The sequence below is a fragment of the Bacteroides sp. genome, from assembly GCF_030151085.1.
Taxonomy (GTDB): domain Bacteria; phylum Bacteroidota; class Bacteroidia; order Bacteroidales; family Bacteroidaceae; genus Bacteroides.
The window spans coordinates 1-57,671 of sequence record NZ_JASLER010000091.1 but is presented as its reverse complement, the minus strand read 5'-3'; the positions used below and the strand labels follow the sequence as shown (position 1 = coordinate 57,671).

Annotated in this window: 54 protein-coding genes and 1 tRNA gene (1 of these 55 running past the window's edge); 19 read left to right on the top strand and 36 right to left on the bottom strand. The window is 42.2% G+C overall.

Translation table 11 applies throughout. The features are described from left to right. Both Q1W14_RS19200 and Q1W14_RS19195 read right to left on the bottom strand, forming a co-directional pair. Nucleotides 1–219, bottom strand: partial view of an MmcQ/YjbR family DNA-binding protein gene (locus Q1W14_RS19200; protein ID WP_300704291.1) — the 5' portion only. Its footprint begins 138 nt before the window's first position; only the first 219 of its 357 coding nucleotides appear in the window; the start codon lies at nt 217–219; its stop codon lies off the left edge, out of view. 35 nt (nt 220–254) lie between these two features. Continuing rightward, complete coding sequence (locus Q1W14_RS19195; protein WP_300704290.1) at nt 255–620, bottom strand: YraN family protein; 366 nt, start codon at nt 618–620, stop codon at nt 255–257. A gap of 93 nt (nt 621–713) precedes the next feature. On the opposite strand from Q1W14_RS19195, the gene Q1W14_RS19190 reads away from it, so the two are divergent. Next, nucleotides 714–947, top strand: coding sequence for a hypothetical protein (locus Q1W14_RS19190; RefSeq protein WP_004293731.1), 234 nt, complete (start codon nt 714–716; stop codon nt 945–947). Nucleotides 948–995: 48 nt separating this feature from the next. Beyond that, the gene (locus tag Q1W14_RS19185) at nt 996–1,427 is read left to right on the top strand and encodes a nucleoside deaminase (RefSeq protein WP_300704289.1); all 432 of its coding nucleotides are present in this window, start codon (nt 996–998) and stop codon (nt 1,425–1,427) included. Nucleotides 1,428–1,444: 17 nt separating this feature from the next. On the opposite strand, the gene Q1W14_RS19180 is transcribed toward Q1W14_RS19185, so the two are convergent. The 3 genes from Q1W14_RS19180 to Q1W14_RS19170 form a co-directional block, all read right to left on the bottom strand. After that, a complete protein-coding gene (locus tag Q1W14_RS19180; protein WP_300704288.1) occupies nt 1,445–1,729 on the bottom strand; it encodes a DUF4834 family protein in 285 nt (94 codons plus the stop codon). Between the two features lie 66 nt (nt 1,730–1,795). Beyond that, on the bottom strand, nt 1,796–2,503 hold the full coding sequence (gene pssA, locus Q1W14_RS19175; RefSeq protein WP_300704287.1) for a CDP-diacylglycerol--serine O-phosphatidyltransferase: 708 nt from the start codon (nt 2,501–2,503) through the stop codon (nt 1,796–1,798). Nucleotides 2,504–2,507: 4 nt separating this feature from the next. After that, nucleotides 2,508–3,191, bottom strand: a complete 684-nt coding sequence (locus tag Q1W14_RS19170) for a phosphatidylserine decarboxylase family protein (RefSeq protein ID WP_300704286.1) — start codon at nt 3,189–3,191, stop codon at nt 2,508–2,510. 171 nt (nt 3,192–3,362) lie between these two features. On the opposite strand from Q1W14_RS19170, the gene dnaE reads away from it, so the two are divergent. The 3 genes from dnaE to Q1W14_RS19155 all read left to right on the top strand — a co-directional run bounded on the left by dnaE (nt 3,363) and on the right by Q1W14_RS19155 (nt 7,966). Beyond that, nucleotides 3,363–7,157: a DNA polymerase III subunit alpha gene (gene dnaE, locus Q1W14_RS19165; RefSeq protein ID WP_300704285.1), complete on the top strand. Its 3,795-nt coding sequence runs from the start codon at nt 3,363–3,365 to the stop codon at nt 7,155–7,157. A gap of 52 nt (nt 7,158–7,209) precedes the next feature. Then, nucleotides 7,210–7,524 (top strand): thioredoxin, encoded by a 315-nt coding sequence (gene trxA, locus Q1W14_RS19160; protein WP_300704284.1) that lies wholly within the window; start codon nt 7,210–7,212, stop codon nt 7,522–7,524. 109 nt (nt 7,525–7,633) lie between these two features. After that, nucleotides 7,634–7,966: a hypothetical protein gene (locus Q1W14_RS19155; protein ID WP_300704283.1), complete on the top strand. Its 333-nt coding sequence runs from the start codon at nt 7,634–7,636 to the stop codon at nt 7,964–7,966. Nucleotides 7,967–8,035: 69 nt separating this feature from the next. Here Q1W14_RS19155 and Q1W14_RS19150 read toward each other — a convergent pair whose 3' ends face one another. The 5 genes from Q1W14_RS19150 to Q1W14_RS19130 form a co-directional block, all read right to left on the bottom strand. Next, a complete protein-coding gene (locus tag Q1W14_RS19150) occupies nt 8,036–8,257 on the bottom strand; it encodes an immunity 17 family protein (RefSeq protein ID WP_300704282.1) in 222 nt (73 codons plus the stop codon). Further along, nucleotides 8,258–8,683, bottom strand: coding sequence for a tRNA (adenosine(37)-N6)-threonylcarbamoyltransferase complex ATPase subunit type 1 TsaE (tsaE, locus tag Q1W14_RS19145; RefSeq protein WP_300704322.1), 426 nt, complete (start codon nt 8,681–8,683; stop codon nt 8,258–8,260). Between the two features lie 26 nt (nt 8,684–8,709). Further along, complete coding sequence (locus Q1W14_RS19140) at nt 8,710–9,549, bottom strand: metal ABC transporter permease (RefSeq protein WP_300704281.1); 840 nt, start codon at nt 9,547–9,549, stop codon at nt 8,710–8,712. A 35-nt stretch (nt 9,550–9,584) separates the two neighbouring features. Next, complete coding sequence (locus Q1W14_RS19135; protein WP_300704280.1) at nt 9,585–10,013, bottom strand: phospholipase; 429 nt, start codon at nt 10,011–10,013, stop codon at nt 9,585–9,587. Nucleotides 10,014–10,361: 348 nt separating this feature from the next. Continuing rightward, nucleotides 10,362–11,654 carry a 3-phosphoshikimate 1-carboxyvinyltransferase gene (locus tag Q1W14_RS19130; RefSeq protein ID WP_300704279.1) on the bottom strand — a complete coding sequence of 431 codons (1,293 nt, stop codon included), beginning with the start codon at nt 11,652–11,654 and terminating at the stop codon, nt 10,362–10,364. A gap of 175 nt (nt 11,655–11,829) precedes the next feature. Between Q1W14_RS19130 and Q1W14_RS19125 the strand changes: the two genes are divergently transcribed. Together Q1W14_RS19125 and Q1W14_RS19120 are read left to right on the top strand one after the other, a co-directional pair. Beyond that, nucleotides 11,830–13,032 (top strand): multidrug effflux MFS transporter, encoded by a 1,203-nt coding sequence (locus Q1W14_RS19125; RefSeq protein ID WP_300704278.1) that lies wholly within the window; start codon nt 11,830–11,832, stop codon nt 13,030–13,032. An 81-nt stretch (nt 13,033–13,113) separates the two neighbouring features. After that, complete coding sequence (locus Q1W14_RS19120; RefSeq protein ID WP_300704277.1) at nt 13,114–13,503, top strand: DUF2721 domain-containing protein; 390 nt, start codon at nt 13,114–13,116, stop codon at nt 13,501–13,503. Nucleotides 13,504–13,510: 7 nt separating this feature from the next. Here the strand turns inward: Q1W14_RS19120 and Q1W14_RS19115 are convergent, their stop codons facing one another. The 6 genes from Q1W14_RS19115 to Q1W14_RS19090 form a co-directional block, all read right to left on the bottom strand. After that, nucleotides 13,511–14,110, bottom strand: coding sequence for an aminotransferase class IV family protein (locus Q1W14_RS19115; protein WP_300704276.1), 600 nt, complete (start codon nt 14,108–14,110; stop codon nt 13,511–13,513). Then, the gene (locus tag Q1W14_RS19110) at nt 14,094–15,101 is read right to left on the bottom strand and encodes an aminodeoxychorismate synthase component I (RefSeq protein ID WP_300704275.1); all 1,008 of its coding nucleotides are present in this window, start codon (nt 15,099–15,101) and stop codon (nt 14,094–14,096) included. Before Q1W14_RS19110 ends, Q1W14_RS19115 begins: the two co-directional genes overlap by 17 nt. Nucleotides 15,102–15,105: 4 nt before the next feature. Then, the gene (locus tag Q1W14_RS19105; RefSeq protein ID WP_300704274.1) at nt 15,106–16,704 is read right to left on the bottom strand and encodes a TrkA C-terminal domain-containing protein; all 1,599 of its coding nucleotides are present in this window, start codon (nt 16,702–16,704) and stop codon (nt 15,106–15,108) included. A gap of 166 nt (nt 16,705–16,870) precedes the next feature. Further along, the gene (locus Q1W14_RS19100) at nt 16,871–20,125 is read right to left on the bottom strand and encodes a S41 family peptidase (protein WP_300704273.1); all 3,255 of its coding nucleotides are present in this window, start codon (nt 20,123–20,125) and stop codon (nt 16,871–16,873) included. 41 nt (nt 20,126–20,166) lie between these two features. Further along, entirely contained in the window at nt 20,167–20,946 is a 780-nt protein-coding gene (locus tag Q1W14_RS19095) for a DnaJ domain-containing protein (protein WP_300704272.1), read from the bottom strand. Between the two features lie 104 nt (nt 20,947–21,050). Continuing rightward, nucleotides 21,051–21,848, bottom strand: coding sequence for an ion transporter (locus tag Q1W14_RS19090; RefSeq protein ID WP_300704271.1), 798 nt, complete (start codon nt 21,846–21,848; stop codon nt 21,051–21,053). Between the two features lie 145 nt (nt 21,849–21,993). Here Q1W14_RS19090 and Q1W14_RS19085 point away from each other — a divergent pair, with 145 nt between their 5' ends. Beyond that, nucleotides 21,994–22,440 carry an N-acetyltransferase gene (locus tag Q1W14_RS19085; protein WP_300704270.1) on the top strand — a complete coding sequence of 149 codons (447 nt, stop codon included), beginning with the start codon at nt 21,994–21,996 and terminating at the stop codon, nt 22,438–22,440. On the opposite strand, the gene Q1W14_RS19080 is transcribed toward Q1W14_RS19085, so the two are convergent. Together Q1W14_RS19080 and Q1W14_RS19075 are read right to left on the bottom strand one after the other, a co-directional pair. Then, a complete protein-coding gene (locus tag Q1W14_RS19080; protein WP_300704269.1) occupies nt 22,437–23,585 on the bottom strand; it encodes a BPL-N domain-containing protein in 1,149 nt (382 codons plus the stop codon). The genes Q1W14_RS19085 and Q1W14_RS19080 overlap by 4 nt on opposite strands. Nucleotides 23,586–23,646: 61 nt before the next feature. After that, entirely contained in the window at nt 23,647–24,219 is a 573-nt protein-coding gene (locus Q1W14_RS19075) for a DNA-3-methyladenine glycosylase I (protein ID WP_300704268.1), read from the bottom strand. 192 nt (nt 24,220–24,411) lie between these two features. On the opposite strand from Q1W14_RS19075, the gene Q1W14_RS19070 reads away from it, so the two are divergent. Next, complete coding sequence (locus Q1W14_RS19070) at nt 24,412–24,879, top strand: GNAT family N-acetyltransferase (RefSeq protein ID WP_300704267.1); 468 nt, start codon at nt 24,412–24,414, stop codon at nt 24,877–24,879. Nucleotides 24,880–24,964: 85 nt separating this feature from the next. On the opposite strand, the gene Q1W14_RS19065 is transcribed toward Q1W14_RS19070, so the two are convergent. Continuing rightward, nucleotides 24,965–25,038: transfer RNA gene (locus tag Q1W14_RS19065), tRNA-Pro, on the bottom strand. Nucleotides 25,039–25,225: 187 nt separating this feature from the next. Beyond that, a complete protein-coding gene (locus Q1W14_RS19060; RefSeq protein ID WP_300704266.1) occupies nt 25,226–25,702 on the bottom strand; it encodes a hypothetical protein in 477 nt (158 codons plus the stop codon). A 457-nt stretch (nt 25,703–26,159) separates the two neighbouring features. Here Q1W14_RS19060 and Q1W14_RS19055 point away from each other — a divergent pair, with 457 nt between their 5' ends. Both Q1W14_RS19055 and Q1W14_RS19050 read left to right on the top strand, forming a co-directional pair. Then, a complete protein-coding gene (locus Q1W14_RS19055; protein ID WP_300704265.1) occupies nt 26,160–26,480 on the top strand; it encodes a type II toxin-antitoxin system RelE/ParE family toxin in 321 nt (106 codons plus the stop codon). 5 nt (nt 26,481–26,485) lie between these two features. After that, nucleotides 26,486–26,806, top strand: coding sequence for a HigA family addiction module antitoxin (locus tag Q1W14_RS19050; RefSeq protein ID WP_300704264.1), 321 nt, complete (start codon nt 26,486–26,488; stop codon nt 26,804–26,806). A gap of 4 nt (nt 26,807–26,810) precedes the next feature. On the opposite strand, the gene aroB is transcribed toward Q1W14_RS19050, so the two are convergent. Beyond that, on the bottom strand, nt 26,811–27,872 hold the full coding sequence (aroB, locus tag Q1W14_RS19045; protein ID WP_300704263.1) for a 3-dehydroquinate synthase: 1,062 nt from the start codon (nt 27,870–27,872) through the stop codon (nt 26,811–26,813). A 136-nt stretch (nt 27,873–28,008) separates the two neighbouring features. Here aroB and Q1W14_RS19040 point away from each other — a divergent pair, with 136 nt between their 5' ends. The 3 genes from Q1W14_RS19040 to cls all read left to right on the top strand — a co-directional run bounded on the left by Q1W14_RS19040 (nt 28,009) and on the right by cls (nt 32,977). Beyond that, nucleotides 28,009–28,422, top strand: coding sequence for a hypothetical protein (locus Q1W14_RS19040; protein WP_300704262.1), 414 nt, complete (start codon nt 28,009–28,011; stop codon nt 28,420–28,422). A gap of 96 nt (nt 28,423–28,518) precedes the next feature. After that, nucleotides 28,519–31,446, top strand: a complete 2,928-nt coding sequence (locus Q1W14_RS19035) for an outer membrane beta-barrel protein (protein WP_300704261.1) — start codon at nt 28,519–28,521, stop codon at nt 31,444–31,446. Between the two features lie 91 nt (nt 31,447–31,537). Further along, nucleotides 31,538–32,977 (top strand): cardiolipin synthase, encoded by a 1,440-nt coding sequence (cls, locus tag Q1W14_RS19030; RefSeq protein WP_300704260.1) that lies wholly within the window; start codon nt 31,538–31,540, stop codon nt 32,975–32,977. On the opposite strand, the gene rsmD is transcribed toward cls, so the two are convergent. From rsmD to Q1W14_RS19015, 3 genes are read right to left on the bottom strand one after another with little or no spacing between them, the layout of a single operon-like run. Beyond that, nucleotides 32,969–33,508 (bottom strand): 16S rRNA (guanine(966)-N(2))-methyltransferase RsmD, encoded by a 540-nt coding sequence (gene rsmD, locus Q1W14_RS19025; protein WP_300704259.1) that lies wholly within the window; start codon nt 33,506–33,508, stop codon nt 32,969–32,971. The genes cls and rsmD overlap by 9 nt on opposite strands. Further along, entirely contained in the window at nt 33,499–34,278 is a 780-nt protein-coding gene (locus tag Q1W14_RS19020) for a DUF3822 family protein (RefSeq protein ID WP_300704258.1), read from the bottom strand. Before Q1W14_RS19020 ends, rsmD begins: the two co-directional genes overlap by 10 nt. A 16-nt stretch (nt 34,279–34,294) precedes the next feature. Next, nucleotides 34,295–34,981, bottom strand: a complete 687-nt coding sequence (locus Q1W14_RS19015) for a hypothetical protein (RefSeq protein ID WP_300704257.1) — start codon at nt 34,979–34,981, stop codon at nt 34,295–34,297. 95 nt (nt 34,982–35,076) lie between these two features. Here Q1W14_RS19015 and Q1W14_RS19010 point away from each other — a divergent pair, with 95 nt between their 5' ends. From Q1W14_RS19010 to Q1W14_RS19000, 3 genes are all read left to right on the top strand, one after another. After that, nucleotides 35,077–36,495 carry an AAA family ATPase gene (locus tag Q1W14_RS19010; protein ID WP_300704256.1) on the top strand — a complete coding sequence of 473 codons (1,419 nt, stop codon included), beginning with the start codon at nt 35,077–35,079 and terminating at the stop codon, nt 36,493–36,495. Nucleotides 36,496–36,560: 65 nt separating this feature from the next. Beyond that, nucleotides 36,561–37,394: a hypothetical protein gene (locus Q1W14_RS19005; RefSeq protein ID WP_300704255.1), complete on the top strand. Its 834-nt coding sequence runs from the start codon at nt 36,561–36,563 to the stop codon at nt 37,392–37,394. 91 nt (nt 37,395–37,485) lie between these two features. Beyond that, on the top strand, nt 37,486–38,307 hold the full coding sequence (locus tag Q1W14_RS19000) for a hypothetical protein (protein ID WP_300704254.1): 822 nt from the start codon (nt 37,486–37,488) through the stop codon (nt 38,305–38,307). Between the two features lie 517 nt (nt 38,308–38,824). Here the strand turns inward: Q1W14_RS19000 and Q1W14_RS18995 are convergent. Both Q1W14_RS18995 and alaS read right to left on the bottom strand, forming a co-directional pair. Then, on the bottom strand, nt 38,825–40,273 hold the full coding sequence (locus Q1W14_RS18995) for an MAC/perforin domain-containing protein (RefSeq protein WP_300704253.1): 1,449 nt from the start codon (nt 40,271–40,273) through the stop codon (nt 38,825–38,827). A 102-nt stretch (nt 40,274–40,375) separates the two neighbouring features. Next, nucleotides 40,376–42,994, bottom strand: a complete 2,619-nt coding sequence (gene alaS, locus Q1W14_RS18990; protein WP_300704252.1) for an alanine--tRNA ligase — start codon at nt 42,992–42,994, stop codon at nt 40,376–40,378. 103 nt (nt 42,995–43,097) lie between these two features. Here alaS and Q1W14_RS18985 point away from each other — a divergent pair, with 103 nt between their 5' ends. Beyond that, a complete protein-coding gene (locus tag Q1W14_RS18985; protein WP_300704251.1) occupies nt 43,098–44,066 on the top strand; it encodes a peptidoglycan DD-metalloendopeptidase family protein in 969 nt (322 codons plus the stop codon). Nucleotides 44,067–44,079: 13 nt separating this feature from the next. Next, nucleotides 44,080–44,463 carry a MerR family transcriptional regulator gene (locus tag Q1W14_RS18980; RefSeq protein ID WP_300704250.1) on the top strand — a complete coding sequence of 128 codons (384 nt, stop codon included), beginning with the start codon at nt 44,080–44,082 and terminating at the stop codon, nt 44,461–44,463. A gap of 16 nt (nt 44,464–44,479) precedes the next feature. Here the strand turns inward: Q1W14_RS18980 and Q1W14_RS18975 are convergent, their stop codons facing one another. Genes Q1W14_RS18975 through Q1W14_RS18930 form a run of 10 tightly spaced genes read right to left on the bottom strand, consistent with a single transcriptional unit; the run spans nt 44,480 to nt 56,953 of the window. Further along, nucleotides 44,480–45,271, bottom strand: coding sequence for a hypothetical protein (locus Q1W14_RS18975; RefSeq protein WP_300704249.1), 792 nt, complete (start codon nt 45,269–45,271; stop codon nt 44,480–44,482). 27 nt (nt 45,272–45,298) lie between these two features. After that, nucleotides 45,299–45,868, bottom strand: coding sequence for a hypothetical protein (locus tag Q1W14_RS18970; RefSeq protein WP_300704248.1), 570 nt, complete (start codon nt 45,866–45,868; stop codon nt 45,299–45,301). A 58-nt stretch (nt 45,869–45,926) separates the two neighbouring features. Beyond that, a complete protein-coding gene (locus Q1W14_RS18965) occupies nt 45,927–47,222 on the bottom strand; it encodes an AMP-binding protein (protein ID WP_300704247.1) in 1,296 nt (431 codons plus the stop codon). A 1-nt stretch (nt 47,223) separates the two neighbouring features. Then, a complete protein-coding gene (locus tag Q1W14_RS18960; RefSeq protein WP_300704246.1) occupies nt 47,224–48,891 on the bottom strand; it encodes a C45 family peptidase in 1,668 nt (555 codons plus the stop codon). After that, nucleotides 48,884–50,374 carry an NAD(P)/FAD-dependent oxidoreductase gene (locus Q1W14_RS18955; RefSeq protein WP_300704245.1) on the bottom strand — a complete coding sequence of 497 codons (1,491 nt, stop codon included), beginning with the start codon at nt 50,372–50,374 and terminating at the stop codon, nt 48,884–48,886. Before Q1W14_RS18955 ends, Q1W14_RS18960 begins: the two co-directional genes overlap by 8 nt. After that, nucleotides 50,367–54,227 carry a 1-acyl-sn-glycerol-3-phosphate acyltransferase gene (locus Q1W14_RS18950; RefSeq protein WP_300704244.1) on the bottom strand — a complete coding sequence of 1,287 codons (3,861 nt, stop codon included), beginning with the start codon at nt 54,225–54,227 and terminating at the stop codon, nt 50,367–50,369. Before Q1W14_RS18950 ends, Q1W14_RS18955 begins: the two co-directional genes overlap by 8 nt. After that, nucleotides 54,224–55,414, bottom strand: coding sequence for a DUF2062 domain-containing protein (locus Q1W14_RS18945; protein ID WP_300704243.1), 1,191 nt, complete (start codon nt 55,412–55,414; stop codon nt 54,224–54,226). The genes Q1W14_RS18950 and Q1W14_RS18945 overlap by 4 nt, the downstream gene beginning before the upstream one ends. A 3-nt stretch (nt 55,415–55,417) precedes the next feature. Continuing rightward, nucleotides 55,418–55,795: a hydroxymyristoyl-ACP dehydratase gene (locus Q1W14_RS18940; RefSeq protein WP_300704242.1), complete on the bottom strand. Its 378-nt coding sequence runs from the start codon at nt 55,793–55,795 to the stop codon at nt 55,418–55,420. A 2-nt stretch (nt 55,796–55,797) separates the two neighbouring features. Next, nucleotides 55,798–56,343 carry a hypothetical protein gene (locus Q1W14_RS18935; protein WP_300704241.1) on the bottom strand — a complete coding sequence of 182 codons (546 nt, stop codon included), beginning with the start codon at nt 56,341–56,343 and terminating at the stop codon, nt 55,798–55,800. Beyond that, nucleotides 56,318–56,953 carry an outer membrane lipoprotein carrier protein LolA gene (locus Q1W14_RS18930; RefSeq protein WP_300704240.1) on the bottom strand — a complete coding sequence of 212 codons (636 nt, stop codon included), beginning with the start codon at nt 56,951–56,953 and terminating at the stop codon, nt 56,318–56,320. Before Q1W14_RS18930 ends, Q1W14_RS18935 begins: the two co-directional genes overlap by 26 nt. Nucleotides 56,954–57,671: the final 718 nt, after the last annotated feature.

Below are 57,671 nucleotides of genomic sequence, written 5' to 3'. Positions count from 1 at the left end.
GTTGAAATGATAAGCACCTTCAATAGCCGTATATCGCTCACGGAGTTCGAGCGCATATTCCGGGTCACACTTTACACAGATTTTATTAGCACCTTCCAAGTCGATGAGTGCAAACATCTTATCCATGATTTTCATTACAAGTGAATACTCATCGAATGGAAGGCATTCTGTAACACCTTTCTTGTTGAGGCAGTATTCGCGGGCAGTTTCTATATCCATGGTAGTTAATGTTTAATGATTCTAACTCTCTATTTTTAAAACATTGGAGGATAGAAAGCATCTATTATATGCTCAATCCTGAAAGAACCCGGTTCGCCAATGGCAGTGATAATATCGAAACGAACAGGAGCATCTATGCAGAAATGTTTGATATAAGCATCCGCCGCTACGACAATATGGCGTATTTTCTGCCAATTTACTGCATCTTGGGGTTCTATATAATCCGTATTACTACGGGTTTTTACTTCTACAATGATTAATTTTTCTTCTTTGGTAGCAACAATGTCCAGTTCAAGATGATTCTTCCGCCAGTTCCGGTCGCGAATGGTATAGCCGTTTTGCTCCAGATACATTGTTGCAGCGTCTTCTCCGGCTTTTCCCAAAGCATTGTGTGCTGCCATTACTTCTTTTATTCTTGATTTTAATCGTTTCGATACAAAATTAAGCTTTTTCTGCTTTGTTTTTACAGAAGTAAAAGTAATTTTGCAAGAAATATGAGAAAGAGAGATAAAACGTGTGCGAAAGCAACACCTGAAGAACCGAAACGCGAACAACGCATGGTATGCTTGATGAGCGAAGAAGAACTGCGGATTGTAGATCGTTACCTTGAGAAATACAAGATAACGAATAAGTCACGCTGGTTGCGGGAAACGATTCTCATGTTTATCCATAAAAATATGGAAGAAGATTATCCTACATTGTTCGGTGAACATGATATGAGAAGATAAGTCTTCTCAAATTATAAATTAAGAATTAAAAATTAAAGCAGAGCTGGATTGGACGATAGTTATTACATGAAGCAGGCGCTTTTGGAAGCACAAAAGGCTGGAGAAAGGGGAGAAGTTCCTGTAGGGGCGGTGGTTGTTTGCAAAGACCGCATTATTGCTCGTGCTCATAATCTCACGGAAACATTGACCGATGTTACTGCTCATGCCGAAATGCAGGCAATTACTGCCGCAGCTTCTACTCTTGGCGGAAAATACCTCAATGAATGTACACTTTATGTGACTGTGGAACCTTGTGTGATGTGTGCCGGCGCTATAGCCTGGTCACAAATGGGACGTTTGGTGTTTGGTGCTGAAGATGAAAAGCGAGGCTATCAATGTTATGCTCCGCAAGCATTGCATCCTAAAACGGTGGTAGTTAAAGGTGTTCTTGCTGATGAATGTGCCGTTTTGATGAAAGATTTCTTTACGAAACGCCGTTAACAACTAATCACTAATCACTACTCTTTCACTTCTTCAAAGTCTACGTATTCTCCTTCGTCTTCCGAGAATAATTTCTTCCGTTTATTAGAGTGAGCCTTTTCTTCTGCTGTTTCCTCTGTTTCTTGTTGGCGGGGTGAACCGGACTGCTTAGTGCTATTATAGGATGAATATCCACCTGAAGAAAAAGATGAATGGCGTTTTTTCAATCCGAATATACTTCGTAAGACTGTACCAATGATACTAAGACCAATGATTAGTATGGCAATTATTATAATGAATAAGAATCCTAAAATATGGAACATAGGCTAATGTTTTTTATGTGTTCGTTCTAAACGAACAACGATACAACAACCGTGCCAAAGATTTGTTTATTTACTTTTTCTTGTAATAAGTGAAAGTAATATATACCAAACAATGATTGCTGCGAAGCTGCATATTCCTAAAAAAACAAGAAATGGAATGCAAACTATCAAAAAAATGAAACTAATCTTATTGTTCTTCCATGATAAGTTCTTGAATTTCAAAGAGAACATTGGGATTTCAGATACTAGTAACCAAGAGAAGATACAAACTAAAATCAGTAGATAGAGTGGATTAAAACTGTCTGTTATCAAAAAGTCATGAGCACCGGCTACCAAAGAAGCCCAAAACAGAGCATTTGCCGGAACCGGAAGTCCTACGAATGAGCTTGTCTGACGGGTATCATTATTAAATTTAGCCAGTCGCAATGCAGAGAATACGGATATAAGGAAGGCTAGATACGGAAAGAAGGGAGCCAAACTTTCCATTCCTGCCGGGTAATGCATTTCTTTGAATAAAGAGAATACTATTAAAGAAGGTGCCAGACCAAAACTAACATCATCTGCCAAAGAATCCAGGTCTTTGCCGATAACAGAATGTGCATTGAGCAAGCGTGCCATCATACCGTCGAAAAAATCGAAGACTGCACTAAGGATAATAAAGGTAAGCGCCAAGTCATATTTGGCTTCGAACGCCATGACACAAGCAATACCCCCGGAGAATAAATTCAAACAGGTTATTGCATTGGGAATATGACGGGTTATACAATTTGCCATATTACTAAAGTTTTGCTATTACGGTTTGATTACCGGTAGTTAATTGTCCTAATTTGACAAGCACTTCTGTACCCAACGGTAAGAAAACATCTACACGTGAACCGAATTTGATAAATCCCATGTGTTCGTCAATATAGCATTCTTCGCCCGCTTCGGCGTATGTAACGATGCGGCGTGCCATAGCACCTGCAATCTGGCGAGCCATGATTTCTACTCCTTCCGGGGTTTCTATTACTACGGTAGATTGTTCATTGTCGGTACTCGCTTTGGGTAACCATGCTTTCATGAACTTGCCGTTCTTGTGCCACACTTTTTTCACTGTTCCGTCTACCGGATACCAGTTGGCATGTACATTGACCAGGCTCATGAAGATAGAAATCATGATACGACGGTCATGGAAGTAATCATTTTCTTCTACCTCTTCTATAACGACAATCTTGCCGTCTGCCGGAGCTACAACCACTTTTTCTGTATCTTGTCCGAACAAACGGATAGGGCAACGGAAGAAGTTTACCAATATTCCATATACAACAAGGCTGATGGCAGCTACTACATAAAAGGGAATCTTGCATTCCAACCCGAAGTAAAAAGCTGCATTAACAATCAGCAGAAGTAGTAGACTGCCAGCCAATGTATGTGTTCCTTCACGGTGTATGCGTATCTTTTTTAATCTTTTCAATCGACCCATGTATGTCTTTTTTGCTATTATTAGATAGAAATTATCCGCAAAAATAGGTTTATTTTGAAAATCTAACAAGGATTTAGGTAGAGAAATACAAATGTTGATAACTTTTAGGGAAATATCTTTGTTAGATGTTACTTAGGTTGTAATTTTATGCTCTCAATAGAAAGGATTTATATGCAGGATTTTGTTCATTTACACGTTCATACTCAATACTCTCTTTTGGATGGTCAAGCTAGCGTCAGCAGATTGGTCGATAAAGCGATGAAAGATGGTATGAAGGGAATTGCTGTGACCGACCATGGTAATATGTTCGGTATCAAAGAATTCATTAATTATGTTAGTAAGAAAAATGGTGGCCCGAAAGGAGAGATAAAAGATCTCAAGAAACGGATTGCCGGCATTGAAAGTGGTGAGATAGCATGTGAGGACAAGGAAGCGGAGCTAGCTGATTGTCGCGCGAAGATAGTGGAAGCCGAGAATAAGTTGTTCAAGCCTATTGTAGGTTGTGAAATGTATGTTGCTCGCCGTACGATGGACAAAAAAGAAGGTAAGCCCGATCAAAGCGGTTACCACTTGATTGTATTGGCGAAGAATGAGAAAGGTTATCATAACCTGATAAAACTAGTGTCGCATGCATGGACTTCAGGATACTATATGCGTCCGCGTACCGACCGTAATGAATTGGAGAAATATCACGAAGGGCTGATGGTTTGCTCAGCTTGTATTGGTGGGGAAGTTCCTAAGAAGGTACTTAATGGACAACTGGAAGAGGCGGAAGAAGCTGTACGTTGGTATAAGAACCTCTTTGGTGATGACTATTACCTGGAGCTTCAACGTCATAAAGCTACTGTGCCCCGTGCCAATCATGAAGCATATCCATTGCAGCAAAAGGCAAATGCTCAATTGCTGGAATTTGCCAAGAAATATAATATAAAGGTAATCTGCTCCAATGATGTCCATTTTGTGGACGAAGAGAATGCGGAGGCACACGACCGTTTGATCTGTTTGAGTACAGGTAAGGACTTGGACGATCCAAGCCGCATGCTGTATACGAAGCAAGAATGGATGAAGACCAAAGCAGAAATGAATGCTTTGTTTGAAGATGTTCCGGAGGCACTATCCAATACATTGGAAGTGCTCGATAAAGTAGAGTATTACTCTATCGATCATGCTCCTATCATGCCTACTTTTGCCATTCCCGAAGATTTTGGAACGGAAGAGGAATACCGTAAAAAGTTCACGGAGAAAGATTTGTTTGATGAGTTCACCCAAGATGAAAACGGCAACGTTGTTTTGGATGAAGAAGCGGCTAAAGCGAAAATTAAGCGCTTGGGTGGGTATGATAAATTATATCGTATCAAACTGGAAGCCGATTATCTGGCAAAACTTGCATTTGATGGAGCTAAGAAACTATATGGTGATCCTTTGTCGGATGAAGTGAAAGAACGAATGATCTTCGAACTGTATATTATGAAGACCATGGGTTTCCCGGGGTACTTCTTGATTGTGCAGGACTTTATTGCTGCCGGGCGTAATATGGGGGTTTCCATTGGTCCGGGGCGTGGTTCGGCCGCTGGTTCGGCAGTGGCTTACTGTTTGCAGATTACGAAGATTGACCCTATCAAATATGACTTACTGTTCGAGCGTTTCCTGAATCCCGACCGTATTTCTTTGCCTGATATTGATATTGACTTCGATGATGACGGACGAGGAGATGTGTTGCGTTGGGTAACTAATAAATATGGACAAGAAAAAGTGGCTCATATTATTACATATGGTACTATGGCAACTAAGCTTGCTATTAAGGACGTTGCGCGCGTACAGAAACTTCCTTTATCTGAATCCGACCGTCTGGCAAAACTTGTACCGGATAAGATTCCAGATAAAAAGCTGAATTTAAAGAATGCTATTGAATATGTGCCCGAATTGCAGGCTGCGGAAGCTTCGCCCGACCCATTGATACGCGATACTTTGAAGTATGCCAAAATGTTGGAGGGTAATGTTCGTGGTACGGGTGTACATGCTTGCGGTACTATTATCTGTCGTGATGACATTACGGATTGGGTGCCTGTAAGTACCGCTGATGACAAGGAAACGGGTGAGAAGATGCTCGTTACCCAGTACGAAGGTTCTGTGATTGAAGATACGGGATTGATTAAGATGGACTTCCTTGGACTGAAAACTCTGTCCATCATCAAAGAAGCCGTGGCGAATATACGTCTGCACCGTGGTTTGGAGCTCGACATCGACAAGATCTCGATTGAAGATCCTGCTACTTATAAACTCTATTGCGACGGTCGCACCATCGGTACGTTCCAGTTTGAATCGGCAGGTATGCAGAAATACTTGCGTGAGCTGCAACCCAGTACTTTCGAGGACTTGATTGCCATGAATGCCCTTTATCGTCCGGGTCCTATGGATTATATTCCGGATTTTATTGACCGTAAGCATGGGCGTAAACCGATTGAGTATGATATTCCCGTTATGGAGAAATATCTGAAAGATACGTATGGCATTACCGTATACCAGGAACAGGTGATGCTTTTGTCCCGTTTGTTGGCTGACTTTACCCGTGGTGAGTCGGATGCTTTGCGTAAAGCGATGGGTAAGAAGCTTCGTGACAAGCTGGATCACATGAAACCGAAATTCATTGCGGGTGGTCAGAAGAATGGTCATGATCCGAAAGTGCTCGAAAAGATTTGGACGGACTGGGAAAAATTTGCATCCTACGCGTTCAACAAATCTCATGCAACTTGTTATTCCTGGGTTGCCTATCAGACAGCATTCCTGAAGGCCAATTATCCGGCAGAATATATGGCGGCAGTAATGAGCCGAAGTTTGTCGAACATTACGGATATCACCAAGTTGATGGATGAATGTAAGGCGATGGGTATAAATACCTTGGGACCGGATGTCAATGAATCGAACTTGAAGTTTACCGTTAATAATGAAGGTAACATCCGTTTTGGTCTTGGTGCTGTGAAAGGTGTGGGCGAAGGTGCCGTACAAAGCATTATGGAAGAGCGTGAAAAGAACGGGCCTTATACGGGTATCTTCGATTTCGTTCAACGTGTCAACTTGAATGCTTGTAATAAGAAGAACCTCGAATGCTTGGCTTTGGCAGGTGGTTTCGATAGTTTCCCCGAACTGAAGCGTGAGCAATATTTTGCCGTAAATTCCAAGAATGAAGTCTTTATTGAAACGCTGGTACGTTATGGCAACCGCTATCAGGCTGATAAGGCGGCGGCAGTCAACTCTTTGTTCGGAGGAGAGAATGTGATTGATATTGCAACTCCCGAAATACTTCCGGCAGAACGTTGGAGTGACCTTGACCGCTTGAATAGAGAGCGTGATCTGGTAGGAATCTATCTTTCTGCGCATCCACTGGATGAATATGCTGTTGTATTGGAACATGTTTGTAATACACACATGATAGAAGTAGAAGATAAGAATGCTTTGGTAGGGCGTGAAATAACGATGGGAGGTATAGTAACTTCTGTCCGTCGTGGCATTAGCAAGAATGGCAACCCATACGGTATTGCCAAGATTGAAGACTATTCCGGTTCTGCCGAATTCCCGTTCTTTGGAAATGATTGGGTGACTTATCAGGGGTATTTGGGCGAGCGTACCTTCCTATTTATTAAGGCTCGGTGTCAACCTAAGCAATGGAGGCAGGATGAATTGGAGGTAAAGATAACCTCCATGGAACTGTTGCCCGATATGAAAGAAAAATTAATTGAGAAAATAACGATTCTCATTCCCCTCAGTGTACTGAACAAGGCCTTGATTACTGAGTTGGCTGAATTGACCAAAGAGCGTCCGGGCACTACCGAACTCTATTTTAAGGTGACTGATCCGGATAGTAAAATGACTGTCGATTTGGTTTCACGTCCCATAAAACTTTCTGTAGGACGTGAACTTATTACCTATTTAAAAGAACGTCCGGACCTTGAATTTCGGATAAATTAGTTATCTTTGCTTCATTAATAATTAAACAAACTATAATTAATCATTTAAAGAAATGGCTTTAGAAATTACAGACAACAATTATCAGGAACTTTTGGCAGAAGGTAAACCTGTTGTTATGGACTTTTGGGCACCTTGGTGCGGACCTTGTAAAATGGTAGGTCCTATTATTGATGAACTGGCAACTGAATTTGAAGGTCAAGTTATCATCGGTAAGTGTGATGTAGACGAGAATAGCGATGTCGCTGCAGAATATGGTATTCGTAATATTCCTACCGTATTGTTCTTTAAAGATGGAAAGTTAGTGGATAAGCAGGTAGGTTCTGCTCCGAAGTCTACATTTGCTGACAAGATCAAAGCGCTATTATAATGTACTATTTGACGATTTACGATTTAGCCTTTCGGAATCACTGCGCAGCCAAATCGTAAATTGTAAATCGTCCAATCGTAAATAGATTAACCCCTTAAAATATAAAGATATGGGACTAGAAGACGATTTTTTGCAGGATGACTTCGATGATGAGAAGACCATCGAATACATCAAGAATTATTTGCCGCAAGAGCTGAAAGAGAAGTTCTCTGACGACGAGTTCTATTATTTTCTCGATTTGATTGATGAGTATTATTCTCAGAGTGGCATTCTTGATAATAAGCCCGATGAGGATGGAATGATTGAAATTGATCTCGGAGAAATCGTTGATTATATCGTCAAGGAAGCCCATAAAGACGAAATGGGCGAGTATGACCCTGAAGAAATTCTTTTCATCGTACAAGGTGAAATGGAATATACGGAGTCGCTGGACGAAGAATAGTCTATTCTGAAACAATGCAAAAAGGGCGGATGAACTCATATTCATCCGCCCTTTTTTGTATTTATAGTATTACGCTATCGGAGGTGGCGTATTCAGGAAGAAGAAAACGGCTGTACCGATCAGAATAATTCCTAGTACACCATAGAACCAACGAGCTTGTTTTCTACCCACATTACGAACTATAAATTGCGTATTATGTGCGGTAAAGAACCAGTTCCAGTCAAGCAGTGCTGCCAATAAAGAGATAACACCTGCAAAGACAAATATACCTTGGATGACGTATTGGCTCATTTATTCAAAGTCTTCCATGGTGAGCTTGCGTTCACCATTTTCTACTTCTTCAATCGTAACCTTGATGGTATTACCGGGCAGAAGTTCTTCAATCAATTCGGGCCATTCGATGAAACAGAGAGCACCGCTATAGAAATAATCTTCATATCCCATATCATAGACTTCGTCCAGTTTCTTGATGCGGTAAAAGTCGAAATGATAAATCAACTCGCCGGCATCGTCGGAACGGTATTCATTGACAATGGCAAAGGTAGGGGAGGTGATGATATCAGAAACACCCAGTTCTTCACAAACAGCTTTGATAAAAGTCGTTTTACCGGCTCCCATTTTACCGTAGAGGGCAAACACGGTATTGTCACCCATAGCACCGACAAACTGACGGGCGGCCTCATGAATTTGGTCTAATGACTGAATTTTGATTTCCAGCATACTATTATTTACGATTTAACGATTTATGATTGAAGTAACTTCACTTCTTTTTTCTGCCGCAAAGTTAGCCAAAAACTCTTTCCTATTTTACAAATAGCATAAATAATAATGGAAAAGAAGATGATGGATGCACCTGAAGGAACATTGAGATAAAATGAAATCATTAATCCTCCCAAACAACTAAGATATCCTATTCCAATGGAAAGCCAGATGATACGTTGGAACCGGTGGGAGAAGAGATTTGCAGTCATCTGTGGTATAGTGAGCAGGGAGATGACTAGCACAATGCCGACCATACGCAGGCATGCCACTATGGTAAGTGCAATGAACATCATCAATATATATTCGAACAATTGCACCGGAATGCCTTGCGAACGAGCAAACTCACGGTCAAAAGCTATATATATAATAGGATGGATGTATAGTACGAAAAAAAGAATCAATAATGCGGCAAGTCCTCCCAATAGGGCTATATCTCCCATGGTAATCGTCAATATATTGCCGAATAAATAGGCTGAAAGATCGGGTGCAAATCCGGGAGAGAGGAAGGTGAACATGATGCCTAAAGCCATTCCTAATGTCCAGAATACAGCGATGGCAGAGTCTTCCCGCATGTCCTTCCGTTTGCTGAGCCATTCTACTCCGAATGCCGAAAGTACTGAGAATATGGCTGCTGCCAAGATAGGAGATATTCCGGCATAGAGTCCCATTCCGATTCCACCAAAAGAAGAGTGTGTCAATCCGCCGCTGATGAATACGAGCCGGCGAGTGACGATGTATGTTCCCACTAATCCACAAGCAATACTTGCCAGTAGACTGCCTATGAGGGCATGTTGGAAGAAGGTATATTGCAGTAGATCCACTTTTTAAATTAGAAATTAAGAATTAGAAATTAAAATCAGGAATGGGGGGAGATACGGCGTTCACCGATAATGAGGAACACTTCATCTTTTATATTGTCGGGTAAAGCAATGCCACGCAATTGCAGGCTACGTACCCAACCGGCAACATCTGTATCTTGCATTGTATAGAATACGTCGCGGAATTCATCTTCTTGTTCTGAGGTATATACCTCAGGACTGATACCGATGTATTTGTCTAACTCTTCGTCATCGTAGTATTCAATCTTTTTGCTGACAGCCGCCAGTAAACTATCTTTTTCACAGACTTCATGCTGTCCGCAACACTCCATATCCACTACTTGTACTTCGGGCATGGCATTCAATTCGCCGCGGTCAATCTTTTTTTGTAATTTCCGGTTGCGTATCGTTCCGGCGATGGCAGCTACAAGGGCAAGAACGAGCAAGCTAATAATAAGTATCCACATGGGTTTCCTTTCTCTGAAATACGTGTTCCTTTAATAGAACGGACAAATATACATATTGTTTTTCGTACGGCAAAAAAGAAAACAACGTATCAGAGAAGCTGTACCCCAATGAGTCCTTAATGGTTACTTTGGAATAAGTGGAAATCAACTTTCGGCTGTAGTAAAAGTAACTTCCTCCGTATCAACAAATAAGTCGGTCGTCTGCAAGCAACCCATTGGTCGTTTGCAGACGACTAATGGGCTGCTTATAGACAACTCATTGGTTGCTTATAAACAGCCGACTTGTTTGTTAGTACGGAGGAAGTTGTTTTTGCGTGTTTAATAAGTTAAAATTAACAGGGAAAGAATTTATTTAGTTTGTATTTTAAAACCAGCTTCCTTTAAATTCTCCCAATAGGTGGGATACGACTTTGAAACAACCTGTGGCTCGTCAATTTTAATCTGTGGTAGCACGAGGCAGGCGGGTGCAAATGCCATTGCCATACGGTGGTCTTCGTAAGTAGCGATAACAGGAACTTCTTCAGCCGGACAGCGTTCACCGTCCCACGTCAAGATACGATCTTGCTCGGATCGCACCACATAACCTAATTTATGCAATTCGGTGATAAGTGCAGTTATGCGGTCTGTCTCCTTGATTTTGAGGCTTTGCAGTCCGGTGAAACGGAAAGGGATGTTCATCAGGCAACAGGTCACTACGAAGGTTTGAGCTAAGTCGGGGATATCCACCATATCTTCTTCGAGGTATTCTACAGGAATGCCGGATTTAGTTAGTTTTACTCCACGTTCAGTGTATTCAGTCTTTATGCCTAAGCGAGAGAAGACTTCTGCGCCACGGCTGTCACCTTGGTAACTGCGGGAAAAAAGACCGAGAAGCTCTATTTCCGTATCCGGGATGTATTTTTCTGCTGTCTTTGCACCGTCTTCATACTTCATTCTTCGTTCTTCATTCTTCATGGAATAAAGTGTCATTATCTGATACCAATAAGAAGCGGCGCTCCAGTCACTTTCAACTGTAAAAGGTACATCACGATAGCCACTGGGGCTGACTGTTATGCTGTTGTCCGTACTCCATTCTGCCTGAGCGCCGAAGTCACGCATCAGTTGCAGGGTAAGGTTGATATAAGGGCGGGAGATGATATCGCCTGTAAGATGCAGGCGTAAACCTTTAGGCAGGACAGCACCTATCATCAATAATGCGGAAATATACTGTGAACTGACGTTTCCGGCAAGGGAAATCTCTTCTTTTTCCAATTCTCTTCCAGTTATACGTAGGGGAGGGAATCCCTCATTATCGACGTATTCTATCTGTGCGCCAAGCTCGCGCAAGGCATCTACAAGAATGCGGATGGGACGTTGCTGCATGCGTTGCGTACCGGTGATGATGCGGGTTCCCGGTGTCACACTGAGGTAAGCCGTCAAGAAACGCATGGCGGTTCCGGCAGCAAGAATATCGATATGTTCGGGATTACGGTCCAGCGCACGGATCATGACACGGGTATCATCGCAATCACTCAGATTACACGGGAGAATGTTGCCGTGGGCAAGAGAGTGCAGGATGAGTGCCCGGTTACTGATGCTTTTGGAGGCCGGCAACTGTATGCTGGCATGTATGGCGGCAGGAGCTGAAACGGTATATTGCATGGTCGTATTTGTTTAATTTAAAAGATAGAGAGTTGTATATGTAGCTGCAAAAGTAGAATAAATCTTTGGGAAATGGAAGCATGTTCTCAAAATGAACAGTCTTGCTTAAGAATTTAAAGCGAGTGTGCAGATAATTCAGGGTACTTTTGCAGTCAGTATAAATAGGTATAATAGAATGAAAGAAAATTCAAGAATGTTTTTGCTGGTACTGCTGGGCATGCTTACGGCGTTTGGTCCTTTTGTTACGGATATGTATTTGCCCAGTTTACCAGCTATGGGAGATTATTTTGATACAACTTCCTCAATAGTACAGTTGGGGCTTACTACCAGTATGATAGGTTTGGCGGGTGGGCAAATTCTTTTTGGGCCGTTGAGCGATCGTTACGGTAGGCGCTTGCCTTTGTTGGTGGCTATGTGGTTGTTTCTCTTTTCAACGCTTCTCTGCTTGTTTGCACAGAATATAGAACAGTTCGTAGCTTACCGTTTAGTGCAAGGCGTGGCAGGTGCGGGTGGCATTGTTATCTCACGTTCGGTGGCTACGGATAAGTATTCAGGCAAAGAGTTGGCAAAGATGCTGGCGGTTATTGGAGCTATCAATGGAGTGGCGCCTGTTGTGGCGCCTGTTATCGGAGGGGTCTTTACGGAGATTATCGGTTGGCAAGGCATTTTTTGCATACTGCTGGGGCTTGGGTTGATATTACTTGTAGGGAGTTATTTCTTTCGGGAATCTTTGCCGAAGAAGGATCGCCGGGTAACCCGGTGGAGCGACACGTTCCGTAGTTTCAAAGTGGTGCTTCAAGACCGTCAATACGTACTTTATACGTTACAGATGGCTTTTGCCCAGGGAGTACTTTTTGCTTATATTGCCTCTTCACCATTTATTGTGCAGCAACATTATGGCTTTTCAGCATTGGGGTTCAGTTTTTGCTTTGCTGTGAATGCTGTGGCGATTGGGGTTGCGGCGGCACTGTCCGTTAAGTTTCACCGCACGGTTAGTTGTACCCTTACCGGATGTCTGGGGATGATGATAGCTGCTGTTGGAGAATGTGTAGCTTTGATGTCAGGGTGCAGCTTTTGGATGTACGAATTATTGTTATTAGTGCTTTTGTTTATGATGGGGATGACTTTTACTTCTACTACCACCTTGGCAATGGAATGCCAGCGGGACAATGCAGGTACTGCATCCGCTTTGTTAGGAGCCGTTTGTTTTGCTTCCGGTGGAATTGTGTCCCCGTTGGTGGGCATTGGGAATATTCTTACGTCAACGGGAATAATCTTTGTAGTCAGCGCTCTCTGTTCGTTGAGTTGTATTTTGTTGGCGTTAGGCAGGAGGCGTACGCGACTTTATTTTGCGTTCAGCACATCCCAGAAACGTTGAGGCAGATAGATATTGGAAATATCTGTGCCATTTCCAATCTTTCGTTTATCTTTGTAGATATAAATTAATGACGAGATAAAAATGGAAATCGATTTAACTACTCCTGCTCTGCTGTTTTCGGCTATATCATTGATAATGTTGGCATATACTAACCGTTTTTTGTCGTATGCACAACTGGTTCGTACCCTGAAAGAACAATATCGGGAGAACCCTTCTTCGGTGAAGGCGGCACAGATTGCCAACCTCAGGAAGCGACTCTATCTGACCCGTGCCATGCAAGTTACGGGTATAGGAAGCCTGCTGTTGTGTGTAGTCAGTATGTTCTTTATTTATATTCAACTCTATACCGTGTCGGTTTACATATTCGGGTTGGCGTTGGTATTGCTGATTATTTCATTGACCATATCGGTTTATGAGATTTATATATCTGTCAAGGCATTGGAACTCCATCTGAATGATATGAATGAGTGATAGAAGCTCAGAATGAGTAGTGCAAGGCACTCATAGGTAGTTCCAATTCTCCCCAACCTATCATGGCATTGAATAGACGGATGGTGGAGAATGCGGATAAATCTTCCAGTCCGATTTCTTTTTCGGAAAGAACATTTTCCTCTAAAAGTTGTGCCCGCTTGCTTCCTTTTAGTAGCGGATGTTTCGGGGTGTACCAATAGTTGTTATCGTAAAGGGCGATGTTGGCAATGGAGGTATCGGTCACTAATCCTTGTTTCACAATCAGAATATCATCGCATGCACCACGCTGTGCAAAGAGGTGGTTCAGTTCCTCGCGGTTGGCACTTTTGTAGGTGTAGTCTATAGTGTCGGACGGAATAATAGCTAAGGATTGTATACACCTTAAAGTATAGGTAGCATAACTTACTTCTTCTATGCCTGTTTCTCCATAAACCACGCGTGCTTTGAATATTCCTGCTTCTTTGACGGGTTTTACGTAGTCTTCCAGTTGCAACCGGGGACTTCCCTGCCAGAAATGTGAACGGGTTTCATTCAGTCTTCTGTTATGAAAGGTCAGATTGCAGATTTCTCCGTTATCAATGCGTATGGTTTCAATAAATCGGTACATATACTTTCTGTATTACTTCGTTATATTCGTTTCTCCATTGGCTTTTGGCAGTGATGCCGCCACCTGCCTTGAAATAGAATTGCCCGTTTTCTTGTTCAATGAAACGTATCATGACGGCACTATCCAATTGCTTGTTTGCATAACAACCCATAACTCCGGTGTAGAATCCCCGTTCATACTTTTCCGCTTCGGCAATGATTTGAACCGTTTTAGGTTTGGGTGCACCGGTAATGGAACCGGCAGGGAGTAGCTTGAACAAGATGTCACCGATGTGCTCCGTATAATCAGTGGGCAGTGTGCCACATATTTCAGAACTGGTTTGCAGAATAGGGCCTTTGTTGGTTTGCAGAAGGTCGATATAGCGGTAAGATTCTACGGTTACATGCTCCGCAACCATGCTCAGGTCATTGCGTATCAAGTCAACGATGGTAGCATGTTCGGCTGATTCTTTTTCATCTTCCATTAAGCGGGTTTCCGCATCCGGCAAGGTTGCGTCTATGGTTCCTTTCATGGGGAAGGACTTGATCTTTCCCTCTTCGATGCGGACAAAGATTTCGGGAGAGAAGCAGACGAATTTATCCTTTAACCAAAGTTTATAGAGTGCCTTTGAATGCTGAAATAATTCCTTTAGTGTCAAGTTTGTAGTAACAGGAACTTTACAGGTCAGATTCGTCAGATAACTATTGCCTGCCAACAAATTCCTTTTCACGATATCAAAGGCATGTTTATAAGCGTCGGGGGTGGGAGGGGTGAACTCCCAATCTAATTTTTCGGTATATCCGGGGGCAGTTTTCCCCGTAATTCCCGGAGTTATTCCCATCCCATTACCTGCCTCCCGGAATTGGTAAAGGCAGGTAGAGGCATCTATTTCGTGAAGAGCTTCAATGTAGGAGTGCTCTTGTGTATAGTCTATAATAAAAAGGAAAGGTACATCGGACTTTGCCAGTGCATTCATCCGGCTGATGGCTTCTTTTTTAGAATATACTTGCATCTCTTTAATAAACAGCGCTGGCTATTAGCTGTATCGATAATATCAGGAACACCATCGCAATAGGATAAACCGTAGCGTATGCTACACTCGGAATGTTGCTGTCTGTCATAGAGTCGGCAGCGGCAAGTCCCGGCGTACTGGTCATACCACCAGTGATAGTACCCAGCAGATCAAGGATGCTGATTTTGAACACTACCAAACCGACTATTGCGGCTACCAACATAGGTATGAGCGTGATTGCCGCACCTACACCGAACAACAACCAGCCGCTTTCCTGGAAAGTCGCTACCAGATTCGTACCTGCCGATGTTCCGACTTCTGCCAGGAAAAGCAGTAGTCCCAACTGGCGTAATAACTGGTTGGCAGAACCGGACATGGACCAGATGATAGGTCCCGTCTTGCCGATTGCACTAAGAAATAGGGCTACTATCAGAATACCACCCGTCAGTCCCGGAGAGAATGATAAACTATCTGAGAAAGAGATATTCAGCTTGCCAAATAATACTCCTAAAACAATACCCATTGCGATGGGGAAAAAGTCTGTATCTGACAACTTCTTGGCATTGTTACCCAATAAGCGTGCTACTCCTTTGATGCCGTCCTTTTCTCCAACCACCATTAATTTGTCACCAAACTTCAAAGCAAGGTCGGGTGAAGGAGCAAGGTCGATTCCGCTTCGGCGAACGCGCGTCACGGTACAGCCGAAGTTCTTCATCAGATTGAGATCGCCCAATTGCTTGTTAATCATATCTTTTTTAGTCAGCAACAGAGATTCTATCTCCTGTGTGTCAACCAATGGTAATTCACCTTCTTCTCTTTCGCCCACCAGAACGGCAAGTTGATTCAGTGCATCGTCGCTACCGACTGCTTGGATATAGTCGTTCTCATGCAACACCGTATTTGCGGTAGGAATGGAGATATCTTCATTATGTTTATGGCGGGAAATGACGGCTCCGGTCATGGCACGTGCATTGATCTGCATCAGGCTGCGGTTGAATACGGCAGTATTGGTAACGCGAAAGATGCAAGTAGTCAGTTCGGGGAACTGGCTGCGGCGTTCTTTTTCCAGACGACGGGCTTCCTTGTCGAGGTCTATGCGCATGATGCGGGGAAGTAGCTTCACGAAAAGAATGACACCGATCACTCCGAAGGGGTAAGCTATACCGTATGCGATGGAGGCCAGCGGAGAGTGGGTGCTGTCGATGGCTACCGCAAGTCCCGGAGTACTGGTCAGTGCGCCCGCTATCAATCCTACTACACTGGGAGTATCTATATCGAATGCATATTTCAGTCCTACTGCCGTCAGGGCAGCAGAGCAGATAATCAGCAGGGTGATGATAATCAGTGTCTTGCCCTTGCTTCGAAAGGAATCGAAGAATCCGGGACCTGCCTGAATACCGATGGTGAAGATAAACAATACTAATCCGAAGTTGCCTAATTCCTTAGGAATAATTACCCCGAAATGTCCGAATAGCAAAGCGATAAAAATAACGGCGGAGACATCTAATGATAATCCTTTAATTTTGATTTTTCCCAGCATGAAGCCCAACGCCACAATGAGGAAAAGTGCGAAATAAGAGGAATTTAAAAGGTCAGCAAACATAAGTTTAAAAGGGTTAGAGGTTCAGGTTGCAAAGGTAATGCAAAAAAGTGAGATAGGGAAAGTATTATTTCGTAGTCATACATAAAAAAGGAGTTAAGCATAAAACTTAACTCCTTAAATCTAATTTAATAGGATCGCATTCGTATATCAGAATTGTTTCTGTTTCTTATTTATCAATCTCTTTCAGCAACTCTTCTACCGCTGTTTTCAGCTGTGTATCTTCTCCTTTCACAATCGTTTCAGGTGAATTGGCAACCTTGATATCCGGTTCCAACTGTGAATTTTCCAAGTAACTGCCGTCCGGCAACTGATAACCGATAACAGGAATACCGAATATTAGCGACGGGTCTTGTAAAGTTTCCCAAGATACACTAGTCATGGTACCGGGAACCGGCATACCTACCAATTTACCAAGTTTCTGATGACTGTATACCCATGGGGTACCGTGTGCATTGGAATAATTAGCTTCGCACGTTAACATGATAGAAGGCTTGTTCCAACGGCGGCTGGGCATGTCACAGGCTTCGCGACCACGAACTACTTGGGTAAAGTATTTCTTTCCGCTGAACAGTACTTCGATATCTTCGTGCAGGCGTCCTCCGCCATTGAAGCGAGTATCAATGACAATTCCGTCACGGTTATTATATTTCCCGAGGATGTCCGAATAGACGGAACGGAAACTATCATCACCCATCGATTCGATATGCACATATCCCAATCGGCCATTAGACCATTTATCAACATCCGCTGCACGCTGTTTTACCCAACGGGTATAGAGCAAATCGCTAAGGATGCCATTACTGATGGGGATAATCACTTCTTCCCAACGCTCTTTAGTCTGCGGATTGTAAAGTGAAATAAGTGTTTTCTTCTTTGCTTTGTTATTCAGCAATGTGTAGTAATCCATCTCCGGAGTGATTTCTACGCCATCTATCTTTTCAATGACAACACCTGCCTTCACTTTTGTGTCAGCCTTGTCGAAGGGACCTTTTTCTATTACTTCAGAGATCAGCATACCTTTGTCTGCATAATTCCAGTCGAAAAGCAATCCCAGGCTTGCGGTCGGTTCACTTTGTCCTTTCGGATAGAATCGACCTCCGGTATGTGATACATTCAGTTCACCTAACCATTCACTCAGCAGTTCGGCAAAGTCATAGTTGTTATTGATATGCGGCAGGAACTTACGGTAAGCAGCGGACATGGCGTCCCAGTCTACTCCGTGCATGTTGAGGTTATAGAAACGCTTCTGTTGTTGCTTGTATACATGGTCGAACATGTATTCTCGTTCGGCAGCGAGATCCATTTTCATAGAGGCACGGAAGCTGATGGGTTTTAATTCGTTGGAAGCAACATCCATCTTTTGCATATCTTTGCTGCTTAATATGAAGAGATTTTTACCCTCTTTGTCTAATTCCATGTTTGCCCATCCGGCATCCAGTTTGTGAAGAAGTTTGGTTTCTTTCTTACGGAGATCCATTTTCCAAAGGTCGAAACCACCTTCAAAGGCAGCCAGGTAATAAAGGGTCTCTCCATCTTTGGAGATGATGGTGCTACCCATATCCGAAGAGTTGGGCGTCAGACGTACGATGCGATCTTCAATGTTCTTCAGGTCTACAACGATGTCCTTGACTTTGGTAGCTTCAGCGTCTTCTTTCTTGGTTTCTTTCTTCTTGTCTTTATCTTTATTGCTGTCTTTTTCTTTATCTTTTTTCTGCTGGTCTTCCAGTTCTTTACGCAGTTCATAATCTTCCTTGCTCAAACAGTATTTGTCGTAGGCATCCTGGTTGAGGAATACCAGCATGGCGTCATTTTGTGAACCCCAAGAGGCATGGGCACGCATTCCGTAACGTTCGGTTGTAAAGAGGATGGCGTTGCCGTCGAGTACAAAACGAGGAGATCCACTTGCGTAGCCACTGTTGGTCAGGTTGACGATTGGACTGTTTCCCTGAGCACTGACAATACCTATGTCCGAATAAGGATCGTGCTTGTTTCCGATAAATTCGAGGGTGAACCACTTACTGTCCGGTGACCAAGAGTAGTCGAAGCCACCTCCGGTATCATACCAAGTGGAGTTGTCGGTAATCTGACGCACTTTCTTTGTATCGAGGTTGAGTACCATCAGGCGGTTACGGTCTTCGATAAATGCCAGTTCCTTACCATCGGGCGAAAATTGCGGATAGTTGCGTTCTACGGTGGTAGAAGGCAGTAGCACTTCTTCATTTATCAAAGTAGCATTCGGGAAGTTCGGGTCTTCTTTACGGGCTATTTTCGCCAGGTAGAGCTGCCAGTTGCCATTGCGTTCGCTGGCGTATGCCAAGGTGCGGTTATCGGGAGCAAAGGTGAGACCCGCTTCACGAGCAGCTGTATGGGTAATCTGTTTTGTTGTGGCGTAGTCGGTAGAGGTTACGAATACTTCACCACGTATGATGAAAGCAACTTGTTTGCCATCCGGCGAAACGGTTCCTGAGGTAGCTCCGTCGGAAAAGTCCAGGTTGGTGAGTTGCGGTTGGTCGTCGCGTACGATTTCTACATTGATTTTCTGCGGGGCGGAACCGTTTTGTTGGGTATAGATTTCTCCGTCATATCCGTAGCATAATGTCCCGTTGTTGCTCATGGAAAGAAAGCGCACGGGGTGGGTTTTGAAGGAAGTTACTTCTTTCACCGATTGCGGCTGGGCAAGTGGGAAAGAATAGACGTTGAAAGTACCTCCGTTTCGTTCGCTCAGGAAGTAAACGGTTTGTTCGTCCGGAGACAATACCGGGTTGCGGTCTTCACCGGCATGTTGGGTAAGGTTGGTATGCTTTCCCGTTTGAGTATCATACATCCATATATCCCGGGTGATGGAGGAAGTATGGTGTTTACGCCATTCATCCTCAAATCCCTTACGATCCTGATATAAGAACTGCTTGCCGGATTTGTTGAAAATAACAGCTTCGGCGGGAGTGCCTAGCACTTGTTCGGTACGTCCTCCGGTGGTGGGTACTTGATATAGCTCGGTCATAGCCGAAGTAGGGAAGAGGGCACTGGTTGCAGGGTCTTGAATGGAAGCGGAAAATAAAATGTATTTGCCGTCGGGAGTGAATGCTGAGGGGAGTTCACCGGCTGAGTTAGAGGTCAGTCGTTGGGCGGTTCCTCCGTTTGCGGGCATCACAAATATATCGAAGTTGCCGTATCGGTCACTGGCAAAAGCTATCTGTTTGCCATCGGGCGACCATACCGGAGTGCATTCGTAAGATTCTTGTGTGGTGAGTTGGGTAGCTGTTCCACCTTTTGCAGGCATTTTGTAAATGTCTCCTTTGTAGCAAAACACGATTTCTGTACCATCGGGCGAAATGCGCACGTCGCGCATCCACAGAGGGGTGGCGGCTTGACTTACAATGGCTGTAAAGCCAAAAGCAATGTAGGCTAGTATTTTCTTCATAATAAGGATGTATATAAGATGTTTAAGTTTCGTATAGAGATTTATTTTATCCCTCTGGATTTATAGATTAACTCCTTGGCGCTGTTGATGCTTTGGAACTTCTCCTCGGCGGCTTTCTTTATATCTTCGCCCAGCATGGCTACTTTGTCGGGGTGGTGCTTTAAAGCCAGACGGCGATAGGCGGCACGTATTTCGTCATTGGTGGCGGTAGGTTCTACTTCAAGCACTTTGTATGCTTCGTCCAGTGAATGACCACCCAGATTGAGCATGGATTCTACTTCTTGTACAGAGAGTCCCATGTATTGCGCCACTTCTTTCAGTGCTGTTATTTCTTCACTGCATACGTTGCCGTCGCTTTTGGCTATGTTTATCAGGAAATCAAGTAGCTGCAAACGAGCTTCGTAGGGTAGGTTAGCGGCAATTTGTGCTCCACAGTCGCGTATGGTATTCTTAAATGCCAGGGGATTTTGCCTGTCCATCTGTTTACGCTGCTCAAAAAGGTTGAGCAAAATCTGCTCTCCTTCGCTAACGGCAGAGTCTCCGAAGTTAATTTTCAGGAAACGGCGGATATATTCCATTTCACTGTGCATGACGCGACCGTCTGCCTTGATAATGTAAGAAGCCATGACCAACATGGAGAAAAGAAAACTATTCCGTTGACCGGTATATCTGGAACTTCCCGTCTGTCCTTGTTCATAATCACTGCCTACTGAGCCCGTGTTTACATCGAATAATGATCCCAGTGCATATCCTGCTAAAGCACCAAGCGGTCCTCCGGCCATAAAGCCTATGATACCGCCAATCCATTTTGCTGCTCCCATAATTTACGTTTATTTTATCAGATAACTTCTTAACTTGCAAAAGTAAGCATTCTAACTCAAAAAGAGTATAGTATTTATATAAAATGTCTCTCTGTAAGCTACCTTCACTCTGTTTCGTCCTTCTTTCGTTTCTGCATGATACTCATAAAAGCTGAACTGATGATACCCGTGGGTAGGGCTATCATGGCAATTCCGATGAGGCTTATGATGCTACTTAGTGCCTTTCCTAATGGAGTAATTGGATATATGTCGCCGTAACCTACTGTTGTAAATGCTACAATCGCCCACCATAATCCATCCCCTATATTGGCAAATGCTTCGGGTTGTGCCCTGTGTTCTATGTAGTACATGAGTATGGCAGAAAAGCAGACCATAATACCACATGCCGTATAGGCTGTAATCAGTTCATCTTTTGCTTTGTACAGTACGTCGCCTATGAGACGGAATGACTTGGAGTAGCGAATCATTTTAAAGATAATGAAGATATAGGGAAGGATGATAAGATTCGCTACTTCTGTGTTCCAGTAACGATGGATTAATATGAAGGGCAAAATAGCAACGAAATCTACGAGTCCGAAGAATGAGAATATATAGCGAAGTCTGGCTCTGAAGGCATTTAGTTCGGGATGAATGACAGGAGCTGCCATAATGCGCAGGGTATACTCAATAGTAAACACAAATGCGGCAAGGTAGGTTACACCAAAGAGAGGTCGTTGGTAGGAAGCGGCCGATTCGAAAGAAGAAAATATGATAGCTGCAATCGAAGTGATAATAAAGAATAGTACCGTATAATGAAACCATCTGCTTTTCAGGCTTTTCTGAATAAGTAGATAAAACTTGATATGCTTCAAGGCTTTAGGAAGCATGCGTTTGGTAAATCTGGAGTCTTTCTTTTCCATCATTATGAATTGGATATTGTACTTATTAAAAAACCAAAATAGATGGAAATAAGTTCATTATTAAATCATACTCAATACTATGTCAGATTTTACTTTTTCTTAATTTTGCCGATAACATGTATTTAGGAACTTATTGTAAAGATAAAAAATGAACATATCTCAGATTACAAACAATAAAAAGCAGTATTTGGATTTGCTTTTACTTGCCGATGAACAGGAGTCTATGATAGACCGCTATTTAGAACAAGGTGAAATGTTTATGCTTGAAGATGACGGGGTAAAAGCTGTTTGCGTCGTATCAAAGCAGGAAAATGAAGTTTGTGAATTGAAAAATATTGCAGTAGTGCCCGAGTTTCATCGAAAAGGTTATGGAAGGATGCTGATAAGCTATTTAATTAATCATTATTCTGGCGTCTATAATAAGATGACAGTAGGTACGGGGGATGTGCCGAGTTCACTCGGATTCTATGAGAGTTGCGGTTTTTACTACTCCCATAGAATTGAGAACTTCTTTACTGATAATTATGACCACCCAATGGTAGAGGATGGTATATTATTGAAAGATATGGTTTATCTGAGCCAAGATATTTCTTAGGGCAATAAACCTTCCAATTTATCTAACTGCTCTTTTAGTTGCATCTTCACTGCTTCGTCTGTTTCCGATTGAAAAGCAGAGCGAAGGTTGGGAAGGAAATGCAAGTATTGTGTATCAGCTATATAGCGTGCAGCCCTGATACGTATTTCGGGCGAAGCATCGTAGAGCATGCCTTGTACCCAGCGTTTGGCATCCCATGAGTGGTGGGCTTCTAACCAATCGAGAGCAGCAATCTTTTGTGAAATATCACCATTGAGTAATGTTTGGAAATGGGCGGATTCCTGTTTCAGATCAGTTATAGTCATCAGAAACTCACGATTGAATAATGAAGGTTGTACGGCAGTTTCTTTATAAGAGACGATTGGTTTGTCGAGTGTCCAGCGCACCATACGGGGGACCATCCACATCATACCCGGCGTTGCTTCGGGATGTGCTATTGAACTGAATACACGTCCTTTGCCATATTGATTTGCAAGAAAAAAAGGTTTACCGTTTGTCATGTTGGCGGGTGCGTTTCCTTCTTCGTGTACATCGCTCTCCATAAGAGCCAGTGTAGTATTTTGAATACTGTCTTCTGCATTCTTTATGAAGACCGGACCTTCATAATAGATCACGTAAGAAGTGTCCCGGTCTGCCAGTTCGGGAAATACTTTTTCTCCCTCTTCAGTCAGGGTGAATTTGGCAAGTCCATGACCGCGGTTATCGTGTTCAATATCTATTGCTTGCTCACCATTCAGTGCCAGACAGGTGTATCCCGGTGTACTCGAAAAAAGATAAGCTCCTGCACAGATACCTACGGCTCCATGTCCTTTGGCTACAAAATCTTTGATTCGCTGTTGATTCAAGGCTCCAAGGTTCAGGTATTGGCTTTTGCCACTACCTCCGGGGATAATAATGGCATCTATAGAGTCGAGCACATTATTGGCTATATCTGCGCTGGTGATGGTACGTGCCTTTATTTCGGGATCGAGTTGCAGGGCTGCTACCGTTTCCCATATACAGGTTTGTGCTCCGCCGTGTCCTTCGAATACGCCGACTATGATAGACTGTGAAGTTCCGTCAGAGGTCGTTGTCTTGTTCTCGGGGGTAGTGCATTGAGTAAGCAATGCTAGACAAAAGGCAAAAAGGATGTGTAATTTCTTCATGCAATTTAATCTTTTGGTGGCGATAAGCAGATTTAAAATGTGGAAGTCGTTCTTCTATAACCTATTTTGCTTTACAGAAGCAGTCTTCTAAATGGTCGTTCACGAAGCCGGCCGCCTGCAAAAAAGCATAGCAGATAGTTGATCCAAAGAATTTGAAGCCTCTCTTTTTCATGTTTTTGCTCATTGCATCCGACTCGGGAGTTGCAGCGGGAATCTGGCTTAGAGACTTGAAATTGTTGACAATAGGTTGCTGTTTGGGGAAGAAAGATAAGGTGTACTTGTAGAAACTACCGAACTCTTTCTGAATATCCATAAATAGTTTCGCGTTGTTGATGGTGCTATTGATCTTCAGCCGGTTCTTGACAATTCCATCAAAATGCATCAAGCGTTCGATGTCTTCTGATGTCATTTGCGCTACTTTCTTCACATTAAAGTGATGGAAGGCTTCTCGGTATCCTTCACGTTTTCGGAGGATAGTAATCCAGGATAGTCCTGCTTGAGCACTTTCGAGTACCAGAAACTCAAATAAGGTTTGATCGTCGGTAACAAGTTTTCCCCATTCTTCATCATGGTATTTTATGTATAGTTCGTCTGTTCCCGCCCATCCGCAACGTGCATTTATTAAATCTTCCATACTTTTCTATTTTATGTTGAGTATTGCTTTTTATTTGATGCAAATATCGGCAAAAAAAACTTAGGTTTGGTATACTATTGAGTTTTGCTTTTTGTATTTTTGCCTGTGAGTATAAAATTGGGAATAACAGGCACTTTGGTATGTTGATGTTTTCATCACTGAAGCCGGAGTGGTTATTTAAATCGGTATGATATGGATGTTCTGAATAATATAAAACGAGCGGATTGTTCTGACTTGGAAGAGGTTCTGTCTTTACAAAAAGTGGCTTTCACGGAAGTGGCTAAACTCATGGGCAACTTTGAAATTCCCCCACTATTGCAAACCATACAAGATGTACGTAATGATTTTGAACAGTGCATTATTTTAAAGTATATTTCTTCGGATAACCAAATCATTGGTTCGGTTAGAGGAAATATTTATAATGGAACTGACTGTTATATCGGCAAGCTTATAGTGCATCCTGATTTTCAAAATCAAGGAATAGGCAAAGCCTTGATGTATGAGATTGAAAACTATTTTCCTGTCTGCCATAAATTTACTCTTTTTACAGGCGAAGAAACTCCCAATACATTGTGTCTTTATAAAAAGGTTGGATATCAAGTAATATATACGAAAGAGGTGGATGGGCTTAATTTAATTTATATGGAAAAGCACCTCTAAAGTCTCAACCACACATGTTTTTCATACATTGCTCTTAAAGAAGAAAAGCATTGATAATCTTTAGATTATCAATGCTTTATGGTAGTCGGGGCAACAAGATTCGAACTTGCGACCACACGCCCCCCAGACGCGTACTCTACCGGGCTGAGCTATACCCCGAATTGCGGTTGCAAAAGTAGCGCTTTATTTTGAAATAGCAAACAAATTGAATGATTTTTGTTTGACCATTAGACTGTATATTCCTATATATTGTTTATTATTAGTTCATTAAGGTGATTCAAAAAAATGTAGTGTGAGTGAACATTTCATCATAAAAGGAGTGATTTCTGTATGATGTTATTATCTACTAGTCTCGATTAGCAGTCGTCATTTCCTCTTTTAACTTCTCCAACAGATAGGCAACATTTTGGTAGTGATAGTGCAGAATGCCTTCCAGCTGCTTTATGTAGCCGACACTGCCTGCCAGTTGCGCTATGAACTGAAGGTGCCGACTTATTTCTTCGTTGGTTTGCAGAAGTTTTTTCTGTTCGACATTGCTTTGCATCATATAGACTCCACAAGCGGTATGTAGTTCGGCTATGCCTTTACCCCAGTCATGGGTGCCTATAAAGCGCATAGTATCGGTAAATTGCCTTAGTTTGCGGTATAAGCATTTGATACTGGTAAGCTCTGAAGGTTCTCCCGAATATCTTATATTCATTAGCTCAACCATTTGCAAATAATACTTTCTCATTTCTTCTACTGAAGCGAAGCATGGACGTGGGTGCATGGCAGCATTGGGAAGTTCTAGGATGGGTGTCGGTTGTAGATTGTTGGTTTCCATAAATCATTAAGTGTTAAAAGGTTAATAATCCGATTTATGGGAGAGGTAAGGGAAAATGAAAAAAGCGATTCCTGCCTGTCCCATTGTCGAACGTTACTTCTCAGCCAGCGTTTGGGGTGCATTAACACTCCCAATGGGGGTACAGAAACCGCCATATGGGAATGTCGTGTACGGGCATAAAAATGTCCGCCACGAGATGTTGGCAGGTTTCCCTGCTGGCTGAGAAATTAATTTTCGACATCACAAAGGTACAATAAAAAAGATAAGTGCCATACAAATCAAGAGGAAAATGATGACTTGTCAGACATTTACTTTTAGAAATAGGAAAACGCTTGCATGTCACTGGAAACTTCCTTGCATATCATCTGAAACTGTTTTTGTATAGCAATAAAATAATTCGCTAAAATTGCGAATATCCTTATTATGTAGTACCTTTGTATTACCAAAGAACAAATGTATGAATGTAGAGTTTGAGAAAGAATATTTGGTGGAACTTTATGAAAAAGGGCATACTAATGACAAGAAACATCGTTTTCAGCCTCAAGTAGTCAATGGCTATTTGAAGTGTGTGAAAGCCTTGTTAAATGCTTCCCAAATAGAGGATTTGTATCAATATAAATCTTTGAATTACGAAAAGTTAAAGGGAGATAAGAAAGGGATTTCTTCATTGCGTATCAATAATCAGTATAGGCTTGAGTTTCGGGAATTAGTAAATGTCGGTAATCAAACTCTTGTAGAAATTTGTTCTTTGATAGATATTACAAATCATTATAAGTAGGAACAATGAATATATCAGCTAATAACTTGCAATCATTTCGTCCTTACCACCCGGGTGAGTTGGTTAAGGATGAATTAGAATGCAGAGGTATAAAACAAAAGGACTTTGCACAAAAATTTGGTTTATCCTATTCTGCCTTGAATGAGGTGCTAAATGCAAAGCGTTCAATAACAACTGAATTTGCCTTATTCCTAGAAGCAGCTTTGGGTATCAATGCTGATTTGCTGGTAAGAATGCAAACGGATTATAACATACAGGTTGCCCGCAAGAATAGTTCTCTATTGGAGAAACTAAATAATATAAAGAAGATAGCTGCTGTCTTTTAGATAACTATACCCCCATACACTCCCTATAGAAGTCGAACATCTCGAAGATTGTATCTTTGTCCGTTGTTTGGTTGAGGCAAATGTCTCCCACATCCTTCAGTAAGGTGAAGTTGATGACACCCGCTGCATTCTTTTTGTCATGTTTCATCAACTCGTAAAGTTGGTCGTACTGCTTGCAATTGAAGGCGAAGCCGCCATAATTCTCCTTGACGAACTGAATGGTCTGGCGCATCTTGTCTTTGGGGAATCCTACTATAATGTAAGAAAGGTATAGCTCGCAAACAAGTCCCCAGGCAACTGCATAACCGTGCAATACCGGACGATTCTCGGCAAGAGCCAGGCTCTCAAAGGCATGACCTACGGTATGTCCCAGGTTTAAGGCCTTGCGGATGCCATGTTCCAACGGATCTTCCTCCACGATATCTTCCTTTACTTGTACAGAACGTCCTACCATAGACTTAAGCGCTGCATAATCTATATTTTCAGTATTAAAAGCAAGTAGTTCTGCAAAATGCTCAGGAATACTGATAAGTCCATGCTTCAACATTTCGGCGTAACCGGAGAAGAAGTTGTGAGCATCGAGACTACGGAGAAACTCCGTTTCCAGCAATACGCAGGCGGCGGGGGCGAAAACACCGATTTCATTCTTTAATCCATTGAAGTTGATGCCCGTCTTGCCTCCTACTGAAGCATCCACCATAGCGAGTAGGGTAGTGGGAACATTGATGTAAGTTATCCCACGTTTGAAAGTAGAAGCTGCAAAGCCACCGAGGTCGGTCACCATGCCGCCACCCAAATTGATGAGTAACGAATGGCGGGTAGCACCTTTTTCGCTCAGCACCTGCCATACGGAAGCTAGTGTCTCCAGATTCTTGTGCACATCTTCTGCTCCGATAACGATTTCTTCCGCCTCTTTCAGAGCAGGGATCTGTTTTAATGAAGGCAAACAAAGCCGGTGTGTATGCTCGTCCGTTAGGATGAAAAGTTTGTCATGGGGGCATTTATCGATGGCAAGCATCAGACTACTTTCCAGTTTTTCGCAAAGGATTACTTCTTGTTTACTCATGATGTATTTGTCTTTTTTGTACTGCAAAGATAGGATTTATCTACGAAACAAGTATCTTTGCATAGTAAAATTGATCATTGGCGCTCATTGTTGTTGCCATAATCAAATAACTTATAACTAATAACTCATAACTGAAATGAAAGCATTGTTACCTATATTTTGCCGTCCCCTTGGATATTTTGTAATTGCCTTGGCGTTGTTCCTACCTTTTATAATGATGATGATGGGGAAAGTAACGGATGCCAATCTACTGTTCTATAAAGAATGCGCTAAACTATTGATGATGATGGGTGCCTTGATGATAATCTTTGCCTTGGTAAAGAACGAGAGCAATGAAACGGAACAGATACGTAACCGTGCAACACGCAATGCTATGTTTATGACCGTGTTGTTCGTCTTTGGTGGTATGCTCTACCGGGTGGCGAAAGGTGACTTGATTTCGGTAGACTCTTCATCTTTTCTCATCTTTCTGATATTAAACGTGCTTTGCTTGGAATTTGGTATTAAAAAATCGACAGTTGATAGATTATTTAAGCGGAATAGTCGATAAATAGAACAAAACGTCATGCGCCCCGTTAAACCTTTTGTCTGTTACTTTGTCAAATGAAACAGTGTAATAAGACATTGTACTTTTAAGAATAGACGCATGAAAAAGATCATTACGGCAGGGATGTTATTGCTTATAACAACACTCTCTGCATTCTCACAAACAAAAAACATTACGGTATCGGGCCGGATTATCGAGGCCGATACAAAGGACCCTGCTGCACAGGCTACGATTCAGTTGCTATCCTTGCCGGACAGCACATACGCTGCGGGGGTTGCCACCACACCACAAGGCTACTTCACTCTGCCCAAAGTAAAAGCGGGCAAATACGTGCTGAAAGCTTCCTACATTGGTTTCAAAAATAAATTTCTGCCTTTGCAACTTGTTGCTTCCATACCCGAGAAGAAAGTAGGTACGTTGGAATTGGATGTGGATGCGGTGATGCTTGCCGAAGCCGTGATTACAGCGGAAGCTCCGCAAGTACAGGTCGTAGAAGATACGCTGGTTTATAACTCTTCGGCTTACCGTACTCCCGAAGGTGCCATGCTCGAGGAATTGGTAAAGAAACTTCCCGGTGCCGAAATTGACGACGATGGTAATGTGAAAGTTAATGGCAAAGATTTGAAGAAGATCATGGTAGATGGTAAAGAGTTCTTCGGTGGCGATGTGAAGACCGGATTGAAGAATCTGCCTGTAGACATGATTGATAAACTGAAGACATACGATAAGAAGTCCGATCTTGCTCGTATCACCGGTATTGATGATGGTGAAGAAGAAACCGTCCTCGACCTTACCGTAAAGAAAGGTATGAATAAAGGTTGGTTCGGAAACGTCGATTTGGCAGGCGGAACAAAAGACCGCTACATGGGACGGCTTATGCTGAACCGCTTTGTAGATAAAACACAGGTTTCATTGATTGCATCCTCCAATAACGTGAACGATCAAGGTTTCTCCGGTGGTGGAGGCGGTCCCCGTTGGCGTCGTAACAATGGTCTGACAGCTACCAAGACAGCGGGACTTAACTTTGCTACTGAAACCTCCAAACTGGAGTTGGGTGGTAGCGTCCGTTACAATTATTCGGATGGCGATATTGCCAGTACTGGATATACCGAAGACTTCCTGCCGAACGGTAATTCCTATTCTAACTCCAACAGTGCACAACGTAATAAGAACTCCAATATTAATGCTGATTTCCGCTTGGAATGGAAGCCGGACACTATGACGAATATCATTTTCCGTCCCGACTTCTCGTATGGCAAGACGGATAATCTCTCCAATTCAGAATCCGGTACATTCAATTCGGATCCTTTTGCATTGGTAACCAATCCTAACGATTACCTCAGTCTGGAGAAGATTCTGATGCCGGGTTTTGAAGATCCCTTGAAGAATATCCGCGTGAACGCTATCAATAGTGGAACATTGAGTAATAACAAAAATCTTAATGCCGATGCTACCTTGCAGATAAACCGTAAGTTGAATAGTAAAGGTCGTAACATAACTTTCCGTGGACGCTTTGGTTATAGCAATACTGATAATAACCAGTATACTGAATCGGAAACCCATTACTTCCAGCTGAAAGATTATTTGGGTATGAATGACTCGGTTCTGATTCGCAACCAGTATATCACAACGCCCACCAATAACTACAATTATAGTGCGCAGTTGACTTATAGCGAACCTATTGCCCGCGCCACTTTCCTGCAATTCAGCTATCAATTTCAATATAAGTATAGCGAAAGCGACAAGAGCACGTTCGACTTGCAAAGTTTCAAAGATTGGGATTTGAGTTCACAACTACCTGCCGGTTACGAAGATCACAAGGTGGATAGTTTGGGCAAGTATGCCGAGTATCGTTACTACAACCATGACGCTTCTGTATCTCTGCGTTTTATCCGCGAGAAGTATCAGTTGACTGCAGGTGTGTCCTTCCAACCGCAGCACTCCATTCTATCTTATAAGAAAGGTGATTATATGATTGATACCACCCGCAATGTATTTAATTTCGCTCCCAACTTGGACTTACGTTTCCGCTTCTCCAAAGTGAGCCAGTTACGTATGACCTATCGCGGCCGAAGCAGTCAGCCCAGCATGGAGAACTTACTTCCAATTGTGGATAACTCCAATCCGCAGAACATCCGGGTAGGTAATCCGGGTTTGAAGCCTGCATTCACACATAATATGAGTCTGTTTTATAATACTTATAATGCCGAGAAACAACGAGGAATCATGACGCATGCCAACTTCTCGGCGAGCCAGAACAGCATCAGCAATAGCCGCGTGTATAATGATGAAACCGGTGGATGGACTACGACCCCTAAGAATATTAACGGTAACTGGAATGCATTCGGTATGTTTGGTTTCAATACAGCACTGAAGAATAAGAAGTATACCATCAATTCATTCTCGAATATCAACTATCAGAATAATGTGGGTTATCTGACCGATAATCAGACGAAGATTGAGGATAAGAACACTACTACCAACCTGACACTGGGCGAGCGCCTGAATGCCGCTTACCGAAACCAGTGGTTTGAGTTCGGACTGAATGGAACAATCTCTTATTCTATCGAAAAAGATAAATTAAGATCGGACAATAACCAAGAGCCTTACACCTTCTCTTACGGTGCTACTACTACAGTAAATATGCCTTGGAGCATGAGCGTATCAACCAATATGGCTAACCAAAGCCGTCGTGGTTATACCGATAGCAGCATGAACCGTAATGAGCTGATATGGAACGCACAACTTTCGCAAACCTTCTTGAAAGGTGCCGCTACAGTAAGCTTTGAAATGTATGATATCTTGAAGCAACAAAGTAATATCAGCCGTTCTTTGACAGCCAGCGGTCGTTCGGTATACGAATATAATGGAGTTAACAGCTATTGCATGTTGCACTTTATCTATCGTCTGAACATCTTTGGCGGTAAAGCTGCCCGTGAGAAAATGCAGGGTAGAGGTGGCTTCGGTGGACCTGGCGGTCCCGGTGGTTTCCATGGTGGAGGTTTTGGGGGTCGTCGCCCGTTCTAATTTGATCTCAAATTGTTTATTATAAGATATCCCCTTCATCTCTTTTCCGGATGAAGGGGATTTTCTGTTTATTTTCAGTATATTTGCTTCCATGATTGATTGGAATCTTCTAGCCAGCCAGATTGCCACGATTGCATTCGACATCGTTTACTTCGGGGCTATTATCGGAACGATTGTCGTCATTATTCTCGACAATCGTAATCCGGTGAAGACCATGGCATGGATATTGATTCTTATGTTCCTGCCTATCGTCGGACTGGTTTTCTATTTCTTTTTCGGTCGGAGTCATCGGCGTGAACGTATGATCGGTAAGAAGAGCTACAGTCACTTACTAAAGAAACCGATGGCTGAATATCTGGCTCAGAGTTCTTGTTCCCTGCCACTATCCTACGGGCGATTGATTTCCTTATTCCGCCATACTAACCAAGCCTTTCCTTTTGATGGTAATCGGGTAGTAACCTATACTTCCGGGCTTTCTATGCTCCAATCTTTGCTACGCGAATTGCAGAAGGCTAAGCAACATATTCATATCGAGTTCTATATCTTTGAGGATGATGCTATCGGCCGGTTGGTGCGTGATGTCTTGATGGAGAAAGCACGTGAAGGTGTAGAGGTACGGGTGATTTACGATGACGTAGGTTGTTGGCATGTACCCAACCGTTTTTTCGAGGAGATGAGGGAAGTAGGTATTGAGGTACGAAGCTTCCTGAAAGTGCGTTTCCCCCTTTTCACCAGTAAAGTGAACTTCCGTAACCACCGTAAGATAGTAGTAATTGACGGTCGTATCGGTTTTGTAGGAGGAATGAACCTGGCAGAGCGATATATGCGTGGCTTCTCGTGGGGTATTTGGCGTGATACACATCTGATGCTCGAAGGCAAGGTGGTGCATGGATTGCAAACTGCCTTCCTGCTCGATTGGTATTTTGTAGACCGTACTTTGATTACCGCTGCCCGATACTTTCCTAAGATAGAAGCTTGCGGTACTTCGTTGGCACAGATTGTAACGAGCGAACCCGTTGGTCCATGGAAGGAGATCATGCAAGGACTTGTAATGGCTATCAGTGGAGCTAAAAAGTACTTCTATATCCAAACTCCCTATTTCTTACCAACTGAAGCTGTATTGGTTGCTATGCAGACTGCTGCATTATCGGGAGTGGATGTCCGTTTGATGCTGCCTCTGCGTGCTGACAATCGCCTGACTCATCTGGGTTCTTGTTCCTACTTGGCTGATGCACTCCGTTCGGGTGTTAAGGTCTACTTCTATAAGAAAGGTTTTCTGCATTCCAAACTGATGGTTGCAGACGATGAGTTATCCACAGTAGGCTCAACAAATATCGATTTCCGTAGTTTCGAACACAATTTTGAGGTGAATGCCTTTATCTACGATACGGAGACAGCACTCCAGATGCGTGAAATCTTCCTGCAAGACCAGCGCGAATGCGTGCCGGTATTCCTGAAGAATTGGGTGAAGCGTCCTTGGTATCGCAAGGCTGCCGAGAGTGTAGTACGGTTGTTGGCGCCGTTACTTTAGTCTGAAGAAGGAGAAGTTGACACTGCCGTATACTCTCCTTTCTATAAAGTACGGATTTTCTTCGAAGCTATCTTTCTTTCCATGTTCAAGGACGAAGAGTCCGTCTTCCTTCAATAGATTGTTTTCAAAGATGAGATCCGGAATAGTCTCCAATCCTTTAAGTTCGTAGGGAGGGTCGGCGAAGATGAAATCGAACTGATCCCGTCCGCTTTTAATGTACTTGAATACATCACCGCAGATGGGCAGACATTTGTCAGTCTTGACTTCCTGCATCACTTTGCAGATAAATGCATAATGGCTGCGTTCTTTCTCCACACTGATAACCTGGTCGCATCCTCTGGAAACCAGTTCTATGCTGATGCTGCCTGTTCCGGCAAAGAGGTCGAGGGCACGTACACCGTCTTCAAAGTCGATGTAGTTAGAGAGTACATTAAACAGATTCTCTTTGGCAAAGTCTGTAGTAGGACGTGCCTTGAAAGAGTGGGGTACGTCGAAACGTCTTCTTTTATATATTCCGCTGATTACTCGCATGTATTAATGGCTTGTAAGTCTAGATTAGTGGCGGGATTCATAACGAATACCTGCCGGATAAATTTTCGTAATTCGGGCAATAGTTGCTCTTTGTCGGATAAGGCACCGGTGAGGTGCAGTTCATCGCGCTCTTGTTCAAAGCCGAGTCCTTTCCATATATATAATAGGTAATAGATGCGGTCGGAAGTAGTGTTGCATTTAAAAGAATTGGCTAGCAACAAGCGACCGCGTTCGTAGCTATACACATCAATAGCTTCTTTCCGTAGATTGGCATACATTTTCCGGCTGTTACCTAATCGGCTTTTAACAGAAAAGAGTTCGATAAACGAGCTACATTGTGAATAGAATTTTACATTCGGATATTGTTCGCACAGAAAAGTATGGGCGCTTTTGTCCATTCCGAAGAGCACTACAATATTGTTCTTTTGCAGTATATTGTACTGGATGAGTTCGTTCTCCCGCTTCTGGTGGTTGTGATAGAATACAGTTTCTGCTTGTTCATCCTCAAAGAACTCTAATGGAATAAAGGTGAAACGCTTATCTGCCATCAGAACGTTGACACGACGGTAGGGGCGGTTCAGCCATTCTATTTCACGGAAAGTTTGTTTCAGGTTGGCAGTGAGGGAGAGCGATTCTTCTATAGTACGGTCATAAAAAGAGGTTCCCCCATCACCCAGAGGGTTAAATACAGAAAAAGAAAATCCATCCGTACTAAGACGGATGGATAATGTATATTGTTCCGATTTATTAAAATCAGTTGTTTCTATCATGTTGTTTGGGGTAAGATTATTCCCAGTTACCAGCGTTGTTGTTAGCTGTTTCCAAGCTACCGATCATCAAACCGCAGTATCTACCTAACTTAGTTTGTGTATCTTTCAAGTTAGCGATTTCTTGAGCATCCAAACCATTCAGATATACATCATACGGAGTTTTAACTTCGAGCAGACAGAAAGGAACACCTGACTTAGCTGTATCGTTACGAACTGCCATTTCAAATTGTTTGCCATTTCCAAAAGGAACATATCTCAAAGAATCAGGATTGAAACCTTTCGGGAAGATTGTATCCATAACAGCTACCCACATGGTATCACGCTTAAAGTTTTCCAAACCGAATTTCTTAACTTCGTCGTATTTACCGGTTTTCTTTGCTTTTTCAATGATTGCAATAGCTTTCTTTTCAGTCAAACCATCTTCCAATTGCTTATCGTTCAATTCTCCTTGTTTGTAGATGAACGGCAGTTTCTGGTGCTTAACAAAATCTATCAGAGAGTCGAAGTTGGCAGTGTACTGTTGTTTGTTCAGGTTACGATATTCCATCTGTGCCTTACGGATGTCGATAAGACGTTCAATGACTTTCGAATCTCTGTGCTTCTTAGCTTCATCAAAATTGATAGGTCCCATGATGCTGGCATAACAGACATAAACCAATGCCGCAATACATAAGCCTAAAATGATATTAAATACTGTTTTCATGATAAATATGTTTTTTAGTTGTTATATTCGCACCGCAAAAATAAAAGAAATAAATTTAAAAACGAGTGTTCCCGTTACTTTTTTCTCTTACAAAAATGATAAATAACTATTTAGAGAGGCAAATTAAAGAAAATTTTCCTTACCAACCAACTCCGGAGCAAGAAAAAGCGGTAAAATCTTTATCAGAGTTCCTTCTGTCGCCCCATAACGAGGCGGTTTTTATACTTCGTGGGTATGCCGGAACGGGTAAAACTTCGTTGGTAGGTGCCTTGGTACGAACGTTGGATAAGCTGCAACAAAAGTCGGTATTGTTGGCTCCAACCGGACGTGCTGCGAAAGTCTTTTCGGCATACGCGGAACATCCTGCGTTTACAATTCATAAAAAAATCTATAGACAGCAATCTTTCTCTAATGAGTTAAGTAACTTTTCAGTGAACGATAATTTGACAACTCATACTTTATATATCGTAGATGAGGCTTCGATGATTTCCAATGAGGGCTTGTCCGGTTCGATGTTTGGTACCGGAAGGTTACTGGACGATTTGGTGCAATTTGTCTATTCCGGTCAGGGCTGTAAACTTTTACTGATGGGAGATACAGCACAGCTTCCGCCGGTAGGTGAGGAGCAGAGTCCCGCCCTTTTTGCCGAAGCATTGAAAGGTTATGGATTGGAGGTGATGGAAGTGGACTTGACGCAGGTGGTACGCCAGGAACAGCAATCGGGCATCCTATGGAATGCCACCCATTTGCGGCAGCTGATTGCGGAAGATACTTGCAATTCTTTGCCGAAGATTAAAGTTTCGGGTTTTGCCGATATCAAAGTGTTACCCGGTAATGAGTTGATAGATGCGTTGACGTCTTGTTACGACCATGACGGGATGGGTGAAACTACCGTGATTTGCCGCTCCAATAAGCGGGCGAATATCTATAATAATGGTATTCGTGCACAAATACTTTGGCGCGAAGATGAATTGAATACAGGAGATTTATTGATGGTTGCGAAAAATAATTATTTCTGGACGGAGAAACAGAAAGAAATGGATTTTATTGCCAATGGTGAGATAGCCGTGGTGCACCGGATGCGTCGTTCGCGTGAATTATATGGCTTTCGTTTTGCGGACGTGACTTTGACTTTCCCCGATCATAATGATTTTGAGTTAGAAGTGAATCTCTTGCTGGATACATTGCATAGCGATGCTCCCGCACTACTCAAGGCGGATAATGACCGTCTGTTCTATGCTGTTCTCGAAGACTATGCCGATATCTCCATGAAACGCGAACGGATGAAGAAGATGAAAGCAGATCCTTACTACAATGCCTTGCAAGTGAAATATGCATACGCCGTAACTTGCCACAAAGCGCAGGGCGGGCAGTGGAAGAATGTTTTCTTGGATCAAGGTTATATGACGGACGAGTATCTGACACCCGATTATTTCCGTTGGCTGTACACAGCTTTTACTCGTGCTACCGGAACCCTTTATCTGGTGAATTATCCTGAAGAGCAAATTTGCTAGACATTTGATGCAGTATTTGGTTGTTTCTTGCGTTTTTGTTTATAGAACAATTAAAAACATCGACTATGAGACACTTCTATTCTATTGTAGCTACACTTTTGTTTGTCTTGGTGACAAGTACGGGTTGTGAAGAAGATTATCGGGACATGATACTCTTCGAGGGGGCTGAACCAATCTTTGGACAAGATGGCAATAATAATCTGATTTCGTCTGTTACACTTTACCTGACTAATCCCGAGGGGCTAGTTCTCGGCATTGATGGTGGTGACGGCAACTATTCCTTGGACGAAGTTTCTACTGTAGCCGCTGTGACACTTTCAGAATCACAAAACGGGTATTCGCGTATCAAGGTTACACCGAAGGATGAGGGTGTGGTAACCGTTCGCATAAATGATGGTAGCGGCGCTTCTGCAATATTGAAGATTATAGTGCGTGATCGTTACAAATTCTATTACTTTGTAGAATACACCACTTTCTTCCATACCGGCGAGATAGAGGAAAATCATTGGAACCAAATAATGGTTGACTTAACTTCTGTTTTAACGGTGAAGGATCAGGGGGCTTATACTTTAATTCCTGATAATACGAATGACTCTCAGGATCGTGGAGAGTTGCTTGTTCATCCGTCCGCTTTCAATCATGAGGTGATAATGGGTACTTATGAGGTTATTGAAGGAGAAAATGGGGAGAACACTCTCTGTTTCAAATACAATGATGAGGTGCATAAATTTACCCGCAAGTCTCCGGAGAACATTGTGACGAAAAACAGTTCGATACCTCCGTTGGTAGGCTATGAAGATGTTACATCGCTTTCTCCGGCAGCTGTGCCGCAGGGTTGTAAGGTGTATCGTGCGGAGCATTGGATGTATCTGACCGATGATCTTTTAACCGATGAGTGATTATTGCTTCTCTTTTTGTTTATATTTAATTCTTCCTTTTATAATGAAAGTTATACTTTTGTAGCATTTACTAAACTAATAATCAAATGCGATGAAACGAACTCATTCTATTCTTTTACTCTTGATGTTCCTGTTTTTGGGTACTTCTTGTGAAGATGATTACCGTGATATGGTATTTTTCAGCGGTGACAAACCTATCTACCAAATCGGAACATGTACTAATTTGGTCAGTAGTATAACCCTACATATATCCAGTAAAGCAGGTTATGTGATAGGTCTTGATGGTGGTGACGGCAACTATACTTACTCTGTAGATCTTGACAATATTGTTAAAATAGAAGAGTCCGATGCTACAAGTGGTTATCATCACATTTGTGTTAAACCGCAGCATCTGGGGGAAGTATCCATTATAGCCAAGGATGGTTCGGGCAATCAGGCAATATTGATAGTGACAGTAACAGAGCCGAAAACACAATTTGAGGTAATGGCTAAGAAAATTGAATTTGTAAACCAACAACTTCTTACTGAAGAAGAAGTCAATCGCATTGGTAAGGAACAGATGTCGAGTTTCCCGGTAAATGTTAATGGAGGTTTCGAGATATATCCCGACGAGAATGACAGCTATGAGAATCAAGGTAACTTGAAGGTATATGTTGCAGATAATGACGGTACGGTCTTATCAGGAACATACTTGCGGAAAAATATTACTTGGCAGGGGAAGAAACTGATAGCACTTGATTTCACTTTCGGAGGGAAGACACATACTTATATTGTGGAGATTAAACCGATAAATGAACGAAGCTTAGGACGAAACTTTCTGTTATTTAGAGAAGATGTGACCTCTGAATGCGGGAAATTACCCGACGAAGTGAAAGTGTATCGTTTATTGATTGTTGAGGAAAGGTCGTATTAAGACAATTATTCAGAATATCGTCAAGAGCAGATTTACGAAAGATTAACGGGCGGGAGGCTAAAGCCTCCCGTTTTTGTTATCGGAACACATGATGCGTTTACTCCGAACAGACTATCTGTTTACCCCAAACACATCATCTGTTTACTCTGAACAGACCATCCGTTTTGCCACACTTCAACGCCCGGAATGCCGGGGCTTTTCGTCAAAATCACAGAGGTTTTGAAAGTAAAAGCCAGCCATTTCAGTTGCTAAGGTGTGGCATTTGGGGAGATAAAGTGTGACGTTTGGGGAGCAAACATGTGGCATTTGAAATGAGGAACTGTGAGGGGAAAAAAGAAACGGAGAAGCAATGCTCCTCCGTTTATGCAAATTTAAAATTGAAGTATCTATAAATTCACCTTACAAAGATACAACATCGGAAAGGCGATGTCAAGTGTTTTGGGAATTATTTTCAATCGTTGTTCCACTTCTTCGGCAATCCGCTCTTTGTTGTGTTTTACTTATTCCGATAGGCTGTTTACAAAGGCATCACGTATCCAATGATTTTTGTTTTCTTCCAACTTCCTTGTTTTCCGTAGGCTGCTTTATCTTCAATACTATAATAATAAGCTTTGCCATTGGTGGCTTCAAATAGCGGAATGGTGCCCTCTTGCCGGGAGGTGTATATATAGCCTAATTCTTGCGAGTGCTTCCAACCTGTTTCGGCATCGAGTGTTTCAGTGGACAGGCGTTGTTCCTCACCGTTGAGGTACAGGTAGAGCTGGGTGGTATTCATCTTCTGATTTTTATAAAGCGAGCAGATGGCACCTTCATACTTGCATTGGCTATTGGCCTTACAATCTTGATAGGAGTTGAAATAACTATAACCATTTCCATTCCATGCTTGAAGCAGGGAAGTCGTTTCGGTCAAGTTCAGGCGGCAGGTTGCCAAATAGTTTTTCACGGCTTCCTTCACTTGATCCCTTTTACTCTCATCTTGTATCATTTGGTAGATAGGCAAAGCGTTGTGGAGAATTTGGGTGAGTGTATAGTTTGTTTCATTTAATGAAGAAGCGAACCAGGCTTTAAACTCTTCGTAGGTGGGACGTAGTGAAAGAAGAGAGGTTTCTCCTCCAAAGAATTCAACGATCAATTGTCCGCCTACGCTTTGTGCTGTTATCTCTTCTTCACCTCCTACAATGCTACCGGTAAATATTCCGGACTGCTGCATCTTGGCAAGGGCACTATAAAATGCAACTTTTTCGGTTTCTGCTTTTGTGGTAGCCGTAGGTACGGTAGTTCTGAAGAGTCCTCTGTAGCGTATACCTACGCCGATATCAGTTAAAATGTGTGTGCCATATTTCTGGATGATTGCTTCGGCCGACAATTCTTTGGCATCTTTGGTAAACTCCGGTGTGAGGAAACGGTACTTCTGTTTTCCCGACAAATAGAAAGGTACTAACCAACGACGTTGCTCAGTGAAGATTTGTTCGCAGTAGGCAAATGCATATTGCGACGAGTGGTCATAATCTGATAGAAAGGCATCGTGTTGCAGTAATGTACCGGCAAAGAGAGGTGCGGTTTGGCTTTCTTCTTGCGGAGTATTTTCTAGTTCTGCAAAATAAGCCATGGATTGCAACAAACTATTAGCATTGGCTCCTACATAGTTTTTGGGTTCGGACGAATGGACATTTGCGTATATGATATTATCTTCATCATCATTCATTAGTGCCTCCAAATCGAAGACAGGGGCTTTTATCGCCTTAAAGCTTAGATAATCGGCAGTTGCATCGTAACCGGCACCTAAAAGTTGTGCTCCGGAAGAAGGGGTGATCTTGTAAATGAGCTCCTTGTCGGGGACAGGCTGGAACTCAATTGCTTCGGCGGGAGGTGTTTTCTTTTCATCTTCCTCTTCCTGATTATTGTCGGAACAAGAGAAGAGAGTGCTTGCCAACAGAATAGAAATGAATAGTTTGGTAGTTTGCATAGTCGTTTAGTTTATAATAGGAAAAGGAGATATGGAAGGGTTTTAATTATTAGATTACCCTCTCATACCTCCTTGTTAAAGGTTGAATACTGAGTGGTGGAATCAAATTCCTGCCAACTCTATCACTTTATCTACAGCCGCATTCAATCCGTCTACATTCTTGCCTCCGGCAGTTGCGAAGTGGGGTTGACCACCACCACCACCTTGAATCAACTTGGCAGCTTCTTTTACTAGGTTACCTGCTTTCAATCCACCGGCAACGAGGTTGTCGCTCAGCATCACTGTCAGCATCGGTTTACCTTCATATTCTGTTCCGGCAACGAAGAACAAATCTTCTGTGATTTGACCACGCAACTGGAAGGCGATGTTCTTTACCGTCTCAGCAGGTAATGGAGCACAGAATTTGATGACTTTCACGCCGTTCACTTCCTGAATGCTGTTCATCAACTTATCTTTCAGTTGAGATTCCTTTTCTTTCATGAAGTCTTCTACTTGCTTCTTCAGTCCGGCATTCTCTTCAATATATTTATGAATCGTTCCGGCAAGGTCGGGAGCATTGTTGAAAAGAGCCTTCAAGTCACGCAACGTATCTTGAATGGTATCCATCATTTCTTCTACACGTGCACCTGTGTAAGCTTCGATACGACGTACACCGGCTGCTACAGAACTTTCGGATACAATCTTCACCATACCGATGTTTCCGGTAGCGGCAACGTGCGTACCACCGCAGAATTCAACGGAAGAACCGAACTGGATGACACGTACATGATCGCCATACTTCTCACCGAAGAGGGCGATAGCACCGAGTTCCTTAGCATCCTCAATCGGCATGTTGCGGTATTCTTTCAAAGATATATTGGCGCGTATCTTGGCATTGGCGATGTGCTCTACCTGGCGAAGTTCTTCGTCCGTCACCTTTTGGAAGTGAGAGAAGTCGAAACGCAGAGAATCGGGAGTAACCAAAGAACCCTTCTGTTCCACATGATCGCCAAGAACTTCACGAAGCGCAGCATCCAGTAAGTGGGTAGCTGAGTGATTGGCGGCACAAGCAGCACGCTTGTCGGTATCTACGCAAGCCATCATCGGTGCTTCCAGATGTTCGGGCAACTTCTTGGTGATATGTATAGGGAGGTTGTTTTCTTTCTTCGTGTCAATCACGTCGATGGTTTCGAACTCGCTGACCAATACACCTGTATCACCTACCTGACCACCACTTTCGGCATAGAACGGAGTTTTGTCTAATACAATCTGATAAAGCGTCTGGTTCTTTTGCTTTATCTGGCGATAACGCAGGATGGATGTTTCATATTCAGTGAAATCGTAACCTACGAACTCAGTAGTGCCTTCTTTCAGTGTAATCCAGTCGCCGGTCTCAATGGCGGCGGCGTTGCGGGCACGGGATTTCTGCTGTTCCATTTCGGCATTGAACTCGTTGAGATCGGCAGTCATACCGTTTTCGCGGAGAATCAGTTCGGTCAAGTCGAGCGGGAAACCGAAAGTATCGTATAAAGTAAAGGCATCTTTGCCGCTGACTTCAGTCTTGCCAGCTGCCTTGGCATCTGCCATGGTCTTGTCCAGCAGACGGATACCGGTTTCAAGTGTGCGGAGGAAAGAGTCTTCTTCTTCCTTGATCACTTTAGCAATCAGTTCCTTCTGAGCAATCAGTTCGGGGTAAGAACCACCCATGTTTTCAATCAACACGGGGAGGAGTCTGTACATGAAAGCTTGTTTCTGTCCGAGGAAGGTATAACCGTAACGAACGGCACGGCGAAGGATACGGCGGATTACGTAACCTGCTTTTGCATTGCTTGGCAATTGTCCGTCGGTGATGGAGAAAGCGATGGTACGAATGTGGTCGGCAATCACACGCATGGCGATATCTTGCTGTTCATTCTTACCGTATGTGGTGCCTGCCATAGCGGCGATGGCTTTCAACATAGGTTGGAAGACGTCTGTATCATAGTTGGATGTCTTGCCTTGCAGAGTACGAACCAAACGTTCGAAGCCCATACCCGTGTCGATTACTTTGGCGGGAAGTCCTTCGAGGCTACCGTCAGCCTTGCGGTTGTATTGCATGAACACAAGGTTCCATATTTCGATTACCTGCGGATGGTCTTTGTTTACCAGCTGGCTACCGGGAATCTGTGCTTTTTCTTCTGCCGGACGAGAGTCTACATGTATCTCGGAGCAAGGGCCACAAGGACCTGTATCACCCATTTCCCAGAAGTTATCGTGCTTGTTTCCGTTAAGGATATGATCTTTCGGTAAGAACTTCTCCCAGTAGGAAGCAGCTTCGTTATCTCGATCCAGACCTTCGGCGGGGCTGCCTTCAAATACCGTAGCATAGAGGTTGGCAGGGTCCAGTTTCAGAACATCTACCAAGTATTCCCATGCCCATTCGATAGCTTCTTTCTTGAAATAGTCGCCGAACGACCAGTTGCCCAGCATTTCGAACATGGTGTGGTGATAGGTGTCATGACCTACTTCTTCGAGGTCATTGTGCTTTCCGCTTACACGAAGACACTTTTGTGAGTCCGCCACGCGCGGGTATTTGATGGGCTGGTTGCCCAATATAATATCTTTAAACTGGTTCATTCCCGCGTTGGTAAACATCAACGTAGGGTCATCTTTGATCACCATCGGAGCCGAAGGCACTATCTGGTGACCTTTGCTTTCGAAGAAACTCTTGAAAGAGTCTCTGATTTCATTTGCAGTCAACATACTCTATATATCTATCCTTGAGGTTAATATTCTTGAAAAAACTGTGCAAAGATAGCGTGTTTTTATTACTTTTGCGGTATTGATAAGCGAAATATTTCCAAAGATGCGCAAAGTTTACTACATTTATAATCCACAAACTCAGACTTACGACCGTATTTATCCTACAGTCCGACAACGTGCGTTGAGCATTCTCCGCCGTTTGTTTGTCGGTATGGGACTTGGAGCCGGTTGTTTCATTATACTGTTACTTATCTTCGGTTCGCCATCGGAGAAAGAATTGCGAAAAGAAAATAGCCAACTCCAAGCTCAGTATAATGTACTTTCGCGTCGGCTCGATGAAGCTATGGGAGTATTGCAGGATGTTCAACAACGTGATGATAACCTGTATCGGGTTATCTTTCAGGCAGACCCGATTCCTTCTGCAATCCGTAAGGCCGGATATGGTGGTACTAACCGTTACGAGCATCTGATGGATATGGCAAACTCTGATTTGGTAATCAATACTACTCAGAAGATGGATATGCTTACCAAACAACTCTATATCCAATCCCGTTCATTTGACGACGTGGTGGAGATGTGTAAGAACCATGATGAAATGCTGAAGTGTATTCCTGCTATACAACCTATTTCCAATAAAGACCTTCGTCAGACTGCTTCCGGTTATGGTACACGTATCGACCCTATTTATGGTACAACTAAATTCCATTCGGGGATGGACTTCTCTGCTCATCCGGGGACCGATGTCTACGTTACAGGTAACGGTACAGTTGTTAAGGTAGGTTGGGAAACGGGTTACGGAAATACAATCATTGTTGATCATGGCTTTGGTTATCGCACTTGGTATGCCCATCTGCAAGGTTACAATGTGAAAGTTGGCCAAAAGGTGGTGCGTGGTGAAGTGATTGGATTTGTAGGTAGCACAGGCAAGAGTACCGGGCCGCATCTTCACTATGAAGTGCATGTGAAGGGGCAGGTGGTGAATCCTGTGAACTATTACTTTATGGACTTGAGTGCAGAGGACTACGATCGCATGATTCAGATTGCGGCTAACCACGGTAAGGTGCTTGATTAATACTTAAAATGTCATGCTAAACTTAGATAAAGACCTGAAATTATATTACTCCATCAGCGAAGTGGCTGCGATGTTCGACGTCAATGAATCGTTGCTCCGTTTCTGGGAGAAAGAGTTTCCGCAACTCAATCCCAAGAAGGCGGGTAGGGGAGTGCGCCAGTATCGCAAGGAAGATATTGATACAGTGAAGTTGATTTATCATCTGGTGAAGGAACGGGGTATGACATTACCTGGCGCCCGCCAGCGGATGAAGGATAATAAAGAAGCAACTCTTCGGAACTTCGAGATCGTGGATCGATTGAAGTCTATCCGTGAAGAGTTGCTTGGTATGAAAGATGCTCTCGATGCATTTACTTATGAAGATGTCGAGGCATTAAAACAGAATATTCAAAGTTGAGCGATGAGGTTTTCTTTTAGAACTCAAAGCCCAGCTTGATACCAACACTGTTTAATGATTCTGAATAATCGTAACCATATGAAGTATATCCATAATCTTGATATACATATTCCAGTTTAAGATTTAATGCCATCTTCCGGGCAAGGGCGAAACGCACACCGATACCTGCAGTAGCATAAGCTCCTTCCACATCTCCTACTGAATAACCGAGTTTTGTGTCGGCAAATGGAGCGATTCTCTTATTCCTGAAATTGGCTCTGAAGCTAGCGAACACCGGAGCTGAATAAGCATCGGCATCTGTGTAATAGTTGAATGCTGCACCACCACCAACAAACAAATAATCATTGAACTGAAAACCATGGATTGTAGATACATCTACACAATTGGCATTATTGTCTGTAAGGTCGAAGATATAGCCCGTTTCAACGAAACCTTTATATCCCCTTAATGATGCTTTTCCGAAACTGTTTGTACTGGATGACCTGGGCGTTCTGGGCGATCTGGCTTGTCTGACCGGTCTTTCCTGTACATATCTAGGTTGCTTTCTGTACATCTCTTTTGACTCTTTAGCCTGTTTGGGTTGCTTGTAATACCCTTCTTTCGTAATCTTTTCAACCTCTTCTAAGGTATAAGAGAATACACTTCCGTCAGATGTTTGAATTTTCAACGAAGCGTTGGGTACTTGCTCAATGATAATTCCACGGATGATACTCCCATTTTTTAGATATACCACTTCTGTGTAGTTTTGTGCTAAACAAGGGAGACTGATGCATGCAAATAGGGTTAACAACAATAATAATTTCTTCATGATTCTTTGTGTTATAACTATAGTTGATTAAAGACGGTCTACCACTTTATGTATAGATCCTGCCCAATAATTACGAAGACCGAAACCTTTTGCTTTGCCTCCTGTTGCGTAATCATTTATTATCTCTTTCGTTTCTGTATTGAAGAATACTACTTGATATGAACCATACGCATCGGCTTTATTCAGCAATTTGGCAACGATAACCAGACCGATGCCCGGTTCTTGCTGAATAGGAAGGTTTGCTATTACTCGCTTGATATCTTTATCGCTCAGTGTATAACCCGTATCGGTGGTCATCAGTTGAGCAGGGTCAATCTCACTATTTACTTTATTAACAGCATTGAGTGATATCTGTCCCACTTTTATTTTCAACTTCTTGCTGACATCGTATTTCTTGGCTTCAGTGATAAACAACTCATTGATTCTTTCGAATGCGTTAATAAGCTGATTGGGACTTTCGGCGGCGCCAAATACTTTTGCTGCGGAATAATCTACTCCGTAGAAATTGATACTTGAAACTTCTTTCAGAAAATCTTTGTTTTGTCCAAAGCAAACAATACTTGTTGCAAGTAACAGAAGAGTGAATAACTTTTTCATACAATTGATAATTTAGGATCAGTTTTTAGCTTTTTGTATTTCCAAAAATAGATATAAGTTATCGTAAATCAAAGAATTTAATGCTTTTTCTACTCATGGGAGGCATTTGTATCTGGGCGATATATTCTGCCGGTTCAAACCGAATCGTAGGAGCTACCCGTATCTTAGAGCGGAACATGTCTTTGATTTCTTTGGCAAAACTATCACTATTCTCGTCACTACCAATGCGAATCAGTATTTCGTCCGTACCTAGCTTATTGGTATACACTTCAACCACATAGTTTTTGACTTTTGGCATATCGTCCAGTATATCGAATAATGCAGGTGGGTACAAGGTGGTTCCTTTGTATTTAATCATCTGTCCTTTTCGTCCTAATACGGAACTTAATCGAATAGTATTTCTACCGCAGGCACATGGCTCTGTGTGGTGGTAACAAATGTCACCCGTCTTGAAGCGAAGCAAAGGCATGCCTTTAACTCCTAATGTGGTGATGGTAACCTCTCCCGGTTCACCTTCTTTCACAGGAAGGTTTTTGTCATCAAGAAATTCCACAATGATGAGTTCAGGTTGCAAATGCCCGCCATGAAACTCTGAACATTCGGTGAAGGATGATTGCATTTCTGTGGAAGCATAAGTAGAATAAAGCTCGAGTGACGGCCATTTCTCATAGATACGCTGTCCGAGGGTATTCAGAGTAAAATTAGGATTGCGTAATGCTTCGCCGATACAAACGCATTTCTTCATGGAACAAGCGTTGTAATCTATCTGATTTTTTTCGGCAAATTCTATCAACTTGATGAGGAAAGAAGGCACCACCATGCCACAAGTGGGATGGATGCGGTGAATGGTGTCCCATTGTAATTCGGGTATGCCATTGCCTACACGGGCTACTCCCATTCCCAACTCCCTGGCTCCAAGATAATAGGCAAGACCGGCCATAAAGCGGCGGTCTATGGTTGTCATCAATTGCAGAATATCATGACGGCTGCAACCGGTGGTGTTGAATGATAAGTATTCATTGTATGCCAAGCGGTCGAGGTCTTCTGAGGTAAGAACAAAAGTTACCGGGTCTCCCAAGGTGCCTGAAGTAGTTACATAATCAATGATTTCATCTTTGTCTACACAAATAAACTCATCGTTATGGAGTTGCAGGTCTGTTTTGGTGGTGACGGGTATTTGTTGCAGGTCTTCTATCTTTTTAATGCGGGAGATGTCTATGGAATGTTCCTTAAACATCTGTTGATAGAATGGAGAATGTGCTTGCAAATATACCAAGGCATCAGCAAGCCGGATTTCTTGATATTGTTTGATTTCTTCCTGCGAACGGAATTGTATGTCCGGATTCTTTTCCATATTATTGATGTTTTTTGATTTTCTGTTGGATGCGTGCTTTCTCTGCATCTTTGGGAATAGGCATTGTCAATGCCTTTTGCCAGTATGCGGTGGCTTTCCCGATTTGTTGCTGGGAGGCGTAGTAATCTCCTAATACTTCGTATACGTAGTAGAAGGAAGGATTGGACGTTTCGTAATAACTCAGTGCTTTAGTCTCCATAGATTCCTTTCGTTTTGTCTTTTCACGAATGAGTGGGGTAAACCGTTTATAAACCATGAATTGTTTGAATGCCGGTTTGCTAATGAAAGCATCTTCAGGTATTGTCAGCTCTTCTGTGGTAATATCTTTGTGGAAGTCCACACTGTCACTGAATATTTTGTTGAGGTCGTATGCCATGTATTTCCCGCATTGCCAGGGAGGAGTAGATACATACATTATTAGCTTTTCCGGTTGGAAGATGACGGAGTGATGGGCTATAAGTTGGTTAATGGCTAATTCATTCCCCATACCAAGGTCAGTGTTATCCAATCCTTTCTGATTACGGAGGATGGAAGCAGCTTTCAGACTATTGATAGGTTTGTTCTCTTCCAGCAACCCTTCTAAACGGTGGAAGCGGTAAGGACTATCGGAGGTTGCTATGTTTTCTTGATTTCGTTCGTCATTGAGGAAAGCATCAGATTGGTAATGGTTGGTACAGATAATCTGATCGGAACTACCTGTAAAGAGTGCAGTCTTCTCTGGTGACTTTTCTATAATGGCGGCTTTTCCATCTCGTTTGGAGCCTATCAATATAGACTCCGAAACAAATGTTTTTCGTTTTTGCGCAATGGCGTAGGCTTCTTCAATAGTTGAAGCATATTGCAGTATTTCTCTTGTCAAGATAGAAATAGGAGTAGCTGAGGCTGTAGGCATGGTGGATTTTGCAGCATTAATGGTTACTGTCAGTCCTGTTTCATTCATTCCGGAAAGTACTCCGATCATACCCGGCCAGCCTACGGAAGCAAATTTGTAGCCTTGTTCCGGCAGATAAAAAGATACCAGTTTGTTGCGTGCAAATTTGTCGCCCATATAGAAATCGAAATTACGCCCGATGATGAGTGATGAATCGGCACTGTTTTCTCCCCAAACAGCAAAAGAACTACATCCTACCAGCATATAGTCCTGCATGGCATGCCCCAGGTCATGTGCAGAGTGATAATTAAGTTGTCGCTCATACGGAGTACCGATGAAATCATATTCGTGTGTACAAGAGAGTGAAATGCCATAAATTTCATCCCTGAACTCTTCCGGCACATTCTTTCCTAAATTGCGGTTAAAGAGTACGATAAAGAAGCGCAGAAACTTGAGGTAACTATCTGAGGGGACTATCTCTCGTATCTGATCTACAAAAACTTTTTCCTGATAATATAATAAGTCAGGGGATAGTTTTCCAATGGCTTCTCCACGTTGAAATGCATTGCCGCTTACCTTTAATTCCCACAAACCACTGTTGCTGTGTCGCAGGTAATTGCCCTCGTATTGCCGAAGGCTATCCTTTCGAATTACTTCTCCGATGGCTTTTGAAGTATATTCAGGTGTCAGCATATCGGCAGAGAAATACAAAACCGATACAAAGCCAATAGCGGCAATAAAGATTAATCCTATGCCACACGCCGTATATTTGATTGTTTTCTTTATTATTTTATGCATAACCAATCTTTTTAGCTAAGTATTCCTGTCCGAGAAACTCGCCACAGGTAATGATGGAAGTTAGTGTTACTCCTAATGCACCATGAACATTCAAGTTTTGTCCAGTTAGGAATAAATTACTTAACTTGGTTCGGGTGGAGACAAAACCTACTTGCGGACATTTATAGTCTTTGATAATACCATAAGCAGAACCGTCGCAAGTACCGGTGAAATCTCTGTAACTTAGAGGAGTTGTGGTGTACATAGCTTCAATTGCGTCACCAAAGTCAATGCCATGATTCCGGATGAAAGTCAGCAACTGCCTGGACTTTTCTTGTTTGAAAGCTTTATACTCATCTCCTCGCTGTTCGGGAAGTGTATCCAACCATGCTGAGATTTCATCTATATACATAGGTGTCAGGATAGAAACTACGTCCGCTTGACCGGGGTTATGCGATGAAGCTTGCATGGAAATCATACAGTTGGTAATGTTCTCTCCAATTTTATTTTTGCTGTACCATACATCATTATCTCCATGAAGATAAACGTTCCGATTTATATACGGATAGCTATTTTCTTTCATGATTAAATTGAGAGTGAAGATACCGTAGGTGTTTTCCAATGAGTTGATGCGTGAAATATAGGCATTCTTGATACAACGGTTTTTATCCAACAAGGTCAAGGTGAGCTTGGGATGTAGGTTGGAGATTACATAACTGCTTTCAATACGTTCCGTACCATTTATTTCGACACCTTGAACCCGCTCGTTTTCTACAATTATACGGGTGACTTTACTATTATTCAATACTGTACCACCATTGGAACGAATAATGTCAATCATTGCCGAAGCTACCTGCATACTTCCGTCAACGAACCGATAGGCTCCCTGTATATGGGAATTATTAATCATGGCATGTTCGTAAAAGTTAGACTGCTCCCTTGATCCGCCGTACAGAAGTGCCGAGCCTGCCAATACGGATTGTAAATCAGGATTTGGTGTGGTTTGGGTTATCATCTCTGCCGCCGAAGTATTGAAGAACTTCATTCCTTCGGTAGATATGATACCTCTTTTGAAGTTATCTACACTGATCAGGTTACCTACTTCCTGCAATAGTTGCGCATATTGGTGAAGATTCTCCCTCTCATAGGGGAAAGATTCGCAGAGGTTGTCAATGAAGTGATTGTACCCCATGGCGTAATCATATACCTTATTCTTGTAGAATATCCTGTCGAAAGCATTTTCATCCAGTTTGCGGACTTTTAATTTGTCCATGATTCCTATATATCGGAAAAACTGGTTCATGATCTGTCCTTCACCCAAGCTACCAATATAATGAATACCGGTATCCAGCAGATGTCCTTTTCGTCGATAAGTTTGAAAACAACCTCCAAATAAATCATTCTTTTCGAGTACACATACATTATAGCCTTCCTTGCTAAGGATGGTTCCACATTCAAGACCACCTAAGCCACTTCCGATGATGATAACGTCGTACTTACTCATGGTGATTACTTTTTTTAAGTATATAGATGGTATTTGATGTATATTTATCATTCCGAATAGCATTTACCACCATGCCACATTCGTGGGCAATACTGCGTATCTGACTTTCGGAAGAAAAGCATAAAACTTCTTTGGTACGGTTGAATTTGATAATCCGGGTAGAGAGAAGTTCGGTGAAACGGGTTAAACGGTGCCTGCTGGTATCGGTCGGATTTCCATCCCGTATGATAATCATCCCTTCGGAAGAGAGCAAAGCAGCACATTTCAACAGTAAATCATGTTGGCGCTGAAAACTCATGTAATGCAATATATCGCTCAGTATGAAAACATCACTCTCCGGGAGATCATAACTCAACGCATCTGCATATTCAAAACGGAGGTTGTCTTTACGAAGCCAGCCATGTTGTGCAAGAGCTATTTTATCTTCATCGTAATCTATACCTATTATCTGTCTATCTTTCGATACCATGGACAGCATATAGCATAACGGACCAAGTCCGCAACCTATGTCTGTAATCCTGGCTTTCATCGGAACCAGTTGATTAAAGAGTTGATAGTTACGCTCCATCTTTACTTTGATACGTATGTACCATTCAATGATGGGACCTTTATAGATGTAGTTCAGTATCAGGGCCTCGTAGAATGCAGGATTTGCAGGAGTGTTTTTTTCCTGGCAAATGCGGGCATATTCTTCTTTCATATAAGCAGATATGCGTTTGCCTCTCTCTTGGTAAGTTGTTCCAAATGAAGTATCATTGTAAGGGATACGGGGCAATATCTTTGAATATATAATACCTTTGCGGATGTAGAAAGGTTGTGCTTTGGCTATTATCTTGCCGTTGCCGTACAGAACTACAGGAATAATATCCAGTTGAAGAGCTTCCGATAAATAGAAAGCTCCTTTGTGGAAGCGTTTCATTTTACCGTCATAGGTGCGTGTACCTTCGGGAAAAATAGCGATGGAATATCCCTCTTTCACTTTCTCTTTCATCCGTTCTACACATAATTCGTATCCTTCATCCACTTGAAAGAAACCGGCATATTTGATAATTCCCCCGAATACCGGAGAGCTCCATACCCAATGGTTGGTTATCATAATAATCTTTGGGGAGAAAGATAACAACTCCAGAATATCAATAAAGGATTGATGATTGGCAATTACAATGGCAGGCTTCTTAAATGTTTCATTAGTAGTATTGATATGCTCTTTTCGCACAAATGTGGCAACTGCTACTATGCCTTTGCAAGTGATGTTAATAACCCGGCAGATGAACTGCTGCTTATAGACGCGGCATATGGGTACGAGATATAACAAAAGAATGACTATTCTCAGAATGATGCATCCCACAAGGAAAAGCATGAAAAGAATAACGGTCCGGAGGAGTCCTATCAAGGTATAGGGGGGGAGTCCTTTGGATGCCGGTTTGGCTATAAAGAACTGGAATATAAGAGGCTGTATAGTGTAGGCAACCAATACAACTGCTGACATTCCGAGAATGGAAATCAGTGAGATGGATTGCAAAGCAGGATGTTTGGCGAATACTAAAGTACCCATTCCCACCACGGCAGTAAATGCGGAAAAGAAAATAGCCGTTTTATGAGAGTTCAGGATGGCTTTTCCGGTTTTGTATTTACTTTGAAGACCATCCATGATGAAGATGCTAAAGTCATCTCCTATACCGAATATAAAGGTGGAAAGAATGATATTGATAATATTAAATTCAATTCCTAATATTCCCATCAATCCTAGGATAATAGTCCAACTTATCAGCATGGGCAGGAAGCTGATTAGAGTCAATTCGATGCGCCCGTAAGAAATCAGTAATGCCAGAAATATGAGGAAAGATGAGATATAGAGTATCAAGTAAAAGTCATTGTTGATAGCGGAAACCCATTGGTTGGTGAAATAACTTCGGTCGAAAACAACAACATCCGTATTGTCTTTAAATTGCTGGTATACTTCCTCCTTCGTATTGTCGCCTATGCGTACTTGGGTGACGAGCATGGTAATGGAATCGGCGGTTGTTTGCCATTCGTTCAATAAGGTGGTGGAGATATTATTGGTGTCCTTTCGATAATCATAGGGCTGGAAAGGTTGATCCAACCATTTATAAAATGAATCGAAACTACCTTCACGGAAATGATAAGTACGGGCAGATTCTTCTATATATTTACGAATAGTAGCTTTCTTTTCCGATTCTTCCCAGTAATGGTTCCAACGTTCAAGTCGTTTTTGTTGTTCCTCCGGGGAAATGAGGAACTGTTCGGCAGATGCGTATGCTTTAATCAGTCCTTTTTCTTTGAATGTGCCTAATTGGCGGTTGGTCTTTGAATAGCATTGAAGAGCTTCGGACATATCTCTACCTACACTGACAAAGAGTACAGTTTTCTCTTGGGTATTGAACAGTTGTTCTAGTTTAGCCTCAGCCTGTTTTAGGTGTTGAGGCTCATAGTTGATACTCATCATATCCTCATTGAATTTCACCTTTTGCGAGGTGAACAGGCAAATGACAGTGATAATGACAATTCCTCCCACTAGCCATTTGTTTTTTTCATACGGATAGGCATTTATTTTCTCGATAAAACGGAGTATCATTCCTTGTTTTACGTCGGCTTGTCCTTTCAGAAAATGTGGAAGGTATATGAGGCAGAAAAGAGTCGTTCCAATTAGTGCCAAAGAGGCAAACAAACCAAAATCACGTAAAAGTTCGGAAGTGGTAAATATAAGTCCGAAGAATGCGCCAATAGTCGTGAAACTGCCTACGGTTAGCGGGTAGGTTATTTCTTTGATCAGTTGCTGTACAGTAGATACATGATTCTGATGTGCCAGCATGTGTATGGAATAGCTTAAGGCAATACCCAAAATAGCCGATCCGGCACCAACGGCAATGGCAGAGATGGAACCCCGGATAAAATAAATCATGCATAAGGCAAACAATCCACCGAATAGAACCGGAGTTATAATAAGTGGTATCGACTTCTTGTGTTTGAATACCAATGAAATAAATACAATGATAATCAGCAGTGCAATACTCGAAGTGATAATAGTGTCTTGCTTTATCTGTCGCGCATTATAGACTCCTACCGAAGGACCTCCATAGTAAGATGCTTTAAGTTTGGGGTATGTCTTTTCGATTTGCAGTAATTCGTCTTCCAGAATTTGAATAAGCTTGTCGTTTTTTCCCGTACTTCCTGTTCCGAATATTGGGGTTATAAACATCAGTAAGGTGCCACCGTCTTTCGAAAAGATATGCCCGTTGTTGATTTCATAGTTGGTTTCCAGTTGGAAATCCTGTAGATGTTTCAGGGAGTTGCTTCCTAGTCCTAACGGGTCTCTTTGGATATAGCTTCTCAGAGCTATTCCAGCAGGAGAAAGGAGGTTGGTATAGTTTTTTCGCATGGTGGCTTCTATTCCTTTCTGGGTTAGGAGAGAATCGAAGCGCTGATAATCTTTTTCTGTAAGAAACAGAGGCAGATTGTTGTAAACAAAGTCACTGGCCTTTCCGACTAGGTTTTCATCTACTTCGGAAAAGATATCTTTAATGAATTCTTGCCCTGTTGACTGCAAGTTTTGTTTGAGCAGATCACTTGCTTCTGTCATTATTTCCGGAGTCGTCACAGAGTCAGCAGGTGACAATAAAATGATAATCTTATCTTTAATTTTTAGATTATCGAATACCTTCGTAATGTTTTGGCTGTTTTTAGTATCAGGGAAAAAGCGTGTTACGTTCTCCTCAAACCGAACTTGCCAAGCAAAGTACCCCATAAAGAGGACACAAGCACAAAGTGACAAGTAAAAGAGGATTTTGTGCCTTTCGAAATAATCATATAGTCTGATAAAAAACTGGGTCATGTTGTTTGGGGTCTTCTGAACACACTGAGCAGGCTGATTGCAAGAAAGCCTGCTAGTAAGCTACAAACCGTTGCAAAGATAATACTTCCTATTAGATATTGCTCTAAAACTGATTTCACATTTTCGAATGATATATCGGTAAAGTGCAGTTCTACCGACCGGTCCAGTACTTTGCAGCCCGTCAGATAACTGGCATACAGTAGGAAAGGTATGAAAGGAGGGATACTGATATTGGCTGCTACAATGGCTATCACCTTGTTTAATTTGAATGCATGGGCAAGAAGTAGGGTGACAAGCATCTGATATCCCCATATTGGGACGATTCCCATGAAAATACCCAGCATGATGGCATAAGTGATTTTCAGATTGGACTCATTGGACTGGGTAATATGGGTTTGAAAGAATGTTCGGCAGTTCTTCCAGGTAAGCTTCCGGAAAAAGTTACGTGGATATATCCAAAGGAATGTGATGAATACTAATAGTGTATTCAGAATACTGATACGGGTAAAATCCCGGAAAGGACGAAAGTGTGATACACGTTCTTCCTGAGGAGGGTAATATACATGTATAGGAATGTTTCGGACTGTAGTTCCTCCCCATGCGGCAAATACCAAGGCTTCCAGTTCAAATTCATATTTGGCGGTATAGTAGAATCGCTGTACGTTGATTCTATGGAGCGGGTAAAGCCGGAAACCGGATTGTGTGTCCTCTAATTTTAATCCGGTTTCGAGTCTGAACCAGAAATTGGAGAACTTGTTGGCAAAAGTGTTTTTGCCGGGCATATTATCTGAGGTCAGGTTACGGGCTCCTACCAATAACGTATCAGGCTCTTTTTCTATTTCTTCAATAAAAAGAGGAATATCCGAGGCAAAATGCTGACCATCTGAATCAATTGTTATAGCATAACGGTAGCCCATTTTCTTGGCTTGTTTAAGTCCGTTTTTTAATGCGGTACCCTTGCCCTTATTAATAGGATGGGTGATGACTTGCAGGTTCGGGAAATTGCTTAACAGGGTGGGGGTACTGTCGGTAGAACCGTCATTGACTACAATGACATCTTCTACATAGCATAGTACATCTGTAATAACAGCAGTCACAGTCTTATCATTATTATAGGTAGGAATAATAACGACAATACCCAGTTGTTTTGCCTTTTCACGCACTAATCCGGAACTGCATTCATTCATATTCTATTTGATAATTAGTTGTGCTTTCAGTTTGATACAAATTCCCTTGGAAGAACTTCCTTCTACTGATATCTGGAAAATATCTGCTTCGCTTTTCTTGAAAATAATCAAGAATTCCAATTCAGGCGTTTCATTCGGATTGATGGCTGAAAGAAACTTGCAGGAGGCGATTTGTTTATATTGCAAAGCGGTATGGCAAATCGTTTCTGTACACTCCTTGATTATCTGTAGCATACAGACTCCGGGTAATACAGGCTGTTGTGGAAAGTGTCCGTTATAAACGGGATGTTTCGAATTGAGCATGACTTTTACAGTCCAATCTGTTTCATTGATATTTTCAGATTGTTTGACAGTATAAAAATCAGTGAGAAGTTCAGCCATATTTACTCTTGTTTTTCTTTTAGTTTATCTAATTGAATGCTTAGTCGTAGCCAAGGATGCTTTATCCGAATCTGTTCCGGGCGTTCTGCTACGAACTCTGATAAATAAAATACCGATTTGCCGAATCCGCTGCCTGTGACTCTTTTTTCAAAAGTACTTCTTTTCTCTTTGATACGGATATTCACTCTATCTAAAAGAAGGTTTTTGAAATCCATTTCCAGTAGTTTCAATATTTTTTTCTTTTGCATAGGTTCGATGCAACTGTTGATATGGAATGTATCGTTTCGAAGTGAAAAATCAAAAAGACTTAGCCCGAAATAGGTCGTAGCTAATATCCTGATTTCATTATCCGGTAGTTTCCGTATAATGAGCATTCCACTTAAATGATGCTTCATAAAATCGAGTTGCATATTATACTTTTGTGTATAGGCTTCAGCACGGATGATTGCTGGCGTGTAGCTGCCTGCATCTGCCATTTTAGAAGAAGCGCATGACGTAAATAGGCATAAGACCAGAATAAAACTAGCGAACAGAGAATTTAGTTTCATCTTTCAAAGCATTAAATCTCTTGTTGTAGAACTCATATTCCGTATAGTTGGTGGCAGTTTCCGAAAGCCGAAGCTTGTAAACTGACATATCCTTCTTATCCAAGTATATTTCAATCCCGGTGATGTAAGCTTGTATAGCTTTATTGACCGGTTTAATTCTTATTATATAATACTGTGGGTTTTCGAAGTATTCCAGCTTATAATCAGAAGTCATTTTTGAAAGATCGCCTACCATACATGCCATAAGCATATCCTGCATCTGGTTCATCATCTTGTTGGCACTTAGGGTCATTATGCTTTTTTTGCCATCTGCTACGATCTTCAGGCGTGCCCCGTTTATTACAATCAGATAGTTTATCGGCTGGGCATATTCCATGCATATCTTACCACTCTTTTGATAATAGAACTTTCCTTTAGATGTAACCTTTTCGTCTAAGATATCCAGATACTTCACTTGGGTGAAATCGCTTTCAATAGATTGTATGGTTTGAGCTTCTTTTGCCAAACGGTTTTCGAAATCTTTGGTTTGCACCAGTTTCTTCATGTTTTGGGCATAGATGCAATAAGGGATGTTGGCTATGATTAAAAGGGCTATCAGTATTGTTCTCATGCGAAATGCTTTCAATTAATTCGCTGCTAAGGTACTGCTTTTTTTGGGGTTAGTAACATTTAAATAGTAATTTGGTGGTATCGGTTATGCAGCTACTACAGACTTTTTTTATTAAAAGTATCTATCATGCTATCACACTTTAGGACATACTCATCTGAATATAAATAGGTTGAGGCGTGATAGATAGGTGTGATAGATCAACTTTCTTACAACCATCTATCACAGATGTATCCAAAGCCCGTAATTAGAATGTACTTGTTTTATTTCAGTCAAAAAATAGCTATTCTATTAGTTCTCAGTATGAAACTTTTGGTTTTGACTGTAAAAACTAAAAGTTTCAATGTGCAAAACCAAAAGTTTCAACATTCAAAACCAAAAGTTCCAACATAATAAACCTTTTGTTTCAACAAGTAGAAACTGCCACAAGAACCTATACGAAGCATTTCAAACCATAGTATTTTAGAAAATAAATGTATGATTATCGACAGATAAACGCTAGATTGGTTGCAAAAGAGGCATAAATGTTGCCTCTTTTTTGTTCTTATGTCTAAAAACAGTATTCTGTTTAGCTACTTTCTGGCGGGTTTTGAATTAATTTGAAGTAAATGAAAGTCTAGCGCAGCCTAAGCCTGAAAGGCTTTTATCTTACAGCCCAGGGCATCGCCCTGGGTACAATAATAGGTTGCTAACGTTGCGCCCTGAAAGGGCAAAAGTCACA

What these genes read in the sequence shown, in the direction of transcription:
- Q1W14_RS18945 (WP_300704243.1), bottom strand. Translation starts at nt 55,414, where the DNA reads ATGAATGAATGCAGTTCCGGATTAGTGCGTGAAAAGGCAAAACAACTG.
- Q1W14_RS19005 (WP_300704255.1), top strand. Translation starts at nt 36,561, where the DNA reads ATGAGACACTTCTATTCTATTGTAGCTACACTTTTGTTTGTCTTGGTG.
- Q1W14_RS19180 (WP_300704288.1), bottom strand. Translation starts at nt 1,729, where the DNA reads ATGTTCCATATTTTAGGATTCTTATTCATTATAATAATTGCCATACTA.
- Q1W14_RS19170 (WP_300704286.1), bottom strand. Translation starts at nt 3,191, where the DNA reads ATGGGTCGATTGAAAAGATTAAAAAAGATACGCATACACCGTGAAGGA.
- Q1W14_RS19010 (WP_300704256.1), top strand. Translation starts at nt 35,077, where the DNA reads ATGATAAATAACTATTTAGAGAGGCAAATTAAAGAAAATTTTCCTTAC.
- Q1W14_RS19105 (WP_300704274.1), bottom strand. Translation starts at nt 16,704, where the DNA reads ATGTTTGCTGACCTTTTAAATTCCTCTTATTTCGCACTTTTCCTCATT.
- Q1W14_RS18980 (WP_300704250.1), top strand. Translation starts at nt 44,080, where the DNA reads ATGCTAAACTTAGATAAAGACCTGAAATTATATTACTCCATCAGCGAA.
- Q1W14_RS18930 (WP_300704240.1), bottom strand. Translation starts at nt 56,953, where the DNA reads ATGAGAACAATACTGATAGCCCTTTTAATCATAGCCAACATCCCTTAT.
- Q1W14_RS19075 (WP_300704268.1), bottom strand. Translation starts at nt 24,219, where the DNA reads ATGGAAGATTTAATAAATGCACGTTGCGGATGGGCGGGAACAGACGAA.
- Q1W14_RS18935 (WP_300704241.1), bottom strand. Translation starts at nt 56,343, where the DNA reads ATGAAACTAAATTCTCTGTTCGCTAGTTTTATTCTGGTCTTATGCCTA.
- Q1W14_RS18985 (WP_300704251.1), top strand. Translation starts at nt 43,098, where the DNA reads ATGCGCAAAGTTTACTACATTTATAATCCACAAACTCAGACTTACGAC.
- alaS (WP_300704252.1), bottom strand. Translation starts at nt 42,994, where the DNA reads ATGTTGACTGCAAATGAAATCAGAGACTCTTTCAAGAGTTTCTTCGAA.
- rsmD (WP_300704259.1), bottom strand. Translation starts at nt 33,508, where the DNA reads ATGCGAGTAATCAGCGGAATATATAAAAGAAGACGTTTCGACGTACCC.
- Q1W14_RS19135 (WP_300704280.1), bottom strand. Translation starts at nt 10,013, where the DNA reads ATGTGGATACTTATTATTAGCTTGCTCGTTCTTGCCCTTGTAGCTGCC.
- Q1W14_RS19060 (WP_300704266.1), bottom strand. Translation starts at nt 25,702, where the DNA reads ATGGAAACCAACAATCTACAACCGACACCCATCCTAGAACTTCCCAAT.
- Q1W14_RS19055 (WP_300704265.1), top strand. Translation starts at nt 26,160, where the DNA reads ATGAATGTAGAGTTTGAGAAAGAATATTTGGTGGAACTTTATGAAAAA.
- dnaE (WP_300704285.1), top strand. Translation starts at nt 3,363, where the DNA reads ATGCAGGATTTTGTTCATTTACACGTTCATACTCAATACTCTCTTTTG.
- Q1W14_RS19070 (WP_300704267.1), top strand. Translation starts at nt 24,412, where the DNA reads ATGGATGTTCTGAATAATATAAAACGAGCGGATTGTTCTGACTTGGAA.
- Q1W14_RS19115 (WP_300704276.1), bottom strand. Translation starts at nt 14,110, where the DNA reads ATGTACCGATTTATTGAAACCATACGCATTGATAACGGAGAAATCTGC.
- Q1W14_RS19090 (WP_300704271.1), bottom strand. Translation starts at nt 21,848, where the DNA reads ATGATGGAAAAGAAAGACTCCAGATTTACCAAACGCATGCTTCCTAAA.
- Q1W14_RS19195 (WP_300704290.1), bottom strand. Translation starts at nt 620, where the DNA reads ATGGCAGCACACAATGCTTTGGGAAAAGCCGGAGAAGACGCTGCAACA.
- Q1W14_RS19040 (WP_300704262.1), top strand. Translation starts at nt 28,009, where the DNA reads ATGAAAGCATTGTTACCTATATTTTGCCGTCCCCTTGGATATTTTGTA.
- Q1W14_RS18955 (WP_300704245.1), bottom strand. Translation starts at nt 50,374, where the DNA reads ATGAGTAAGTACGACGTTATCATCATCGGAAGTGGCTTAGGTGGTCTT.
- Q1W14_RS18965 (WP_300704247.1), bottom strand. Translation starts at nt 47,222, where the DNA reads ATGGAAAAGAATCCGGACATACAATTCCGTTCGCAGGAAGAAATCAAA.
- Q1W14_RS19085 (WP_300704270.1), top strand. Translation starts at nt 21,994, where the DNA reads ATGAACATATCTCAGATTACAAACAATAAAAAGCAGTATTTGGATTTG.
- Q1W14_RS19000 (WP_300704254.1), top strand. Translation starts at nt 37,486, where the DNA reads ATGAAACGAACTCATTCTATTCTTTTACTCTTGATGTTCCTGTTTTTG.
- Q1W14_RS19155 (WP_300704283.1), top strand. Translation starts at nt 7,634, where the DNA reads ATGGGACTAGAAGACGATTTTTTGCAGGATGACTTCGATGATGAGAAG.
- Q1W14_RS19080 (WP_300704269.1), bottom strand. Translation starts at nt 23,585, where the DNA reads ATGAAGAAATTACACATCCTTTTTGCCTTTTGTCTAGCATTGCTTACT.
- pssA (WP_300704287.1), bottom strand. Translation starts at nt 2,503, where the DNA reads ATGGCAAATTGTATAACCCGTCATATTCCCAATGCAATAACCTGTTTG.
- Q1W14_RS19035 (WP_300704261.1), top strand. Translation starts at nt 28,519, where the DNA reads ATGAAAAAGATCATTACGGCAGGGATGTTATTGCTTATAACAACACTC.
- Q1W14_RS18960 (WP_300704246.1), bottom strand. Translation starts at nt 48,891, where the DNA reads ATGCATAAAATAATAAAGAAAACAATCAAATATACGGCGTGTGGCATA.
- Q1W14_RS18975 (WP_300704249.1), bottom strand. Translation starts at nt 45,271, where the DNA reads ATGAAGAAATTATTATTGTTGTTAACCCTATTTGCATGCATCAGTCTC.
- trxA (WP_300704284.1), top strand. Translation starts at nt 7,210, where the DNA reads ATGGCTTTAGAAATTACAGACAACAATTATCAGGAACTTTTGGCAGAA.
- Q1W14_RS19050 (WP_300704264.1), top strand. Translation starts at nt 26,486, where the DNA reads ATGAATATATCAGCTAATAACTTGCAATCATTTCGTCCTTACCACCCG.
- Q1W14_RS18995 (WP_300704253.1), bottom strand. Translation starts at nt 40,273, where the DNA reads ATGCAAACTACCAAACTATTCATTTCTATTCTGTTGGCAAGCACTCTC.
- cls (WP_300704260.1), top strand. Translation starts at nt 31,538, where the DNA reads ATGATTGATTGGAATCTTCTAGCCAGCCAGATTGCCACGATTGCATTC.
- Q1W14_RS19095 (WP_300704272.1), bottom strand. Translation starts at nt 20,946, where the DNA reads ATGGGAGCAGCAAAATGGATTGGCGGTATCATAGGCTTTATGGCCGGA.
- Q1W14_RS19190 (WP_004293731.1), top strand. Translation starts at nt 714, where the DNA reads ATGAGAAAGAGAGATAAAACGTGTGCGAAAGCAACACCTGAAGAACCG.
- Q1W14_RS18970 (WP_300704248.1), bottom strand. Translation starts at nt 45,868, where the DNA reads ATGAAAAAGTTATTCACTCTTCTGTTACTTGCAACAAGTATTGTTTGC.
- Q1W14_RS18950 (WP_300704244.1), bottom strand. Translation starts at nt 54,227, where the DNA reads ATGACCCAGTTTTTTATCAGACTATATGATTATTTCGAAAGGCACAAA.
- Q1W14_RS18940 (WP_300704242.1), bottom strand. Translation starts at nt 55,795, where the DNA reads ATGGCTGAACTTCTCACTGATTTTTATACTGTCAAACAATCTGAAAAT.
- Q1W14_RS19020 (WP_300704258.1), bottom strand. Translation starts at nt 34,278, where the DNA reads ATGATAGAAACAACTGATTTTAATAAATCGGAACAATATACATTATCC.
- Q1W14_RS19100 (WP_300704273.1), bottom strand. Translation starts at nt 20,125, where the DNA reads ATGAAGAAAATACTAGCCTACATTGCTTTTGGCTTTACAGCCATTGTA.
- aroB (WP_300704263.1), bottom strand. Translation starts at nt 27,872, where the DNA reads ATGAGTAAACAAGAAGTAATCCTTTGCGAAAAACTGGAAAGTAGTCTG.
- Q1W14_RS19125 (WP_300704278.1), top strand. Translation starts at nt 11,830, where the DNA reads ATGAAAGAAAATTCAAGAATGTTTTTGCTGGTACTGCTGGGCATGCTT.
- Q1W14_RS19130 (WP_300704279.1), bottom strand. Translation starts at nt 11,654, where the DNA reads ATGCAATATACCGTTTCAGCTCCTGCCGCCATACATGCCAGCATACAG.
- Q1W14_RS19110 (WP_300704275.1), bottom strand. Translation starts at nt 15,101, where the DNA reads ATGCAAGTATATTCTAAAAAAGAAGCCATCAGCCGGATGAATGCACTG.
- Q1W14_RS19015 (WP_300704257.1), bottom strand. Translation starts at nt 34,981, where the DNA reads ATGAAAACAGTATTTAATATCATTTTAGGCTTATGTATTGCGGCATTG.
- Q1W14_RS19120 (WP_300704277.1), top strand. Translation starts at nt 13,114, where the DNA reads ATGGAAATCGATTTAACTACTCCTGCTCTGCTGTTTTCGGCTATATCA.
- Q1W14_RS19150 (WP_300704282.1), bottom strand. Translation starts at nt 8,257, where the DNA reads ATGAGCCAATACGTCATCCAAGGTATATTTGTCTTTGCAGGTGTTATC.